Below are 56,669 nucleotides of genomic sequence, written 5' to 3'. Positions count from 1 at the left end.
GTTCCAGCGGCAAGATGGTGATCATGGAGAAGCACGAGCGGGTCACCTTCGACACCCGGGGTGAGCCCGACGGTGGCTACGTGGTCGACGTCGACGACGCCCAGCGTTACACCTGGGGCGGCGAGTTCATCCACTCCGCCCCCTGGTCGGAGGGGGACCAGGGCAACACCAACGTCTCGCACGGTTGCGCGAACGTCTCGGCCACCGCGGCCGACTGGTTGATGGGGGTGACGCAGGTCGGTGACCTGGTCACCGTCAAGGGCACCGAGGTGGAGTTGCAGCCGGGCAACGGCTGGACGGCGTGGAACGTGAGCTGGGACGAGTTCGCCAAGGGCAGCGCCCTGCCGGTGCCGCCCGGGCTCAAGCCCGCGCCGGTCGCCCCGGCGCACCCGGGCGCGGTGGCCGGCGGATCGCCCGCACCGGCGCCCTCCGTCAGCGGCCGCTGAGCAGAAGAAGGGGACGGGCCCGCACGCGAGCGTGCCGGCCCGTCACCCGCCCCCCGTAGCCCCGTAGCCCCGCGACGGAACACCCCACCACGCCGATCTTGCACTCTCTGCGCCGACACAGCGGACATACCACGCATCCCGGCGACAGAAAGCGCAAGATCGGCGCGGCGGTGGGGTGGGGTGGGGTGCGGTGCGGTGCGGGACAGGGTGGGGTGGTCAGGTTAGGGGTACGCGGGCCACTCCGGGACCGGTCAGGCTGCCCAGCCAGAGGTGGTCGCCGTGCTGGCGTACCCCGGTGATCATCGAGTAGTGCCCGTTCGGACCGTGCAGCGTCCGGCGGACCGTTCCCGCGTCGTCGACCAGCGCGACCAGCCCGTAGCGGCGTGGCTGCGGCTGCATCGCGTCGGGCAGCAGGGCCGCGATCTGGCGCAGGCGCGGATGGGGCAGCAGCCGTTCGGCGATCGGCACCCGGGGGCTGGGCAGCGCGATCCAGTACGTCCCATCGCCCACCGAGGCGAGATTGTCCGGATACGCGGGCAGATCGGCGAGGACCCGCACACCGCCGCCGAACTCGACGCGCAGCAGGCGGTGGGTGCTGGTCTCCACCAGCATGAGCGCCGACTCGTCCGGGGTCAGCGCGATCCCGTTGGGGAAGTACAGCCCGTCGGTCACCACCTCGGTGCGGCCGGTGCCCGGACGGTGGGCCAGCACCCGACCGTTGGGACGGTGCTCCAACAGGTCCCGCTTCCAGTGCGAGACCGGAAACCGGTCGGAGCTGTCGGTGAAGTAGATCGTGCCGTCGCGGCCGACCGTCGCGTTGTTGGCCAGGTGCACCGGCGGTGCCGTTCCGGTCAGTTCGCGTACCTCGCCGTCCGGGGTGACCCGCAGCAACCCGCGGTACGCGTCGCAGACCACCAGGGTCTCACCGGACGGGTCCAGCTCGATGCCGAGCGGACGGCCCCCGGTCTCGGCCAGCAGTTCAGGTCGGGTGCCGGCCCGCGCGTCGACCGGCCACCACCAGAGCCGACCGTCCTCGTCGCCACTGATCACCCGGCCGGCGCCGTCGACCAGCACGTCCTCGGGGCCGACGGCCCCCGCGGGGAGGGGAAGCAACTCGGCCTCGTCCAGCCGGCGGTCGGTGGGGGCCCATGGCCCGGCCAGCGCCGGAGGGCTGGTCGCTGGCTCGCGGACGGGGCGGATCAGCCGGGGCGGCCGGGGCCGGGGGATCAGCACCGACCTATTCTCCACCCGGATGCCGGCCGGCCCCCGGGTTCCGAGCCCGCGCGGCGCGCCGCGGGAGGCCCCTGACTCCACCCCGAGGAGGAGGTGGGGTACCTCGGGGTATGCCCCTGGGCGTACCCGGAATCACTCCCTGGAGGGGCGAAAGTGTCGGTGGTGGGGGCTAGATTTCTGGGCATGGAAGAGCACAGCGACCGGCTGGACGTGCAGGTCAGCGTGGGTGACCAGGTGGTCCTCGTGCGGGTGGCCGGCGAGATCGACATCGCCACTGTGGCCGCGTTCCGGTCCGCGCTGTGGTCCGCGCCGGCCCGCCCGGTCCTTCAACTGGACCTGTCCGGGCTGCGGCTGCTCTCCGCCACCGGCGTTCGCACGCTGCTGGCGGCGCATCTGCGCGTGCGGGCCCGCGGTGGCGAGCTGGTCCTGGTCGATCCGAGCCCGGTGGTGGCGCGGGTGCTGCGCGTCAGCGGGCTGCACCGCGTGATGCCGATTCTGGAGCTGACCTCGCCGATCGAGGCCGCGCGTCGCCCGGTGATCGCCACCACGGACCTGCAACTGGCCGCCTGATCGCGATCGGGTCGGCCGCCGCCGTCAGAGCCGGGCACGGGGCCGCCGGCGCGTACCGGCGACCCCGACGATCGGTCAGCTCACGCCGAGCAGGTCGACGACGAAGATCAGCGTCTCGCCCGGCTTGATGACGCCGCCGGCACCCCGGTCGCCGTAGCCCAGGTGCGGCGGAATGGTCAGGCGGCGGCGACCGCCGACGCGCATCCCGGCGACGCCCTGGTCCCAACCGGCGATGACCCGACCGCCGCCGAGCGGGAAGTCGAACGCCTCTCCCCGGTTCCAGGACGAGTCGAACTCGCCACCCGTGGAGTGCGACACGCCGACGTAGTGGACGCTGACCAGTTGGCCCGGCTCGGCCTGCGGGCCGTCGCCCACGGTGATGTCCTCGATCACGAGGTCGGCCGGCGGTGCACCCTCGATCGGACCAACCTCGGGCTTGCCCGACTGGGCGCCTGCTGCCTGGGTCATGCGGGGATCTCCTGCCGTGTTGGGTGATGTGTCCGGTCACCGTCGATCCTGCCGGATCACCCCTCGCCGATGTGCGGCGGACCCGCAACCTGCTCCGTGACCCCCTTGCGCCGGTCGGTGCCGACGGTCGGTGGTGCCGTCGGCCCGGCGGCGCGACGATGACGCCCCGGGGGTCACGGGTAGCTGCCGGATCGTCGTCGTGGGCCTGGGCGAACTTCGTTCGACCGTCCGATGCCGGGTCGGGCGTTCACCTAGGCTCGGAAAGGGCCGGCCGGCCTGGTTGACGGGCGGTGCGCGGTGGTCGATGCGGAGGGCGTCGGTGGCTGAGGCGACGGTCGCGGTCCCGCTGTGGGCCTGGGCGGCGGTCGGCACCGTGATCGCGGTGTTGCTCGCCGTGGACGTGCTCCTGCACCGGGACAACCATGTCATCGAGCTTCGCGAGGCGCTGCTGTGGAGCGCCGTCTGGATCGGCGCGGGTCTGCTCTTCGGGTTGGTCGTCTGGTGGGGCCTCGGGGGCGACCCGGCGATCGCGTACTTCTCCGGTTACCTGCTGGAGAAGGCGCTCTCGGTGGACAACGTGTTCGTCTTCGCGCTGCTCTTCGGCTACTTCCAGGTGCCGTCGGGCTACCAGCACAAGGTGTTGTTCTGGGGTGTCGTGGGGGCGCTCGTCTTCCGGCTGCTGTTCATCTTCGCCGGTGCCGAGTTGCTGGACCGGCTCACCTGGGCCGGGTTCGTGCTGGGCGCGTTCCTGATCTGGACCGGCTGGCGGCTGGCCGTCCGCGGGAAGCCGGACGTGGACCCGGACCGCAACGTCGTGGTCCGGCTGTTCCGGCGGCTGGTGCCCACCGACGCCCGCTATCACGGCGACCGGTTCACCGCCCGGGTGGCCGGGCGACGGGTGGCGACGCTGCTGCTGGTCGCGCTCGTCGCCATCGAGGCCACCGACGTGGTCTTCGCCATCGACTCGGTGGCGGCGATCCTTGCCATCACCACCAACACCTTCCTGGTCTGGACGGCCACCGCGTTCGCCGTACTGGGGCTGCGCAGCCTGTACTTCTGCCTCGCCGGCCTGCTGCGGCACTTCGGCTACCTGCGGTACGGGTTGGCGCTGCTACTGGCCTTCGCCGGGCTGAAGCTGATCCTCGCCGAGACGCCGGTGGGCAAGCTGCCGGTCTGGTTGACGCTGGCCGTGGTGCTGCTGACCCTGACGGTTTCCATCGGCGTCAGCATCCTGGCCGCCCGCCACCGAACCGACGCCTGAGCCGCCGGGGCGCTGGCTGGGCCGCCGGGGCGCTGGCTGGGCCGCCGGGGCGCTGGCTGGGCCCGCCGGACCGCTGGCTCAGCGGCCGTGCGCGGCGTCCGACCGCCCGGTGGTGGCGGTGGGTCAGCCGACCAGCACGGGCCGGGACAACTGGTCGGCCAGCAGCGTGGGCGCCTCGGCCAGGGACGGGCCGTACCAGGTGAGGTGCCGCCCGGAGAGCAGAGCGCACGGTACGCCGGGGAACGCCTCGGGGCCGTCGTCGGCGGTGAACCGGTACGGCTCGTCGGGCAGCACCACCAGGTCGGGCTCCCGCTCGCGTAGCTCGGTGAGGGTCGGGCGGGGATAGCGCTCGGGATGGTCCTCATAAGCGTTCGACACACCGAGGCGGCGCAGCACGTCACCGGCGAACGTGTCGCCGCCGAGCACCACCCACGGCCGACGCCAGACCGGCACCACCGCGGTCGCCGTCGGCCGGGGTGGAGTGGCCCACGCACGGCGGGCGGCCCGCAGCCAGCCCGGCTCCGTCGGCGCACCCAGTTCGCTCAGCAGGTCGCCCAACTCCGTCAACGCGCCCGGAACGGTCCGGGGATAGGTGACCCGCACCGGCACGCCGGCCGCCCGTAGCGCCTCCGCGTCGGCCCGGCGGTTCTCCTCGACGTTGAGCAGCACGAGGTCCGGTCGCAGCGCGCGCACCCGGTCCAGATCGGGGTACTTGCTGCCGCCGACCCGGGCCACGTCGAGCCCGGCCGGGTGGCTGCACCAGTCGGTGGCCCCGACCAGTGCTCCCGGCAGGGTCAGCGCCACCGCCTCGGTCAGGGACGGCACCAGCGACACCACCCGCACCCGCGTACCTCCGTCCGCCGACACCGATCATGCCTTGTCGGGTCGGCGTCGGGTCAGGGCCGGCCGGGCTCGATGCGGGCGGTCACGTCGAGGTGCGCGGGCTGGCAGTCGGTCGTCGCCGCGAATCGGCGGACCGCCGCGCGAACGTGCTCGCGTACACCGGCGGTCGGCGCGTCGGCGGTGAGGTCCACCCGGATCCACACGTCGGGGTGCGGCGGCGCGCCGGTGAGCACCACCCGGGCCCGGCGTACGCCAGGGTTGCCGGTCAGATCGCGTACCAGCGCGTCGGCGAGGACGTCGGTGGCCAGCCGGGTCCGGCCCGGCCGGCGTCCGGGGTGGCTCAGGGTGCCGCGCAACGCGCCGTCCGGGCCCCGCAGCTCCCGGGTCAGCAGGCGCTGCCCGGCCAGTGCGAGCAGGGCTGCGGCGGCGGCTGCGGCCAGGCCGCTCCACGGCGCGGCACTGCGCCACCGCTCGACCAGCCCGGCGCTGAGCAGCACCGCCGCCGGGTCGGCGCCGGGCAACGTGCCGAGGCTGGCCGTGAGCGCCGCGGCCCCGCCGGCGACCAGCAGCAGCGCGATCACGGTCCACAGCAGCCGGTGCCCGGCGTTGGTCACGCCGGCCGTCGCCGAGGCAGCAGCCGGACGTCGATCCGGGCGGGGCGGGGTGCGGTGAGGTGACGCAACTCCTGGCGCACGGCGAACTCGATCTCCGCCCGGGCCGCCGGGTCGCCGGTCGCGCGGACCCGGGGGCGCCACTGGCCGCCGCGCCGTCGGACCCGGACGCGGGCGCGGCGGACGCCCGGCACGGCGCTGGCGGCGTCAGCGAGGCGCCGTTCCACACAGCGCCGGTGCAGGTGCCAGCCGTCGTGCTCGTCGGCGCTCAGGCGGACCGGCGTCCAGCGACGCAGTTGCGCGACGAGGATGGCCAGGCCCAGCAGGAGAGCCCCGCCGGCCACGGCCCGCACGGTGGGGTCACGCCACCGGGTGCCGCTCAGCGCGTCGAGCCAGCCGCTGGTGTCGAGCGGTGTCGGCCGGTGCAGGGTGAGCAGCAACGCCTGGACGGCCGCCGCCGCACCGCCGAGAAGCAGCGCGGTGGCCAGCAGCAACGACGCGACCCGGTTGGCGGTGCGCATCTCAGCCGTCCTCCGGCGTGGCGGTGCCGACCCCGCAGGAGTCGACGCCGGGGACGAGCAGGTCGTCGACGGTGACTGTCACCACCGCCACGCTGAGCCCGGTCTGGGCGGCCACCCGGTCGGTGACCACCGCACGGACCGTCTCGGCGATCGTCGGCACGCTGTGCCCGTACCAGGTGATCAGGTGCAGGTCGAGTCCGACGGACCGGTCATCCAGACGGACCGCCGCCGGGCGGACGACGGACACGCCCGGCACGAGGCTCGCCGCCTGTACCGCGATCCGCGCGACGTCCGCCGTGTCACCAGGGCGGCGTTCCGGACCGGCCGTCCCGGCGGTCAGTCCGGTGCTGGGGTTCGTCCGTGCGGACGGGCGGGTGGTCATCGCCGCCGCCGAGTGCCGGCGCGGCGGTCGCCGAGACCGGTCATGGCGAGGTCGCCGTCGAGCACCCGGACGACCAGCCAGCCGAGCAGGCCGGCGAGCACGGCGAGGGCGGCCACGCCGACGCCGGCGAGCGCCCAGACCGCCACGGCGAGGAAACCGGCGAGGAAGCCGAACTGCTGTCGCGACATGGTCACCTCCGGGCCGGTCCGGTACCGGCGGTCGCTGGATACACCCGGCGACCATCCCTGGAACGTCAGCGCTACTGTGATACGCGTCACATGGCAAGTCGGTGGCCCATGATCGACCACCTAGACTCGGCCCGGCTCGACCGACCGGCGGATGGATCAGGCAGATGACGAGCATCGGGAGCGACGACCGCGGTTGGCTGCGGGCGATGCCCGCCGAGGCGGGGCGCGACGCGCTGCTCAGCCGCGCCGGCCATCGGGTCCTGGCGGCCCGCCGACTCTCTGACCTGCTCCAGGGCCGCCCGCCCGGCGTCACCGGCAGCCAGTGGACCTCAGCGAGCCGGGCCAGCTTCGACTTCGTGGTCTACGCCGCCGACACCGGCCGCCCGGTCGTCGCCGTACAGATCGGTCCCGTTCCCTCTCCCGGCTCGGCGCAGCAGCGCGTGGAGCGACTCACGGACGCGGTGTCCGCGGCCGCTGGCCTGCCCACTCTGCGGATCGGGTCGCCCACGTTGAGCGCCGCCGAGCATGGCCGCCGCCTCGTCGAGTACGTGATCGACGCGCGCGCGTACGCCGCGGGCGGGCCCACCGCCGCCGGGACCGAACCGGCGCCGGTGGGCTTCCGGGACATCCTGGGCCGGCTGCCGGACGGGCGTACCGGGCCGGTGAACGACCTCGGCGCGCTGACCCGGGTGGCGGCGGTCGAGGCGTACGTGGCCGGGCAGGTGGCAGACCCGATCGTGCGAGGACTGCACGTCCGCTGGGTGGACGGGCCGGCACAGGGGTGGAGCTGGGTGCAGGTACGCCCCGACGCGTGCCTCATCGAGCAGGTCTCGGTGACCGAACACCGCTTCTCCTGCGGCATCGACGCGGCCCGGCTGGCCGAGGATCTCGCCGCCGTCGCCGTGGGGGAACGGCTGCGAGAGAACGCCGTCGCCGACCTGCTGTCGCGCACCGAGTGGACCGCGCGGATCGCCGCACTGAGCCAGCGCCGCCACGAACTGGTCGGCGGGTTCGCCTTCGACCACCTCTGCGCCGACTGACCAGCGCCCGTTTTACCTGCTGATCCCTGCTGCGCACCGGCTCGATCTCGGCCGCGGCAATTTTCTGTGCGTCTGTTGAACCTTCCCGGCCGCCGCCCCGTACTCCTGCGCGAATGAACAGGATCTCCCCATCCGCGTCCACCGGGCGCGGGAGACGGTGCGGAAAGGGCATCGTCGGCCATCGACGCATTACCGGGTAGGTCACGGTGGGTCGCCGCCGCGGCGTGCCACCTCACATCCGTCGGTCCGCCGAGGGCAGAAATCCACTACCGGATCGAGAAGGAGAGCAATTCGATGCGCAGGTCCACTCGGGCGCGCCGGCCTTCCGGCAACGCGCGGAGCAAGCGTCTGCTGGCAGTTGTCGGCACGCTCGCGGTCTTCGGCGGAGTTGTCGCCGTGACTCAGATTTCGTCGGCCCAGGACCGGCGGACAAATAAGCCGCGTCCGGCTTCCGGGCAGTGCGTGGAGCCGAGCCCGGGCGCTACCGCGCCGACCGGTGGCGGCTCGACCAGCCGGACCTGGCAGAACGGTCGGTGGGTCCGCAATCACTGGGGTGACGGGCAGCAGTCGGTCCCCGAGTGCGAGGACGGCAAGGACGGCACCGTGGGCACCGGCACGGCCATCGCCTGTCCGGACGTGGCGGCCAAACTGCCGCAGGTGCCGGACCGGGCTCGGGCCGAGGTGGACCGCAACCTCGCCCAGTTGCAGACCCAGATCGCCGAGGCGGACCGCCGGCTCGCCGCCGAGGGCAACAAGGGTGAGGCGTTCATCCGCAACGCGATCCTCCAGCCGTTGGCCGGCAAGCGCCGCGCCGTGCTGGACCGGATCACGACCGCCATCGACCGGGCCGGACCCCGGCCGCAGGGCCTCGCGCAGCTTGCCGAGTGCCAGGTGCAGCCCACCGGCGGCACGGGCGGCAACAACGGCGGCGGCACCACTCCCACCACCACCCCCGGTGGTGGCAACAACGGTGGCGGAAACAACGGTGGTGGCAACAACGGCGGTGGCACCGCGCCCGGCGCCGGGCTCGGCGTGCTCGCCAACGACTGCGACGAGAGCCGGCTCCAGCCGCACGACGGTTTCCAGAACGGCAACCGCTGCGTGAGCACCGAATTCGGTGAGGTCGGCGCGGCGGCCAACAACCCGTCGCTGCTGATCACCCAGTTCCCCGACCAGGTCGGTCAGAACCAGCCGTTCACGCTGCGGGTCAGCACCCGCAACCTGGTCCGGGACCGCTTCCTGGCCGCCGGTCAGGGTGGTTACTACGTGGAGAGCTCGCTCCTCAACGACCAGGGCCTGGTCCGCGGTCACTTCCACACCGCGTGCCGGATGCTGGACAGCCTGACCGCTCCTCCGGAGCCGCAGGAGGTGCCGGCGTTCTTCGTCGCGACCGAGGACGGCCGCGGCGGCGCCCAGCCCGACGAGGTGACGATCCAGATTCCGGGCCTGCCGGAGTCCGGTACCGCCCAGTGCTCCGTCTGGGCCGGTGACGGCTCGCACCGCCTGCCGATGATGGAGCGGGCCAACCAGACCCCCGCCTTCGACTCGGTGCGCATCGACGTCAACTGACCTGACGTGCCGGCGGCGGCCGGCCACCCGGGGCGACGACCCCGGGTGGCCGGCCGCCGCTTCGGGTGCCTGGACAAACGACGGGGCCCCGCCGTTTCCGGCGGGGCCCCGTCGAGTCGCGTCAGCGGCTCTTGTACGCCTCGACGACCTCAACCGGGATCCGGCCGCGCTCGGAAATCTTGTAGCCGTTCTTGACGGCCCATTCCCGGATGGCCCGGTTCTGCTCCCGATCCATTCCCGCGCCGGCGGGTCGCCCCGGCCGCCGGACTGAACGGGCGCTCTCCACCGGGCCGCGCCCGATCCGCCGACCCGCATTGATGTACGGATCGAGCGCCTTGCGCAGGACGCCGGCATTCTCGTCGGAGACATCGATCGTGTAGGCCACGCCGTCGAGACTGAACTCAACCGTCCGGTCGGCCTTCCCACCGTCGAGGTCGTCGGTCAGGACCGTGATTACTTTTCTCGCCATTGCCGATTACTCCCTGTGTGCGGCGGGATGTGTCCAAAGTCTGACCTATCACCCCGGTAATCCGCAACAATATGCCTTCCATTCATTCGGCGCGTCGCGATTCCGTTACAGCAAAACCGTGAATCGTTCGGTGGCGAGGCTTCATTCCCCGAGGATGCCGCTGTGGCCGGCGATGGCGGCCGCCTCGGCCCGGTTCGAGACCCGCAACTTGCGCAGCAGCGCGGCGGTCATTCGTTTCACCGTCCGTTCGGAGACGTGCAGTTCCTCGGCGATGTCGACGGTGCTGCGGCCGGCGGCGATCGCCCGCAGCAGCCGCCGTTCCTCGTCGTCCAGGTCGACGGGCGCGCAGCGGGTGGGTCGCAGCATGGCGCGCAGCAGGTCGGCCGGCAGCACCGCCCAGCCGTCGAGGATCGCCAGCAGCGGAGGCAGCAGCTCCTCCGGCTCGCTGGTCTTGGGCAGGAACCCCTCGGCGCCGGCCCGCAGCGCCTCCACCGCCGGCCCCGGGTCGGCGGAACCGGACATCGCGACCACCCGTACCCGTGGGGTGGTCCGCCGGATCGCGGCCACCGCGCGGATGCCGCCGGGCGGTGGCATGTGCAGGTCGACCAGGGCCAGGTCGGGGCGGCAACGGCTGACCAGGGCCGCCGCCGCGGCGGCGTCGCCGGTCGAGGCGACCACCTCGGCGCGACCGTTGGTGGTGATCGGGAGCAGCAACTCCAGGCCGCGGGCGAAAAGAGGGTGATCGTCCACGACGACGAGTCGCAAGGTGGAGGCTCCCGGCATGTCTGCGCCGTTCCCCAGCGGGTACCGATCATGCGGGTTCGCACCGAACGAGAGGACTCGGGTGGATGCGCGTACGGCATGGTTTGCGGGACCTGCTGCGAGGGTTGCGCCCCATTGAGCCGACAGCGGGCGGGAAACGACCGACGGCGGCCGATTCGGAGCTGCTGCTGCGGGTGCTGTGTCACGAGTTCCGGACGCCGATCAGCACCCTGACCTCGCTGACCCGCGCGTTGGCCGACGAGCGTCGGGAGCTGACCGGGGACGACCGGCGGGCACTCAGCGCGCTGGCCCGCGACCAGGCCGCCCACCTGCAGAGCCTGCTGCGCGACGCGACCGCCGGCACCGGTGTGCTGACGCCGACTCCGCAGCCGGAGCCGGCCGTCGCGCTGGCGGGCATCCTGCGGGAGGCGGCCGCGCTGGTGCCGCTCGGCCGTCGGCGGGCGCGGGCCACCCGGGAGGCGGCCTCCTGCCCGGTGCCGGCCGGACGAACCCGACAGGTACTGGTCAACCTGGTGCAGAACGCGTTGCGGCACGGGCCGCCGGACGGACAGGTCGGGCTGTACGCCACGGTGCGGGGCCCCAGCCTGAGCATCCTGGTCACCGACGAGGGGCGGGTCGACGATGCGCTGCTGGTCGCGCTGCGGCGTCCGGCGCCGGCCGTCGGGATGTCCGGTCTGGGCCTGTGGATCGCGCGGCAGCTCGTCGCGACGGACGGGGGAGCGCTGCGGGCGCACCGGCTACGGCCGCGTGGGGTGGCGTTGGAGGTGCTGCTGCCGATGGCCCGCGCGGTGCGCTGACCCGCGCGGGACACCGGTTGGCCCGCTCGGGTCAGCCGGGCGGGAACGGCCTCGCTACCTGTTTCCGGTACCGAGGAGGTCGGATGTTCAGCCACGTGAAGGATCTGCAGTTCGAAGCCAAGCCGGACGGCCCGGATGCGGCGTTCGCCCGCCGGTTGCAGGAGGTGCTGGGCGGCAAGTGGGGCGAGATGACGGTCGCCAACCAGTACCTCTTCCAGGGTTGGAACTGCCGACTGCCCGGCAAGTACAAGGACCTGCTGCTCGACGTCGGCACGGAGGAGATGGGCCACGTCGAGATGATCGTCACGATGATCACCCGGCTGTTGGACAACGCGCCGCTGTCACTGACCGAGGGGATCGCGGAGGATCCCGGAGGCGCCGCGACCTACGCCGGTGAGAATCCGGCGCACTTCATCCACGGCGGAGGTGGCGCACTGCCCACCGACTCCAACGGGGTGCCCTGGAACGGCGCGTTCATCACCGCCAGCGGCAACCTGTTGGCCGACTTCCAGCTCAACGTCACCGCCGAGGCGCAGGGTCGGCTCCAGGTCGCCCGGTTGTTCCACATGACCGACGACCCGGGCGTCAAGCAGATGCTGCGCTTCCTGCTGGCCCGCGACACGATGCACCAGAACATGTGGCTGGCGGCCATCGAGCAGCTCAAGGAGGACGGGCTGGAGGAGATGCCGGTGCCGGAGGCGTTTCCGGACTCGGGCGAGTTCACCGAGGAGTACGGCTACACCTACCTGGGTTTCTCCTCGGGTACCGACGCCGCCCAGGGGCGCTGGGCGTCCGGGCCCTCGCCGGACGGCAAGGGGGAGTTCCGGTACGACGACAACCCGCGGGCGAACGCGCCGGAACCGGTGCTGGCCCCGGGTGACCCTCGTCTGTACGGCACGAACCCCGGGGTGGCCGGCTCGGTGGTGAACACGGTGAAGAGCAAGCTCACCTGAGGTGCCCGTCGGGTCGCCCACCGGTCCGGGGCGCCCCGACGGACCGGGTGCGGCAGTGGCCTGGGTCACAGCTTGGAACAAGGGGAACGCTTTGTTACTTGAGTGAGACACGCTCAACTAACGCGAGGTGTTCGATGGCAACTCTTCCGGTACTTCCCCTGACCGACGCCGTGCTGCTGCCCGGCATGGTCATCCCGGTGACCCTCGACCCCACCACCCAGGCCGCGATCGACGCGGCGCGGGCGACCGGCGACCGCAAGCTGCTGGCCGTGCCGCGCATCGACGGCGAGTACGGCCCGGTGGGCGTGGTCGCCACCATCGAAAAGGTCGGCCGCCTGCCCGAGGGCGAGCCCGCCGCCGTCATCCGTGGCCTGTCCCGGGCCCGGATCGGCTCCGGCGTGCCCGGCCCCGGCGCCGCCCTCTGGGTCGAGGCGACCGAACTCGACGAACCCGCCCACGCCGGTCGGGCCCGCGAACTCGCCCGCGAGTACCGCGCCCTGGTGACCTCCGTGCTCCAACAGCGGGGCGCCTGGCAGGTCATCGACGCGGTGGAGCGGATGACCGACCTCTCCGAGCTGGCCGACTCGGCCGGTTACGCGCCCTGGCTGACGCTGGAGCAGAAGACCGAGCTGCTGGCCGCCCCGGACGTCACCGCCCGGCTGGAGCTGCTGGTCGGCTGGGTGAAGGACTACCTGGCCGAGCAGGAGGTCACCGAGCAGATCAACAGTGACGTCCGCGAGGGGCTGGAGAAGTCCCAGCGCGAGTTCCTGCTGCGCCAGCAGCTCGCCGCGATCCGCAAGGAGCTGGGCGAGGACGAGCCGGACGGCTCCGCCGACTACCGGTCCCGCGTCGAGTCCGCCGAGCTGCCGGAGAAGGTCCGCGAGGCGGCCATGCGCGAGGTCGGCAAGCTGGAGCGGGCCAGTGACGCCTCCCCGGAGGCGGGCTGGATCCGTACCTGGCTGGACACCGTGCTCGAGATGCCCTGGGGCACGCGTACCGACGACAACACCGACCTGACCGCGGCCCGAGCGGTGCTCGACGCCGACCACGCCGGCCTCGCCGACGTCAAGGACCGCATCCTGGAGTACCTGGCGGTGCGCAATCGGCGCGCCGAGCGCAACCTCGGTGTGGTCGGCGGTCGCGGCTCCGGCGCGGTGCTCGCCCTCGCCGGTCCTCCCGGGGTGGGTAAGACCAGCCTCGGCGAGTCCGTGGCGCGGGCGCTCGGGCGCAACTTCGTCCGGGTCTCGCTCGGTGGTGTCCGCGACGAGGCGGAGATCCGCGGGCACCGGCGCACCTACGTGGGGGCGCTGCCCGGTCGGATCGTCCGCGCGCTGCGCGAGGCCGGTTCGATGAACCCCGTCGTGCTCCTCGACGAGGTGGACAAGCTGGCCGCCGGCTACGCCGGTGACCCGGCCGCCGCCCTGCTGGAGGTGCTCGACCCGGCCCAGAACCACACCTTCCGGGACCACTACCTGGAGGTCGACCTCGACCTGTCCGACGTGCTCTTCCTGGCCACCGCCAACGTGGTGGAGTCCATCCCCGGCCCCCTGCTGGACCGGATGGAGCTGGTCACCCTGGACGGGTACACCGAGGACGAGAAGGTCTCCATCGCCCGCGACCACCTGCTGCCCCGGCAGCGGGAGCGGGCCGGGCTGACCGCCGACGAGGTGGAGATCGCCGACGAGGCGTTGGCGCTGATCGCGGGGGAGTACACCCGGGAGGCCGGGGTCCGGCAGCTGGAACGTGGCCTCGCCAAGATCCTGCGCAAGGTGGCGGTGACGCTGGCGACCGATCCGTCGCCGGTACGCGTCGACACCGACAACCTCACCCGCTACCTGGGACGGCCGAAGTTCACCCCGGAGTCGGCCGAGCGCACCGCGGTGCCCGGCGTGGCCACCGGCCTCGCCGTCACCGGCGCCGGCGGGGACGTGCTCTTCATCGAGGCGACCAGCATGGAGGGAGAGCCGGGGCTGACCCTGACCGGCCAGCTCGGTGACGTGATGAAGGAGTCGGCGCAGATCGCGCTCTCCTACCTGCGCTCCAACGGGCGGCGGTTCGGCATCGACCCGAACGCCCTGGCGGGACGCCGGATCCACGTCCACTTCCCGGCGGGCGCGGTCCCCAAGGACGGTCCGAGCGCCGGCATCACCATGGTCACGGCCCTGGCGTCGCTGGTCACCGGCCGCCCGGTCCGTCCCGAGTTCGGGATGACCGGTGAGGTGACGCTCTCCGGTCGGGTGCTGCCGATCGGTGGGGTGAAGCAGAAGCTGCTGGCCGCGCACCGGGCCGGCCTCACCGAGGTCATCATCCCGGCGCGCAACGAGCCCGACCTGGACGACCTGCCGACCGAGGTGCGCGAGGCGCTGACCGTGCACACCCTGGCCGACGTGGCCGACGTGCTCGCCCTGGCGCTGCGCCCGGCCGACGTGAAGACGCTGGACGGGCCGGCTCTCTTCGCGGTCTGACGCTCCGACGATCCGGGCCCCCGCCGTCTTGCGACGGTGGGGGCCCTTTCGGTACGCGGGGAGAGGTCTACTGTCTCGTCTGCGCCGTCCCACCTCTCCGCCGCGAGGCGGCCCCCTGGAGGAACCCCCGTGAACGTGGTGCTCTGGATCATTCAGTTCCTGCTGGCCGCCGTCTTCGCCGGTGCCGGGTTGGCCAAGCTGAGCCAGCCCAAGGAGAAGTTGCGTGACGTGATGCGGTGGGTGGACCCGGTCCCGCCGTCGCAGGTCAAGTCGCTCGGCGCGGTCGAGGTGCTGGCCGCCGTCGGGCTCGTCCTGCCCGCTGCCACCGGCATCGCCACAGTGCTCACCCCGCTCGCCGCCGTCGGGCTGGTCATCGTCATGGTCGGCGGCCTCCTGGTGCACCTGCGGGCCGGCAGGCAGCAGACCACCCAGCAGGGGCGTCGTACCGAGATCCAGGGCGCGGTCACCTGCGCGGTGCTGCTCGTCCTCGCCGCCGTGGTGGCCTGGGGCCGTTTCGGCCCGTACGCCCTCTGAGTCGCATCGGCGAGCACGCGACAATGCACAGTAGAGTCTGCCCGCCGCGCGAGGTGGCACTCAACGGGGGAGAGGCATGGAACCGATCGTGAGCGCATCTAATCCACCGAGCCGACGGTTGGGACGGCGGGTGCTCTTCGCCGGTGGCGCGGGCGCCGCGGTGGCGACCACGGTGGCCACCCTCGCCGGTGCCGAACAGGCGGGATCGCCGCCCGTCACGACCGTGCGGGAGGCCCCGCTCAGCCTCCGGGACCCCCGGGTCGGCTGCCGCCTCGACGGCAGTGACGAGTCGGACAAGGTCACCACGGCGCTGAACCTGCTGCCGGCCGGTGGCGGGGAGATCTTCCAACCGGTGGGCGCGCTCGGTCTCGGATCGGAGGTCCGCTTCCCGACGAGTGTGACCTGGACCGGCGAGAACATCGGAGCCGCGATCATCCAGCCGGCCCCGGGCTACACGGGTCGCCTGGTCTCGAGCGGTAAGTACAACCAGATCTCCAACGTGCACTTCTACGGCATGCGGACCTCCAACGTGCTGTTGACCGTCCGTGGTCCGCGATCGACCTTCCACCACCTGCACTTCGGCAACTCGGGCAGCCACGCGATCGAGTTCCTCGGCAAGGACGCGGAGACCAGCGCCCACGCCAACAAGATCACCGACATCAACATCGAGGACTGCCTCGGCGTCGGCATCCTCGTGAACAAGGTCGCGTACGACAACGAGTTCCTCAACGTCTGGGTCGGTGAGTGCCAGACCGGGATACGGCTGCTGGACAGCGCCTGCTTCTTCGACAACCTGCATGTCTGGGGTTGCCGGGGCAACGGCGTGGAACTGCGCGAACCCGCCCACCGGAACATCTTCCAGAACGTCTACCTGGAGTCGAACGGCACGAGTGGCACCGGCAGCGGTGCCGACCTGCGGCAGGTCTGGGGCACCCAGTTCATCGGCGGCCGGCTGTGGCGCAACGCCACCAACGGCATCGAGGTCGCCTCATCCGGCCGTACCCGGGTCATGGGGCTCGACATCCACGACAACGGCGCGAACGGGATCCTCGGCCGCGACGCCGACCTGTGCCAGGTGATCGGCAACCAGTTCTACGACGACGCGACGCCCCGCCGCCAGGACCGACCGATCATGACGGTCGGCACCAGCAACAACTGGATCGTCACCAACAACGTGATGCGGGCGTACGACCACCGCTCCGGTGGCGCGTCGCTGGTCGGGGCCGACAACGTGGTCAACGGAAACATCGGCTGACACCGGCGGGGCGGCGGGTGCCCCGGTCTCTCCCGCCGCCTCGCCGACCGCGTTCTCAGCGCTCGTCGCCGCCGCGGTCGCGGCGCACGGTGGCCTTGCGGCCCTTGATCGTGCTGGAGCGCAAGCCGGAGATGACCTCGTCGGCCACCCCCTGCGGCACCTCCACCAGTGAGAACCGGTCGGCGATCTCGATCGAGCCGATGTCCCGGCCGCGGATGCCGGTCTCACCGGTGATCGCGCCGACCAGATCCTGCGGGCGCACCCCGGCGCGTCGACCCAGGCCGACGAAAACCTGGACGGTGTTGCCGCCGCCGGAGCGCGGCCGGCCCCCGCCGCGCCGGTCGCCGCCCCGGCCGCCGGCCTCCGGTCGGCCCTCGCGCGACCCACGGACCGGAGCCTGCGGAATCTCCTCCTCGTCGTCGGAGCCCGGCGACGTCACCTCGTGGGCCAGCTTCACGGCGGCGAGGGCGACCTCCATCAGGTCGAACTCGTCGGTCAACGTCTCCACGATCACCCGGAACGGGTCGAGGTCGTCCTCCAGCAGGCTCTCCCGCAGGGCCGCCTGGGTCAGCTCCAGCCGCCGGGTGCGCATGTCGGCCACGGTGGGGATCTTGTCGATGGTGATCCGCTGGCCGGTCACCCGCTCGATGGTCTTGAGCATCCGGTGCTCGCGCGGCTCGGCGAGGGTGATCGCCACGCCCTCGCGGCCAGCCCGACCCACCCGACCGATCCGGTGCACGTACGACTCCGGCGCGGACGGCACGTCGTAGTTGACCACGTGGGTCAACTGCTCGACGTCCAGCCCACGCGCCGCCACGTCGGTAGCCACCAGCAGGTCCGCGGTGCCCGCCCGCAGCCGGCCCATGACCCGGTCGCGCTGCTCCTGGCTCATGCCACCGTGCAGCGCCTCGGAGCGGTAGCCCCGGCCGTTCATCGTCTCGGTCAACCGGTCGACCTCCTCCCGGCTGCGGCAGAACACGATCGCCGCGGTCGGGGACTCCACGTCCAACACCCGACCCAGCGCGGCCGGCTTGTGCGCCCGGGTCACGATGTACGCGCTCTGCCGCACCCGGGGCGCCTCACCCGCGACCGGTTGCTCCCGGCCGATCTCGATCCGCACCGGTTCGCGCAGGTGCTGGCGGGCCATCCCGTCGATGCGCGAGGGCATGGTGGCTGAGAAGAGCACCGTCTGTCGCTGCGTCGGAGCGTGCTCCAGGATCGCCTCGATGTCCTCGGCGAAGCCCATGTCGAGCATCTCGTCGGCCTCGTCGAGCACCACCGTGGCCAACCCGCCGAGGCGCAGGGTGCCCCGGGCGATGTGGTCGAGGGCCCGGCCCGGGGTGGCCACCACCACGTCGACACCGCTGTCCAGTGCCCGCAACTGCCGCCCGATCGGCTGCCCACCGTAGATCGGCAGCACCCGCGCGCCCAGGTCCTTGCCGTAGCGGTGGAACGCCTCGGAGACCTGTACCGCCAGCTCCCGGGTCGGCACCAGCACCAGCGCCACCGGGTCGCCGCCCCGTCGGTGCGCCGTCATGAGGTTCAGCAGCGGCAGCGCGAACGCGGCCGTCTTGCCGGTGCCGGTGGCCGCCTGCCCCAGCAGGTCCCGACCCTCCAGCAGCGGTGGGATAGCCTCCCGCTGGATGGGGGTCGGCTCCTCGTACCCGAGGGCGGCGAGCGCGCCCAGCAGCTCGGCGCGGAGCCCGAGTTCGGTGAAGGCGCTCACCTCGTCGGTGCCGTCGGGGGTGGCGTCGATCGGTGCGTCGTGCTGTGCAGGTGCGGAACTCATGTGCCAAGCCTTTCATCATGCCCTCCGGGCCGTTGCGGCGACCGCCACAAGAGCTGTCCCCGGACCCGTGCCACGGCTGTTCGGCGACCCTTGCGGCGGCCCCGGTCAGGCGTCGGTGGTCAGGATGGCCAGCACCATCACCGCGGCGAGGGCCACGTCGAGCACCGCGCAGAACTCGGCGTAGCCGCGCGGCACCACCCGGTGGTTGCGGTGGTGCACGACGTCCCAGCCGGCGTGCGCCAACCACCCGAGCGCCACCAGCCAGGCGGCGGTCCGCCCACCGGCCAGCACCGCGACCAGCGTCAGGGCGACCCAGACGGCCAGGCCGGCGAGTTGGGTGGCGAGCACGCCCCGCCCGCCCAGCGTGCGGCGGGCCATGCCGATCAGCAGGTAGCCGCCGGGCAGCACCAGCATCGTCCACGGGCTGAGCACGCCCGGGTCGACCCACATGTCCGCGGTCAGCAGCAGCACCAGCCCGGCCGGCCAGCGGTGGGCGAGCGCCACCACGACCGGGTGTCGGCGTACCGGCACGGAGGCTTCGTGTCGGTGCCGGAGGGCCACCAGCACCATCGCGGGGACCATCAGCAGGTGACCGCCGAGCATCAGCGCGTCGGCGTCGATCAGCGCGGCCCGAAACGGCACGAGCAGCAGCAGGAACGGGACGTACATCGCGGCGGCCATCTCAGCGACCGCGTGCCAGCGGTGCGCCCGGTAGCGCATCACCACCGTCATTCCCACTGTCATGTTCGTGGCCATCACCAGTGCGGCGACCTCCGGCCGGGCCAGCGCGCCGCCCACGCCCAGCGCCGCGCCGGCCAGCTCCCACAACGGTCCGAGCAGCAGCATCCCGGCGACCATCGCCAGGGCCATCTCGCCCAGGTGCCACAGCAACCGCCGCCTGCTGCTGGCCGGTGCCGCAGCGGTCGGCGCCGCCGTGGTCGGTGTCGGGGCCGAGGAGGCCGGCGCGTCGGTGGGCAGGGGCGCGGGCGACGGTACGGCGGTGCGGCCGTCCGCGTACATCCGGGTGTTTTCCATGCCTCGACCCTGCCGGTGCCCCCGGTGTGGCCGGCAGACCCGTTCGTCACGGAAAAACCGTGCGGACCGCACGGCCCAACCGTGACAGTTCGCATGGGTGGACCACGCGCGGGGCGGTCCTAGGATCGGTGCGTGGCGAGCGAGGCGGTGACTCCGCGGGCGGACCGCCGGCTGCGCCGCGTCCGGCGGGCGACGCTGGTGTCGCTGGCCACCGGCGGGTGGGCGAGCGTCCTGCTGCCGGCGGTCGGCCTGACCCGCGAGCCCGACCCGGGCCGGGTGACACTCGGCGCGGTCGGCATCCTCGCCTTCGTGATCGCCCAGACCGTCGTCCTGTACGCGGCCGTGACGCCGTGGCTCGACCCGCGTTGGCGGCATCGGGCCGAGCTGAGCCTGGTCGGGGTGGCGGTGCTGACCGTTCCGCTGGTGGGCCCGGTGGCGGCCGGCAGGTGGCCGACCTGGGCCTGGCTCGGTGCGGCGCTGATCAGCATGACGCCGCTGCTGGTGCGGTGGCGGGCCGCGCTGGCGGTCGCGGTCGGCGTCCTGGCGGTGTCGGTCGCGGTGGCCTGGTGGACCGGTGGTTCGGTGCCGCGCCACCTCGCCGTGACCGGCGCGATCGGCGCGGCGGGCGCCGCCGTCAACGGGTTCCAGGTCTGGTTCTGGGACCTGCTCGTGGAGGCCCGGCAGGGCCAGGCAGCCCAGGCCCGGCTGGCCGCCGTCGAGGAACGGCTGCGCTTCGCCCGCGACGTGCACGACGTCCTGGGGCACCGCCTCACGGTGATCGCGTTGAAGGCCGAACTCGCCGCCCGGCTCGCGCCGGTCGACCCGGAACGAGCCGGACGGGAGGCCGCCGAGGTGCAACGGTTGGCCGCCTCCGCGCTGGGCGAGGTACGCGAGACGGTACACGGCTATCGGGCCGTCGACCTCGACGAACAGCTCGCCGCGGTGGTCGGGGTGTTGCGCTCCTGCGGGGTGCGCTGCACGGTTGCGCCGCTGCCGGCGGACCTGCCGCAGCCCGCCGCCGTCGAGCTGGCGGCGGTGTTGCGCGAGGCGAGCACCAACGTGATGCGGCACAGCCGGGCCGACTGGTGCCGGATCCGCGTCGAGCGGGAGGATGACGTGGCCAGGATGACGGTGGCCAACGACGGCGTCGACGGCCGTGGCCCGGACGCGCACAGCCACGGCCTGCGCGGGCTGGCCGACCGGCTCGCCGCCGCCGGGGGCGAGTTGCGGGTACGCCGGGAGGACGCGATCTTCACCCTCGAAGCCACAGTGCCGGTGCCGTCGTGATCCGCGTCCTGCTGGCCGACGACGAGGACCTGATCCGGGTCGCCGTCGCCGCGCTGCTCGCCCTGGAACCGGACATCGAGGTGGTGGCGCACGCCGCCGACGGGAAGACCGCCGTCAGCGCGGCACTGGCGCACCGCCCGGACGTGGCAGTGGTGGACCTGGAGATGCCCGGCCTGGACGGCATCGCGGTAGCCGCCGAGCTGACCCGGGTCCGACCCGAGTGCGCGGTGGTCGTGCTGACCGGGCACGGTCGTCCCGGGCACCTGCGCCAGGCGTTGACCGCCGGCGCCCGTGGGTTCCTGCCCAAGGGCTCACCGGGTGCGGCGCTCGCCGATGTGGTCCGCCGGGTGCACACCGGAGGGCGCTACGTCGATCCGTCGCTGGCCGCCGACGCGTTGACCCTGCCCCCGTGCCCGCTGACCCCTCGGGAACTGGAGACGCTGCGGCTGGTGGAGGTCGGCGCGCCGGTCGCGGTGATCGCCCGTCGGGTGCACCTGTCCACCGGGACCGTGCGCAACCACCTCTCCGCCGCCGTGCAGAAGCTCGGCGTCGCCGACCGTGCCGAGGCCGTCCGCACCGCTCGGGACAACGGCTGGCTCTGACCGTCGACACCGGCGGCGCGCGCCGGGAAGGACCGCGAGCACTCTCCGGCGCTGATCTCGAAAGCCGCGGGGGTGGCGTGGACCGTCCGGCTACCGTGGGCGCGTGCGTACGGTGGAACTGCTCTGCTCGCCCGGCCTGGAGGTCGCGGTCCGGGCGGTCTGGGGCCGCCTGGCCGCCGCCGGGCTGCCCAGCCTGGCCCGCAACATCCACCCCACCAACCGCCCGCACCTCACCCTCGCCGCCGTCGACGAGTTCCCGCCGGGGGTCGAGCACCGCCTGGCCGGGCTGTTCGACGCCGCGCTGCCGGTGCCGGTGACGCTCGACCGGGTCGTCGTCCTGGACGGCAGCGCGCCACTGGTCTGGCTCGTCCGACCCACTCCGGCGCTGACCGCGCTGCACGCCGCCGTCTGGGACGTTCTCGCCGATGCCGACGGACACCGCCCGTGGCACGCCCCCGATGCCTGGGTGCCGCACCTGAGCCTGGCCCTGCGGTTCCGCGACGCCGACCTGCGGTTGGCGCGTGCCGTGGCCGGTGGGCAGCGCCCGACCGGCGACTTCGACGCCGCCCGCAGTTACGACGGCACGGACCGCTCGGTGACCGCGCTGACCCGACTCCCTTCCTAGACTGGGGCGATGAGCGTTGGCACCGACGGTCGGGGGATGGCCGAGCTGGCGGCCCTGCTGGCCGACGGCACCCGCGCCGGGATGTGTCTGGCGCTGCTCGACGGGCGGGCATGGACCGCCGGTGAGCTGGCCCGGCGCGCCGGTGTCGCCCCGTCGACGGCCAGCGACCACCTCACCCGACTCGTCCGCGGTGGGCTGCTCGTGGAGGAACGGCAGGGCCGCCACCGTTACCTGCGACTGGCCGGGCCGTCGGTGGCCCAGCTCATCGAGGACCTGGCCGGGCACGCCCCGGCCACGCCCACCCCGACCGGGTCGCTGCGCGCGGCGACCGCGAGCGCTTCCCTGGCGTACGCCCGGACCTGCTACGACCACCTCGCCGGGCGGCTGGGCGTGCTGATGTACGACGCGATGCTCAGCGAGCGCCGACTCGACCGGGCCAGTGGCTTGGCGCTCACGCCCGACGGGTGGGCCTGGGCAGCCGGCGTGGGCGTACCCGTGGACGTGCTGCGCGCCGCCCGCCGCCCGGTGGTCCGCGACTGTCTGGACTGGACCGAACGCCGCCCGCACCTGGCCGGGGCGCTCGGCGCGGCGCTCTGCCGCCGCTTCACCGAGTTGGGCTGGATCAGCCAGGGCATCGGCCGCGCCGTCCGTCTCACTCCCACCGGCCGCCCCGGCCTGGCCGCCGCGCTCGCCATCCCCGAACACACCCTCGACCCGCCGGTGGTCCCGTCGCCCACGAGCGGTCGCGCCTGACCGGCGAGCAGCGGGTGACCATGGCAGGATCGTTCGGTCCGGGGCGAACGGTTCGCGCCCTACGGTCGGGCGGTGACTCTCAACTGGCCGCCCATCGCGCCCGCCCCGGGAACACCGTCGTGTGGACCGCCCTCGTTCGAACCGGAGCGCGGTTGGTGGGTGACCCGGCACGCCGACGTGCGGGCGGCGCTCACCGACCCGGCGTTCCAGGTGCCGGCCGTCGACACCGGTCCGCCCGGCACCCTCGCCTGGTTGCGTGCCACGGTCAGCCGGTTCAGTCCACCGCTGCGGCACGCCGACCGTCGGGCGGTCGCAGTGCGCGCGCTGGCCCCGCTCGACCCGGACGACCTGCGCTTGGAGGCGGTGCGGCTGACCGTGGCCGTTCTCCACCGCGCCGAGCACCGCGTCGACGTGATGCGGGAACTGGCCCGGCCGGTGCCGCTGCGGACGCTGGCCGGTCGCCTCGGTTTCGCTGATCCGGTAGCCGCCGGGACGGCGGTCGCGGTCGTCGCGGCGGCGTACCACCCGGGGGTGGACCCGGCCCTGACCGCGCGGGCCGACCGGGCGGTGACGGCGCTGCTGGCGCTCGCGCCGCAGGGTTCACCGGAGGTACGGGCGAACCTGATCGGTCTGCTGGTCCAGGCGTGTGATGCCACCGCCGGCCTGATCGGCGCCGCCGCCCATCACCTGCTGCCCCCGGGTGGCGCGCCGACCACGGCACGGACCGCCGACCTGCTGGCCGAGGTGCTGCGCCTCGACCCACCGGTCCGGGCCACCCGACGGGTGACCGTCGACGAGGTACGCCTGGGCGGGCAGGATCTGCCGGTCGGAAGCCCGGTGCTGCTGCGCTTCGACGCGGCCAACCGTGACCCGCAGGTGTTCAGCGAACCCGCGACGTTCCGGCCCGGTCGGCCCGGTGCCGGGCTGCTGACCTTCGGGGCGGGGGAGCGGGGTTGTCCCGGCGACCGGCACGCGCTGGCGCTCGCCACCGGTGTGCTCGACGTGCTGCGGGAACGCTGCCGGCGCGACCCGGACCCGTTGCGGCACGAACCGCACCCGACCCTGCGGGTGCCGACAACCCTGGAGGTGAGCGTCCGATGATCGAACGTCGGGCCGCGTTCCACGCCCTGCACCGCGCCGGCCGCCCCCTGCTGTTGCCCAACGCGTGGGACCACGCCTCGGCGGCGATGCTCGCCGCGCGTGGGCATCCGGCCATCGGCACCACCAGCCTCGGGGTGGCCGCGACCGCCGGCCTTCCCGACGGCGTCGCGGCCACCGCGGCGCAGACCCTCGCCCTGACCCGCCGGCTGGCTCGGCTGCCGGTGCTGCTGAGCGTGGACGTGGAGGCCGGATTCAGCGACGACCCGGCCGAGGTCGCCGAATACGTCCGGGAGTTGGCCGGGGTCGGCGTGGTCGGGATCAACCTGGAGGACGGGCGCGCCGATGGCACCCTCGCCGACACCGAGGTCGCCGCTGCCAAGATCGTGGCGGTGAAGGCGGCGGTGCCGGAGCTGTTCGTCAACGCCCGCACCGACACCTGGTGGCTCGGGGTGCAGGACCCACTGCCGCAGACCCTCGCTCGCGCTCGTGCCTACCGGATGGCCGGTGCCGACGGGATCTTCGTGCCCGGGACGTCCGACCTGGCCACCCTGCGCGACCTCACCGAGCGGATCGACGCTCCGGTCAACGCGCTGTACCAGCCGGGCGGCCCAGGGCTGGCCGAGTTGGGCGCGGCTGGGGTGGCCCGGGTCAGCACCGGCTCGCTGCTGTTCCGGGCCGCGCTGGGCGCCGCGCTCGCCACCGCCGACGCCGTCCGTGACGGCGGGTCCACCGCCGCGGGGGGACTGCCGTCGTACGCCGAGGTGCAGGCCCTGGTGTCGACGGGCGGCGACTGACAGCGGCGGCGGCCTGGACGCGCGACGGTGCGTGGCGGGCTCGGCCTTGGCTCATGCTCTGCGTCCCGCCGGCGGGGCCGTGTTCGGGCCCGCGCGGGACAGCCCGGTGAGTGGTGGGTGATGGGTCGGTCGGCGCCTTTGGAGCTGAATCGTTTGTGACATCACGGGCCCGCTTGCTTCGGGCTTCGGGCTTCGGGCTTCGGGCTTCGGGCTTCGGGCTTCGGGCTTCGGGCTTCGGGCTCCGCGCTCCGCGCTCCGCGCTCCGCACACGGCGCTCCGGGCTTCGGGCTTCGGGCTGGCGCTCAGGTGGTCTGCCCAGGCGGGCCGCCGCCAGGACGGGGCGCGGCGGTGGCGATTCGTTGACGGCATCAGCTCCAAAGGCGCCACACCGCGATGGCACCGCCCGGGGCCGGTGCGTCGTGCGCGCACCCTTCGAGGGTAGATAGGAGGAATGTTCGGTCCGTTCCGGTCCCGATGATTACGGTGTGTTTCAGGGCGAACCTACCCAGTGCCGTGACCGGAGAGAGGGACCCGTCATGCGAGTGCCCAGCCGAAGCCCGGGACAGCAGCCCGGTTCGCCTCCGTCGCCCACTGCTCCGGCCCGCCGTCGACCGTCCGGTGCGACCCCCCGCCGCGCGTCCGCCCCCGCTCCCGACCTGTCCGCCTACCGGGCCGCCGTCGCCGAGCTGCTGGTCGAGGTCGGCGCGCTGGCCGACGCGGCGAGCACCCGGGCCCGGCAGGTGCTCATCGACGAGCGGCTGCGGGAACCGGCGCTCGCCGCCGTCCTCGACGCCACCCCGCAGGGGCTGATCGGCGCGCGCGAGACGTTGCTGCTGGAGATGGCCCGCTACCAGCCGAACGACCGCACCTCGGCGACCGACCTCAGCGCGCTGGTCCGGATCTACCTGCTCTCCCGCATCGACGTGCTGTGGTGGCAGGACGCGCCGACCTTCGTCACCGACGACCAGGTCAACGGCAGCCCCGAGCTGGTCGACCTGGAGTGGCTGCGCCGCCGCGACCTGCTGCGCTTCCGGTACCAGGAGCAGCCCGGCACGATACTGGGCCGGGCGGCCCGCGGGCTGCGTCGCCGGCTGCGACCCGACGCCACCCCGCGCACCGCGGGGCTGCTGTTCCGCCGCGCCCGGCGTGAGGTGGTGGCGCTGCTCAACGACATCGGACGGGAGTTCACCGCCGTCGCGCCGCCGGCCACCCCGCCGCTCTGGGTGACCAGCCTGGTCCGCAGCGCCGAGCACCAGTACCGGCTGCGCCGTCTGGGCTACGCCGCGATGCTGCCCAGCGGGCACTGCCTCGGCTACTCGGCCGACGTCGAGTTGGCCTGGTTCGAGCGTTTCGGCGCGCGCGAGGCGCTGGCGGAGCTGCTGCTGAGCCGGCAGGAGGCCGGTGAGCTGAACGTGATCGACGAGGGGCAGGCCTGGCACCTGTGTCTCGCGCCCACCGCCCGGCGTCGCCTCCGCCGGTCGTACGAGGCTGAGATGGGGGTCTGAGCCGGTGTGCGGCATCGCGTTGAGCATCGGCCCCGAGGCCGACCCGGCGACCTTCCGGCGGATGCTCGCCGCCCTGGCCCCGCGTGGTGAGGTCACCGAGACCCGGTCCGAGAATGGGCTGCTCGCCGGCACCCGGCGGCTGCGCATCGTGGACCGGGACCGGGCGGTGCAGCCCTGGACGTCGACCGACGAGCGGTGGCTGCTCTGCTTCAACGGGGAGATCTTCAACCACCGGGAGTTGCGGGCGCAGCTGACCCGCCTGGGGCAGGCCTTCCGCACCGAGAGCGACACCGAGGTGCTGCTGGCCGCGTTCCAGCAGTGGGGCGAGGCGGCGGTGACCCGGCTGCGCGGCGAGTACGCCTTCGCGGTCGTCGAGCGGGCCACCGGCCGGGCGTACCTGGCCCGCGACCCGCTCGGGGTCAAGCCGTTGTACTGGTCCCGTCGACCCGGCTGCCTGTACCTCGCCTCCGAGGTCAAGGCGCTCGTCGGGCACGGCGCCCCGATCGTCGAGGTGCCGCCCGGGCATCACGGCTGGGCGGAGGCGGACGGGCAGGTACGACTGAGCCCGTACGTCGACCTGCTCACCATCGCCGACGGCCTGCCGGTCATCGACGACCCGGACGAGGCCGCGCTGCTGGTCCGCGCCGCGCTCAGCGACTCGATCCGGATGCGGGTGGAGACCGACCTGACCGTCGGGGTGGTGCTCTCCGGTGGCCTGGACAGCTCGTTGACCCTGCGGCAGGTCCGCGACATCCACCCGGACTGCGTCGCGGTGACCGTCGGAGTCGCGGACAGCCCCGACGTGGCGTACGCCCGGCGGCTCGCCGCCGACCTCGACGTGCCGCACGTCGTGGTCGAGCTGCGCCCGCGCGACATCCGGCTCGCCGACGTCCGCGAGGCCATCCGGATCTCCGAGCTGACCGAGTACGGCGACATCATCAACGCGGTCGTCTCGGTGCCGATCTTCCGGCGGCTCCGCGATCTGGGCATCAAGGTGGTGCTGACCGGCGACGGCTCCGACGAGCTGTTCGGCGGGTACCCGATGTACCACAGGGTCGGCCCGGCGGCGGCCCGCCGACTGTTCCTGCACCGCATCCGCAACCTGTGCCGCACCGAGTTGCAGCGCGTCGACCGGGCCGCGATGGCGTACGGCGTGGAGGCCCGGGTGCCGTTTCTCGACCTCAGCGTGGTGGAGTTGGCGATGCGGTTGCCGGTGGATCTGAAGCTGCGCCACGGGCAGGAGAAGTGGATCGTCCGGCGGGCGTTCGCCGACGTGCTGCCGGACTACATCCTCCGCCGTCGGAAGAACCCGATGTCGTACTCGTCGGGGTTGCACGAGCGGGTCCGGCTGTACAAGCCGCTCTTCGCCCGGCTGCACCGCTCCTTCGGCTACGACCTGCAGGAGCCGGTCCGTCGGGACTTCGACACCGTGCTGAGCCGCTGCGGCAACGACCTGGACCGGGCCATCGCCGACGGGTTGACCCGCACCGATTACACGGTGCTGGAGCACGCCCGCGACCTGGTCGGCGCGGCCAGGTGGAACGCCGCTCCGATGGTCCGCCGGCTGGTCGGCCCGCGCCCCGCCCGCCACTGACGGCTGCCCCGCCGCTTGACTCTGACACGGTGTCAGGGACGAGTGTGAGGGGGCCATGTTCACCATCGGAGACTTCGCCAGACTCGGCCGGGTGTCGGTGCGGATGCTGCGCCACTACGACAGCATCGGCCTGCTGCCCCCGGCCAGCGTCGACCCGCACACCGGCTACCGGTTCTACCGCGCCGACCAGCTGCGCCGGCTCAACCGGGTGATCGCCCTCAAGGAGTTGGGCCTCACCCTCGAACAGGTGCGTTCGATCGTCGACGACGCCGTCGACGTGGCCGAGCTGCGCGGCATGTTGCGGCTGCGTCGAAGCCAGCTGGCGGAGCAGTTGGCCGCCGACACGGCCCGGCTGACGGCGGTTGAGGCGAGGCTCCGCATGATCGAGTCGGAGGGTCGGATGACCACCCAGGACGTCGTCCTCAAGGAGATCGCGCCGGTCCGCGTGGCGGAGCTGACCGCCGTCGCGCCCAGTTACCAGGGTGCGGACATCGGCCCGGTGATCCAGCCGCTCTACCCGGAGTTGTTCCGTCGGCTGGCCGCCGCCGGGGTCAACCCGACGGGGCCGAGCATCGCCTGGTACGAGCCCGTCGACCCGGGAGGTGACGCTGTCGTCGTCCACGCCGGTGTGCTCGTCGACGCCGAACCGTCCGCGGCGCCCGACGTCACGGTTTGCGACCTGCCGCACCTTGGTACCGCCGCGACGATCATTCATCACGGGGCGATGGACGACGTCGAGCCGAGCATGCAGGCGCTCGCCCGGTGGATCGAGGAGAACGGCTACCGCACCGACGGTTTCGCCCGGGAGGTCTACCTCGACTACAGCCCGGACACCCCGGAGAAGGGCGTCACCGAGCTTCAGGTCGCGGTGTACCGCGGCTGAGCGTTCAGTTCACCAGCAGCAGCGCGCCGACCGCGGCCAGCGTCGCGGTGACCGCCAGCAGGGTGCTGGTCAGCACGAAGCGGGTCACCGGCACCGTGACCCGGGCCGCCCGGCAGCGCTCGAACCACAGCAGGGTGGCCAGGGACGCCCAGGGGGCGGCCAGCGGGCCGACGTTGGTGCCGATCAGCAGGGCCAGCAGGCGGGTGTGGTCAGCGGCCGGCAGCACCGACTCGCCGGCCAGGTAGGCGGGCAGGTTGTTCACCGCGTTGGCGAGCAGCGCTCCGGTGCCACCGGCACGCAGGGCCCCCAGGGCGCCACCGTCGGCACCGATCAGGGTGCCGACCAGGTCGTCCAGCCCGTGCCGGCCGAGGGTCTGCACCACCAGGAACAGGCCGGTGACGAAGAACAGCAGGCGCACCGGGACCAGTCCCGGGCGCAGCGTTGCGGGGGAGCGGACCAGGAACCCGACCAGCACCAGCGCGAGCCCGACGGTGGAGGCGATCTCGATCTCCACGCCGGCGAGGATGCCGGCGACGAAGATCAGGCAACCGGCCAGCGCCGTACGGTGCAGCACCGGGTCGGCCGGCACGTGCCGGGTCGGCGGGACGAAGCGCCCGCCGGCGGGCCGCTCCCGCCGCCACCATCCGAACCAGAGCAGGGCCATGGTTACCGTCACGGCGGCGAGCTGTGGCAACGCCATGCGAGCCGCGTACGTCAGCGGTGCCAGCCCGACCCGGTCGGCGGCCAGCAGGTTGGTCAGGTTCGACACCGGCAGCAGCAGGCTCGCGGTGTTCGCCAACCAGACCGTGGTGACGGCGAGCGGGGCGGCGGGGATGCGCAGGTTCCGGGCCAGCGCGAGCAGCACCGGGGTGAGCAGCACGGCCGTGGTGTCGAGGTTGAGGACGAGGGTGGTCAGCGTGGCGAGACCGCCGCAGAGCAGGAACAGTGCGGCCCACCTGCCTCGGGAGGCGATGGCCAGTCGGCTGGCCAGCACGTCGAAGACACCGGCGACCGCGGTCAGCTCGGCGAGCACGATCACGGTGCCGAGGAACAGCAGCAGCGGCAGGATCCGGTGCAGGGTGGCGGTGGTCTCCGCGCGGGGGAGCAGCCCGCTCAGCGCGCAGGCCGCCCCGACCACGGCGAGCACGGCCGCCACCAGGTCCAGCGGGTGGGGCCGCCAGCGTGTGGTCGGTTCGGGCGGGGCTGCGAGGGTCACAAGTGTTCACGTTGACACAGGGTCTGACCAGGCGCCCGGCAACCCCACGCCCTGGTGACCAGCCCCACCGTGGCGGACTGCCGCCGGAGATGGGGCGGGCCCGGCCCCCGACGATCGGGGACCGGGCCCGGTGTGGCGCGCGGTGCCTACCAGCCCAGGTAGCTGGGCTGGGTCTGCACGTTGAGCTCCTGGTAACGGGTCAGCTTGGCCGACCAGGTACGCCAGTCGTTCAGCTCCAGGACGTCCAGGCCCTTGACCATGTCGTTCGAGTAGATGTGGCCGTTGTAGTAGTACGCGGACCAGGTGCCGCCGCCGACGAAGGTGTCGGCCGACAGCGGACCGCGCTCCCAGAAGGCGATCTCCTTCGGGTTGGCCGAGTCGGTGAAGTCGAACACCGAGATGCCACCCTGGTACCACGCCTGGACCATGATGTCCTTGCCGAGCACCGGGATGAGCGAGCCGTTGTGCGCCACGCAGTTCTCGGTGTCGGCGTTCGCCCGGGGGATCTTGTAGTAGCTGCGGAAGGTCATCGTCCGGGCGTTGCCGCGGCCGGCGATGTCGTAGATGGCGTCCGCGCCGCGGTTCGGGCCGACGGCCTCGTTGCAGGTCGCCGCCCCGCCACCACCCAGCTCGTCGGTGAAGATCACCTTGGTGCCGGCGTTGTTGAAGGTGGCCGAGTGCCAGAACGCGAAGTTGGTCTCGTCCCGGACCCGGTTGATGACCCGGGGGGCCTCACGGTTCTTGATGTCGAGCAGGATGCCGTCACCCATGCAGGCGCCGGCGGCCAGGTCCTTCGACGGGTAGGCGGTGATGTCGTGGCAACCGGTGGTCGCGGAGCCGGTGGGGCTGCCGGGGAAGCCGCCGTCCGGGAAGAGGTTCGGCGTCGCGACCACTGCCGCGTCGGTCGGCTTCTTCAGCGGCACCTTGACGATGGAGATGGAGTCGTGCGGCGGCTGGCAGTCCGGGAATTCGGCCCGCGGGCTGTACGACGAGACGTACAGGTAGACAGCCTTGCGGTCCTTGCCCGGCACCAGGGTGTGGGTGTGGGAGCCACAGGCCGTCTCGACGGACTTGATGTAGCGCGGGTTGGCCTTGTCCTTGATGTCGAAGACCTTGATGCCCTCCCACGAGCCCTTCACGTCCGCTCCCTGCGTGGTGCTGTTGCAGGAGTCGTCGCTGCGCGACGAGTCGGTGGAGAGGAAGAGCAGGTCGCCGTGGACGGAGATGTCGTTCTGCGACCCCGGGCAGAGCACCCGGGCCTTGACCGTCGGCGCGCTGGGCCGCGAGATGTCGTAGATGACGAAGCCGTTGTAGTTGCCGGCGAACGCGTACTTGCCCTGGAAGGCGATGTCGCTGTTCGTCGCGTCCAGTGGGGCGACCTTGGGCACGTTGGCGATCTGGCGCAGGTTGGGGCTGCTGACGATCTCGTCGACGCCGGGGATCGTGTTGGTGAGGGCCGGGGCCGCCTGCGGCACCGTCTGGGCACTGCTGCTCGCCGGGGCGACGAGGGCGCTGGCGACGAGGAGGCCGGTCGTGGCGAGCGCCACGACACGCAGTTGTCGTAACCGTGGCTTGTGGAATCTGATCATCGGCGGGGCCCTTCGCAAGGGGGAGACGATGGTTGACACGTTACCGTCCGACGAAGAACGTCGATGTGAGCTGGATCACATGAAAGCGGGTTCTTCAATGGATAGCATCGCGGTGACCTCGACTGCAGGGAGTGGCCCATGACCAACCGGCGCGCACGCATCCTGGCCGTCGTCACATTGGCTCTCGTGTTGCCGCTGGTGGTGTTCATGGTGATCCGCCTCGACGGCGACACCGGTACGAGCGCGCCGCAGCCGGTCTCCGCCCCCGCCACCTCCGCCGCGTCGCCGTCGGCCAGCCCCGTCCCCACCGACCTGACCGTCATCGCGCCCGGCCGGCCGGGCGAGACGGCGGCCACCCGGCCGGCGCACGAGGTCCGCGATGTCGGTCCCGCCCCGCACAACTCGCTGGACGTCTGGTTCGTCCGGATGATGATCCCGCACCACGCGCAGGCCCTGGCGATGGCGGAGCTCGCCCCCGACCGGGCCGCCGACCCCGACGTCCGGGCCATCGCCGAGCGCATCCGGGCCAGTCAGGGGCCGGAGATGGGCATGATGCGTGGCTGGCTGCAGACCCGTGGCCTCCCGGCGGAGGTGCAGGGGCACGACCACGGCACCATGCGCGGCATGCAGTCGCCAGAGGCGATGCGGCAGCTCGCCGCAGCCCGTGGCGCGGACTTCGACAGGCTCTTCGTCCGGATGATGACCGAGCACCACCAGGGCGCCATCGAGATGGCCACCGACCTGCTCACGGTCGGCTCCGACCTGACGCTCAACGAGTTCGCCAACTCCGTCGCCACCGAGCAGACCGTCGAGATCGACCGGATGCGCGAGGTCCTCGGCGGCTGAGCCCGGCGCGGGCGCGAGGGCCGAGCGCCCCGGCACGTACGCTGGGTGCCCGTGACACGCACCCTGTTCGGTCGCCCGCTGCGCGGCGTCGCCTTCGACGTGGCCGTCGCCGCGCTGGTGGTCCTCGTCTCCCTGGCCGCGGCGGTGAGCCAGCCGGGCGGTTGGGCGGCCACGGCGGTCGGCCTGGGGATGGCGGTGGCGTTGCTGTTCCGCCGCACCCACCCGAGCGCGGTGACGGTGGCGGTCGCGGCGCTCGCGCTGATCCAGGTCATCGCCCGCTGGGGCCCCCTCGTCTACGACGTGGCCGTCCTGATCGCGCTCTACAGCGTGGTCAAGTACGGCCGGCGGCTGCGCGACGGCGTGTTGGCCGGCGCTGTCGCGGCCGTCGGCGTGCTGCTGGCCGCCGCGCAGACCCCCAACGTCATCCAGTGGTGGGTGACCGCGCTGTGGTACGCGCTGGTCACCGGCGCGGTGTGGTTGGTCGCCCTGAACGTGCGGACCCGCCGGCTCTACGTGCTCAGCCTGGAGGAGCGGGCCAGCACCCTGGAACGCGAGCGGGAGGCCGAGTCCCGGGCGGCGGTCGCCGAGGAACGCACCCGGATCGCCCGGGAGCTGCACGACGTGGTCGCCCACAGCATGGCCGTGATGATCGTCCAGGCGGACGGGGCCCGATTCATGCTCGACCGTGACCCCGCCCAGGCCCGCACCGCCGTGAAGGTGGTCGCGGACACCGGTCGGCAGGCCCTCGAGGAGATGCGCCGCCTGGTCGGCGTTCTGCGCGACGCCGGCCCGGCCGGCCCGGACGGGGCCGACGGGCTCGCCGTGGCGGCCGATCCCGAGCACCGACGCCTCGCGCTGGCCGAGCTGCCCGACCTGCTGGCCCGGTTCGACGACGCCGGTCTGCACGTCCGCAGCACCGTCGCCGGTGCGCCACCGGCCCTGCCGCCGGGCCTGGAGCTGACCGTCTACCGGGTGGTGCAGGAGGCGCTGACCAACGCGCTCAAGCACGCCGGTGTCGGCGCCGGGGTCGAGGTCGTCCTGTCGTACACCGCGGAGGCCGTCGTGGTCCGGGTGGTCGACGACGGTCGCGGCCGACCGCTGGTCAGTCCGGCGCCGTCCGGCGGTCACGGCCTGCTCGGCATGCGGGAGCGGGTGACCGTGTACGACGGCAGCCTCACCGCCGGTCCCCGGCCGACCGGGGGCTGGCAGGTCGAGGTTCGGCTGCCGCTACCGTCAGAGCCGGCAACGGAGGTGATCGCGGCATGACGGTCCGGGTGGTGATCGTGGACGACCAGGCGCTGGTCCGCGCCGGGTTCCGGATGGTGCTGGAGTCCCAGCCCGACCTGGAGGTCGTCGGGGAGGCCATCGACGGCGCGGACGCCCTGCGGGTGCTCGCCCGCACCGAGGCCGACGTCGTCGTGATGGACATCCGGATGCCCACCATGGACGGGGTGGAGGCGACCCGTCGACTCTGCGCCGAGCGGTCCGCTGACGGCCCGCGGGTGCTGGTGCTGACCACCTTCGACACCGAGGCGGACGCGTTCGCGGCGCTGCAGGCCGGGGCGAGTGGCTTCCTGCTCAAGAACGTCCCGCCGGAGGAGCTGCTGGCCGCGATCCGGGTGGTGGCCCAGGGCGACTCGGTGGTGGCCCCGTCGATCACCCGGCGCCTGCTGGACCGGTTCGCCGGGCAGCTCGGCGCCGCCCCCAGCGCCGACCCTCGACTCGCGCAGCTCACCGACCGGGAACGGGAGGTGCTGCTGCTGGTCGCCCAGGGGCTGTCGAACGCGGAGATCGCCGCCCGGGTGCACGTGGCCGAGGCGACGGTGAAGACCCACGTCGGGCGGATCCTGGGCAAACTCCAGCTGCGCGACCGGGTCCAGGCGGTGGTCCTGGCGTACGAGAGCGGGCTGGTCACGCCCGGCGGATGACACCGCGTACGACCTGGGGCGTACCGGTCGGCGGGCGGACCGCGACCCGGGGCGCACGCAGGTCGAGCGCGCAGCTGGAGATCGACAGACCGGTGCCGGCCATAGCGTCGGAGGGGTCCGATCCGCCACCTGCACCGGGAGCCCCGCATGATCCGCCTGACCCTGCGTTCGCTGCGCGCCGAGGCGCTGCGCATGCTGCTCTCGGCGCTCGCCGTCGTGCTCGGCGTCGCGTTCGTCGCCGGCACGATGATCTTCGTCGACGGGATGCGGACCGGGGCGTACGAGCGGGCCGGCACCTTCGACCGCCACACCGACCTGGGGGTCTACTCGGCCGGCCGCGAGGTGCTGCCCCCGGCACTGGTCGAGCGGGTGCGGGCGGTCGACGGGGTGACCGCCGCCGCCGGTGAGCTGACCAACACCGCCGGCGTCGTCGGTGCCGACGGTCGGCCGGTGCTCGGCTTCACCATGCTCGTCGCCATCCCCACCGAGGACGCGCTGCGCTCGTACGACGTGGTGGCCGGCCGGTTGCCCGACCGGGCCGGGGAGGTGGTCCTCGACGCGCCGACGGCGACCGAGCAGGGCTTCGGGCTCGGCGCGACCGTGCGGATCGGCGCCACCGGTGGGGCGGCCCGCCCGTACATCCTGGTGGGCACCGTCGACGTGGCCGGCACCGCCCGCGACATCGGCGGTCCGTTCGTCGGCGTGGTCGGGCCGGACGCCCTGACCCTCACCGGCGAGCGGGGGTACGGCCGGATCATGGTGGCGGCCCGACCGGGGGCCGACGTCGCGGCGCTGATCGACAGGGTGCGCGCCGTGGCCGGCGCCGAGGCCACGGTGAAGAGCCGCCAGCAGATCCTCGACGAGGCAGTGGAGGACGCGGTGCGCAACGTGGACCAGTTCCGGATGCTGTTGTTGATCTTCGTAGGGGTCGCGATCGTGGTGGCCGGCTTCGTGATCGCCAACACCTTCGCGATCGTGCTGGCCCAGCGCACCCGGCGGACCGCGCTGCTGCGCCTGATCGGGGCCACCCGGGGACAGGTCTTCCGGTCCACACTGCTGGAGTCCGCGGTGCTGGGGCTGGTCGCTTCCGCGCTCGGGGTGCTGCTCGGGGTGGCCCTCGCCGCCGGGTTGCGGCTGCTGCTGTCCCACCTGGACGTGCCGGTCACCGGTGGGCTGACCGTGACCGGGTCGACAGTGCTCACCGGCCTGCTGCTGGGCACCGGGCTGACCGTGTGCGCCGCCCTCCTGCCGGCCTGGCGGGGGACGCGGATCGCCCCGGTGGCCGCGCTCACCGACGCCGCGGTACAGCCCAGCCGGAGTGCTGGTCGGGTACGGCTGAGCATCGGCGCGGTGGTCCTCGCCGTCGGCGTGGCCGCGCTGGCCGGCGCCGCTGGCGCCGGCCAACTGCTCCTGGTGGCGGTCGGTGGGGTGCTCACCTTCTTCGGAATCGTGCTGTTCGGGCCGGTGCTGGTTCCCGCGCTGGCCCGGGTGTTCGGCTGGCCGGTCCGACGGGCGCTCGGCGCCATCGGTGAACTGGCGGTCAGCAACACGGTGCGCAATCCACGGCGGGTCGCCGCGACCGCCACCGCGCTGGTGATCGGCATTGGACTGGTATCGGCGTTCATGGTCGGCGCCCGCAGCACCAAGGACGGCATCGAACGCAGCGTGGACGCCCAGATCGGAACGGACTTCGTGGTCAGCGGAATCGGTCAGGACCTGCCGGCCGCGCTCGTCGGTGAGCTGGCCTCCCGTCCCGAACTGGGTGTGGTGCACGAGCAGCGCAGCACCGTCGTCGACGACGTCGAGATCCGCGCGGCCCACCCGGCGCTGGTCGGCCGGACGCTGAGCGGGGTGCTGGCCGGCGACGCCGAGCGGGTCGGGCCGGGGCAGGTGCTGGTGCACCGCGAGTTGGCGAGGGCCCGCGGCTGGGAGGTGGGCTCACCGGTGACCGTCAGGGGGAAAGTGTTCCGGGTGGCCGCCGTGGTCACCGACGACACCCCGGACGGTGAGGTGCCGGCGGGTCACGTCATCGACCTGTCCGACCAGGACTTCGCCGCGCTCTTCCCCGCCCGACGCGGCTACCTGGCCGAGATCGACCCCGCCGCCGGGGTGAGCGCCGAGCGGGCCCGCGACGCGATCACCGTGGTGCTGGGCCGCTACCCCACGGTGAACCTGATGGACCAGGGCGCCTACAAGAAGATGCTCACCGGCACCGTGGACATGCTGCTCGCGTTCGTCACCGCGCTGCTCGGTCTGGCCGTCGTGATCGCCCTGGTCGGCGTGGCGAACACCCTGAGCCTGTCGGTGGTCGAACGGACCAGGGAGAACGCCGTGCTGCGGGCGGTCGGGCTCACCCGGGGGCGGATGCGGGCGGTGCTCGCCGTCGAGGCGGTGCTGATGGCGCTGGTCGGCGCGGTGCTCGGGGTCGGACTCGGCACCGGAGTCAGCGCGTCCACGATGGCCCTGCTGGACCGTCTCGGCGGCGACTTCCACGTGGTGCTGCCGCTCGGCCAGCTCGGGCTGATCCTCGGTGTCGCGGTGCTCGCCGCCCTGCTGGCCTCGGTGCTGCCGGCCCGCCGGGCGCTGTCCCGCCCGGTCGTCGAGGCGCTCGCCGACCAGTGACCCGGTCGCGGTCCGGACGGCCGGGTCGGATCCCGGCCACCGGACGGACATCCGCCGGCCGGTCCCGCCATCTTCCCCGGCGGCGGGACCGGCCAGCGGTGCCGGGTCTACAGGCGCTCGACCATCGGGCCGACGCACCGGTTGCGGGTGTCGAAGACGTAGCGGGCGTGCCGGACCACGAGGTCGTAGTCGAAGGTGTCATGGTCGGTGACCACCACCACGGCGTCGGCCGCGCGCACCTCACGCTCACTGAGCCCCACCACTGTGATCCCGGCCGGGATCTGGTGCGCCTCGGCGTACGGCTCGACGGCGTGCACCTCGGCGCCGAGGGACTGCAGGCGACGGGCCACGTCCACAGCGGGGGAGTCGCGCATGTCGCCGGTGTTCTTCTTGTACGCCAGACCGAGCAGCAGCAGTCGGGCGCCGCTGACGGCCCGGCCGTCCCGGTTCAGCCCTCCCATGATCCGCTGCGCGACGTGTTCGGGCATCTCGTGGTTGACGTCGTTGGCCAGCTCGATGAACCGGAACTGCCGCCCGAGGCGACGCTTGACCTGCCAGGACAGGTAGCACGGGTCGATCGGCAGGCAGTGCCCGCCGACGCCGGGGCCGGGTCGGAACGGCATGAAGCCGAACGGCTTGGTCGAGGCGGCGTCGATCGCCTGCCAGACGTCGATGTCGAGGTGGTGCGAGAGCATGGTCAGCTCGTTGATCAGCGCGATGTTGACCTGGCGGAAGGTGTTCTCGATCAGCTTGGTCAGCTCGGCGACGCGGGTGGAGTCCACCGCTACGGTGCGTTCCACGAGGCGCTGGTAGAACCCGTCCACCCGGGCCAGCGCCGCCGGGTCCACACCGGAGACGACCTTCGGGGTGTTCTCCAGGCGCCAGGTCGGGTTACCCGGGTCGATCCGTTCGGGGCTGTAGCCGAGGTGGAAGTCACCGGGGCTGGTCAGGCCGCTCGCCGACTCCAACAGCGGGCGCAGCAGCTCCTCGGTGGTGCCCGGGTAGGTGGTCGATTCCAGGATCACCGTGCAGCCCGGGCGAACGTACGGGCCGATGCCGATGCCGGCCTGCTCGACGAAGCTGAGGTCCGGGGTCCCGTCGCGCAGCGGGGTCGGCACCGTGATGACGCAGATGTCGAAGCCCTCGGCGTCGGTGTACTCCGTGCTGGGGTGGTAGCGGCCGCTGCCCAACGCGCGGCCCAGCCGGTCGGCCGGAATGTCCTCGACGAACGACTCGCCGGAGGCGAGACGCTTCACCCGGTCGGCGTCGACGTCGAGACCGACGACGTCCAGGCCCGCTTCGACGGCCCGCATGGCCAGCGGCAGTCCGACGTACCCCTGACCGATCACGACCAGCTTTTCAGCGCTCACCCAGGCTCCCGCAGCAGATGGTGTTAATAGCCTGCTGAGGAGCCTAGAGGCGTCTTCGGCGTCGTAAGTCCGTTTTGGGGATATCGGTGCTGATGGGACTGGCGGGGGGTCGGCCCGGCGGTCGGCTCACCCGCCCGCCGGCACCTCCGGTTCGACCGCCGGGCTGGAGCTGGCGGGCGGATCAGCGGGCGCGCTGGTCGTCGGCGGCGCGGCCGTCGTGGGCGCCGCGCTGGTGGGGGGCGGTGCCGTGGTGACGCCCACCGACGGGGTCGGCGAGTTGACGGTCTCGCTCGGCTGCGGGGTCGGCGTGGCGGAGACCGACGCCGACGGGGAGTTGCCGGCGACGTGCGGCCGATCCGGGCGGCCCGGCCCGACGCTGGTGATCTGCTCGTTGGCCGCGGGAAGGTCGACGGGGCCGGTCGGCGCCACCGTCGGCGAGGGGGCCGGCAGATTGACCGCCGGGTTCTCACCGGCGTCACGCGTCGCGGCCAGCGCCGCGCCGAGCCCGACCAGCGCGACCAGCATGGCCGCCGCCGCGCCGACGAGCGGACCCCGCCGTCGCTGCCGCCTGTCCGCCACGGCCGCGCCGGCCGGCACGTCCGTCCGGGTGCCCGGCCCGGCGTCGCGCAGCGCGACCGGCCCGGCCATCGCCGTCGGCGGCTCGCCGCCGGTGACCGCCGTCCGAGCGGCCTCGGCCATCGCCGCTCCGCTGGTGAATCGGTCCAGCGGATCCTTGGCCAGGGCCCGCGACACCAGGGCTCGGACCGCCTCCGGAATGTCGTGCGGCAGCTCCGGCGGCTCGTCGTCCAGGTGCCGCACGGCGACCTGGAGCGGATTGTCACCGGTGAACGGCGGACTGCCGGTCAGGCAGCAGTAGGTGACCGCGCCCAGGGCGTAGATGTCGGTGGCACCGCTGACCGGCCTCCCGGCGGCCTGCTCGGGGGCCATGTAGAGGGCGGTGCCCGGCACCGCGTTGGTGCTGGTGATGCTGGTGATGTCGGTGGAGCGGGCCACGCCGAAGTCCACCAGGACGACAGTGCCGTCCTCCTGCACCAGCAGGTTGCTGGGCTTGACGTCGCGGTGCACGATGCCGCCGCGGTGCGCCGCGTTGAGCGCCGCGGCCGCCTGCGCCACGATCGACATCGTCTCGGCCACGTCGAGCCGCCCGGCCGCCTCGATCCGCTTGGACAACGGCTCGCCGGCGACGAACTCCATGACGAGGTAGTCGGCCCGCCCGCCGTCGGGGAGGTCGTCCGCTCCGCAGTCGAAGACCTGCACGATGCCGGGGTGCCGCAGCGCCGCCATGATCCGTGCCTCGGCCCGGAACCGGGCGATGAAATCGGGATCGGAGACCAGCGCCGGCAGGAGAACCTTGACCGCTACCTGCCGGCCGAGGATCAGGTCGGAGGCACGCCAAACGTCGCCCATGCCGCCCGTGGCGACACGTTCGTCCAAGCGGTAGCGACCGCTGAGTACGACCTCCGATGACAACACCGCATTACCGTACCCAGAGTGGCGCGGGGCGGCGCACCGTGGCAGGGCCGCCGGGCGGCTGGTTCAGACCGGCGGATCCGGCCTGACCAGTGTGGACGCCCACCCTTCGTGACGGTGCGAATGTGTGGTGTCACGAAAAGCGACTATTTTCGGCTCTCCGGTCGTCGACGGTGGCAAGAAACCGCCTCCAGGCGTGGTGGGCGTCCGTCGCGTACCGTCCGTGACGGCGACGCGCCGTCGCGCCAGGTTGATAATTGTCACTCTTCCGTGACATGACGCCGACTTGTCGCGTCGTGAGCCCGCTCCTAGCGTTAGCCCGGCTCAGGTCCTCCCGCCTACGTCGGCGCCCAGCGCGCCGACCGACCACCCTGGCGCCGGCCCCCGGACACGCCGCCCCGACAATCGGGGGCGCGGGCACAATCAGAGCGGTGGAGGGCGGTGCGGTGCTGGTGCTGATCGGGCGGACGACTCGTGCCGCGTGGTGCCCGCCAGCCCGGCTGGTCGGGCCGACACGCCGTGAACCATGCGTGGACCGCGCATGAGCACCGACCTGTCGGAGGTGGTGACCGCCGCGCAGGCCGGGGACGAGGAGGCGTTCCGCCTGCTCTACCGCAGCCTCCAGCCCGGGCTGCTGCGGTACCTGACCGCGCTCGTCGGGGCCGACGCCGAGGACGTCGCCAGCGAGACCTGGCTCCAGATCTCCCGAGACCTGCCCGGCTTCAGCGGGGGCGAGTTCCGGGCCTGGGCGGTCACCATCGCCCGTAACCGCGCGATGGACCACCTGCGCCGGATGCGTCGCCGCCCCTCGCTCCCGGTCCCGGTGCAGGCGCTCGTCGAGCTCGCCAGCGACGCGGACACCGCCGAGCGAGCCAGCGAGACGCTCGGTACGGAGACCGCCCTCGCGCTGATCGCCACCCTCCCGCCCCGGGAGGCCGAAGCAGTCCTGCTGCGCGCCGTGATCGGGCTGGACGCGGGATCCGCCGGACGGGTGCTGGGCCGCCGGGCCGGCGCCGTGCGGACCGCCGCCCATCGTGGCCTACGCCGGCTCGCGGTCCTGCTGGAGCGCCAGACCCCGGCCGAGTCGTCGGCCGGGGTCGAGGGGGTGCCGCCGCCGCGTGCGGGAGGCAGCCCTGCCCTGCGGGCATCGCACGTCGAACCGGCGGACGGCTGACGTGAGGGGACTCCCGATGAACCCGTTCCGGCGGGCCGACCACGCCGACACCGAGCGGATGCTCGACGCGGCCTCTGCCCGGGTGGACGCCACGCGGGATCAGGGCCCCTCCGCCGCAGTGGACGCGAGCTCACCCGAGGCGCACCTGAACGCCCGCGACGTGCCCCCGGCCGAGCCGGTGGCCGCCTTGCTCGCCGCCGCGGCCGGCCCCGTCCGCCCGAGTGAGCTGGCCGGGGAGGACGCCGCGGTTGCCGCGTTCCGGGCCGCCCGGGTGAACCCGGCGCCGGCCGTGCCGCAGCGGCCACGCCGTCGCCGGATGACCACCGGCGCGGTGGCCTGGATCGGCGCGGTGGCAGCAACCGCCACCGCGGGAGCCGCCTTCGCCGCGGTCACCCGGGAACGGCCGCCGGACCCGGTCCCACCGGCACCGTCACGTCCGTCGCCCACGCCGCACCAGAGCGCATCCCGGTCGGCCGGGCCCGATCCGTCGGTGGGCCCCGGTGTCCCGCCGCCGCCGGGTGCGCCGCCGTCGGTCACCGCCACGCCGCCGGCCGGTCCCACCGCCGCCGCCCACGTGCACGGACTGTGCCGGGCGTGGCGGGCGAAGAAGCCCGAGCAGCGGGAGAAGGCCCTGCGCACGCCGGGCTTCGAGAAGCTGGTGACCGCCGCCGGCGGTCACGCCGAGGTCGAGGCGTACTGCCAGCGGCTGGTACCCGAGACGAAGCCGTCCGAGCCGGCGAAGGCCACGCCCTCCGAGTCCCCGAAGAGCAAGCCGCCCTCTTCGGGGAAAGCCCCGCCGTCACCGCCGGGCCCGGGCCACCGCGCCGGCGGCTGACCGGTCGGCGGCGGAAGCGGTTTGGTTCCGCCCTGCTTCGGAAATTCGTCTGTTAGACAGAGATTGGTGGCACCGTGCACGCCTCCGACGGTGTCGGTGGGTGGGTTTACGGTGGCACAGTGTGCCGGGCCTGGCACACGGAGAGGGGGCCCGACCCTTGGTGACGTCATCCGAGCTGGACCACAGCGCCATCCTGCGCGAGTCCGCAGCCGCCGTCCGACATCTCGCCCGGATCTGCTTCAAGACCGGCCCACCCACCCACACCGGCGTCGAACTGGAATGGACAGTGCACGACGCCGCCGATCCCGCCCGCCCCGTCGACGCGACGCGGCTGCGGGCGGCGCTGGGGCGGCACAGCCCCGCCACCCTGGATGCCACCAGCCCAGCCGAGCCGCTGCGGCACGGCGGCACGGTCACCCTGGAGCCGGGTGGCCAGTTGGAGATCTCCACCCCGCCCCGCCCCTCGGTCGCCGCATTGATCCGCGCCACCGAGGCCGACATCGCCCAGGTCACCGACCTGCTGGCCGCCACCGGGCTGATCCTCGGCAGCAGCGGCATCGACCCCCACCGACGGCCCCGCCCGGTGGTGGAAAATCCCCGTTACCGCGCGATGCGCGCAGCCTTCGACCGCCACGGCCCGGCCGGCCGCACGATGATGTACAGCACCGCCGGGCTGCAGATCTGCCTCGACGCCGGTGAGCCGGACCAGGTCGCCGACCGGTGGGCCGCGGCCCACGCGGTCGGGCCCCCACTGCTCGCCGCGTTCGCCTCCGCCCCCCGACACGCCGGGCGGGGCACCGGTTGGGCCTCCGCCCGGATGGCCGCCTGGCTGGCCATCGACCCGGCTCGGACCCGCCCGGTCTGGTCGCCCTCCCGAGCCGAGGGCGACCCGACCGACGCCTGGATCAGCTACGTGCTCGCCGCGCCGCTGCTCTGTCTGCGCCGGCACGGCGCCGACTGGAACGCGCCGCCGGGGGTGACCTTCGCCGACTGGCTCGACGGCGCGCTGCCACGACCGCCCACCACCGATGACCTCGACTACCACGTCAGCACCCTCTTTCCGCCGGTACGGCCGCGCGGCTACCTGGAACTGCGCTACCTCGACGCCCAACCCGATCGCGGCTGGCGGCTGCCACTGGCGGTGCTGACCGCCCTGTTCGCCGACCCGGGCACCGTGCGCGAGGCGTACACGATCGCCATGCCGGTGGCGCACCGATGGTCGGCCGCCGCCCGACACGGCCTGGCCGACCCGGCGCTGGCCGCTGCCGCGGCGGCCCTGCTCGACCTGGCCCTGAGCGCCATGCCACGACTGGAGCTGCCGGCCAGCACCCACGACGAGATCCGGCGAGGGCTACGCCAGCGGCGGGCCGCCGCGGAGAGGAGAGACCAGTGAGCGCGAGGAGTGAGCCGGTGGTGCGAGCCCCGCAGGCGGGCCGGGTCGACGGCGAACGGTTGCGCGATCACATCGCCGCGGAGTTGGCGCGGGCCCGCGCCCGCACCGCCTTGCTGACCGAGGCGGTCGACGACGCCGACCTGACGCGCCAGCACTCACCGCTGATGTCGCCGTTGGTCTGGGACCTCGCCCATGTCGGTAACCAGGAGGAGCTCTGGCTGGTCCGGGACGTCGGAGGCCGGGAGCCGGTCCGCTGCGACATCGACGAGTTGTACGACGCGTTCAAGCAGCCGCGCCGGGACCGGCCCACGCTGCCGCTGTTGCCGCCCGCGGAGGCACGCGCCTACCTGGCCACCGTTCGGGACAAGGTGCACGACCTGCTCGACGCGGTGGCCTTCACCGAGCGGCCGCTGGTCGCCGACGGGTTCGCCTTCGGCATGATCGTGCAGCACGAGCAGCAGCACGACGAGACCATGCTCGCCACCCACCAGCTGCGTTCGGGGCCGGCGGTGCTGCACGCCCTGGCGCCGCCCGAGCCGTCGGTCCGGGTCGGCGCGGAGGTGCTGGTGCCGGCCGGCGAGTTCACCATGGGCACCGACACCGACCCGTGGGCGTTGGACAACGAACGTCCGGCGCACCGGGTCGACCTCCCGGCGTACGTCATCGACGCCGCTCCGGTGACCAACGGCCAGTACGCGGCCTTCATCGCCGACGGTGGCTACACCGACCAGCGCTGGTGGAGCGCAGCCGGCTGGGAGCATCGGGTCCGGGAGCAGCTGAGCGCCCCGATGCACTGGCGAGCCGACGGCGACGACTGGTCATACCGGCGCTTCGGTCGGTGGGAGCACGTCCGCGCCGACGAGCCGGTGGTTCATGTGTGCTGGTACGAGGCGCAGGCGTACGCGGCGTGGGCCGGCAAACGGCTGCCGACGGAGGCGGAGTGGGAGAAGGCGGCCCGGTGGGATCCGAGCACCGGGCGGTCGCGGCGTTACCCCTGGGGGGACGACGACCCGACCGAGGCGCACGCCAACCTCGACCAACGCCATCTGCGGCCGGCGCCGGTGGGCGCGTACCCGGGCGGCGCCTCGCCGTTGGGTGTGCACCAGCTCATCGGCGATGTCTGGGAGTGGACCTCGACCGCGTTCGACGGACATCCGGGGTTCGCCGCGTTCCCCTACCGGGAGTACTCGGAGGTCTTCTTCGGTGGCGACCACCGGGTGCTGCGCGGTGGTTCGTTCGGCACCGACCGCTCTGCCTGCCGGGGCACCTTCCGTAACTGGGACTATCCGATCCGCCGGCAGATCTTCAGCGGTTTCCGCTGCGCCCGCGACGCGCGCCCGGACGAGTCGTACCGGTGAGTCGCCGCACGACCGGCGGCCCGCTGGCGGGCCGGGGGCGCTGATGTGTCGCCACCTGGCCTACCTGGGGCCGCCGGTCACCCTGGCCGAGTTGTTGTTCGACCCTCCGCACTCGCTGGTGCGGCAGTCCTGGGCGCCCCGCGACATGCGTGGCGGCGGCACGATCAACGCCGACGGGTTCGGTGTGGGCTGGTACCCGGGTGAGGGTGAGCCGGTGCGGTACCGGCGGGCGCAGCCGATCTGGAGCGACCCGACCATCGCCCAACTGGCGGCGGTGACCCGCAGCGCGGCGGTGGTGGCGGCGGTGCGCTCGGCCACGGTCGGGATGGCGGTGCTCGACGGTGCGGCGGCGCCCTTCGCCGAGGGGCGGTGGCTGTTCAGCCACAACGGCGTGGTCCGCGGCTGGCCGGACGCCGTGGTGCCGCTCGCCGCCGGCCTGCCGGTGCGTGACCTGCTCACGCTGGACGCCTCCACCGACTCGGCGCTGCTCTGGGCGTTGGTGCGGCATCGGTTGCGCGCCGGTGCCGACCCGGTCGAGGCGCTCGGGCGGACGGTGACCGAGGTGGCCGCCGCCGCCCCCGGGTCGCGGCTCAACCTGCTGCTCACCGACGGGCGTCGGGTGGTGGCCAGCGTGGCGGGGCACGCGCTGTCGGTGCGTGAGTCGCCGGGTGCGGTGCTGCTGGCCTCCGAGCCGCACGACGACGATCCCGGGTGGCGGTCGGTGCCGGAGGGGCACCTCGTCGTCGCCACCGCGGGTGAGGTGCGGGTACGTCCACTGCCGACCCCGCTGGGCGGGGCCGGGCAGGCACGCAACGGCTGATCGAACGACAGGAGCGAACCGATGACTGCGGAACCCCTGGAGATCTACCTCGAAGAGGGTGACCTGGAGCGTGGCCTGCGCGACGATGTCCGGGCCGGGCTGAGCGCCGGGTCGAAGTGGCTGCCGCCGAAGTGGTTCTACGACGCCCGGGGCAGCGACCTCTTCGAGGAGATCACCCGACTGCCCGAGTACTACCCGACCCGGGCCGAGCGGGCCGTGCTGGCCGCGCACGCACCGGACATCGCCACGCTGACCGGGGCCAAGACGCTCATCGAGTTGGGCTCCGGCTCGTCGGAGAAGACCCGACTGCTGCTGGACGCCTTCACCCGCCGTGGTGGGCTGGGCACGTTCGTCCCCCTCGACGTGTCGGTCAGCGCGCTGCGCGGGTCCACCGCCCAGATCGCGGCCGACTATCCCCACCTGCGGGTGCGGGGCATCGTGGGGGACTTCACCCGGCAACTGGACCGGCTGCCCACCGGCGGTCGACGGTTGGTGGTGTTCCTCGGCGGCACCATCGGCAACCTGTTGCCCGCCGAGCGGGCCGAGTTCCTGACGGCGATGCGCGCCGCGCTGGAGGTCGGCGACTGGTTGTTGCTCGGCACGGACCTGGTGAAGGACCCTTCGGTGATCGTGCCGGCGTACGACGACGCCGCCGGGGTCACCGCCGAGTTCAACCGCAACGTGCTGCACGTGATGAATCGGGAGTTGGGCGCCGACTTCGACCCGGAGGCGTTCGCGCACGTCGCCGTGTGGGATCCCGACCACGAGTGGATCGAGATGCGGTTGCGGGCGACCCGGCCGATGAGCGTGCGGGTGCTGGGGCTGACAGTCGACTTCGCGGAGGGGGAGGAGTTGCGCACCGAGGTCTCGGCGAAGTTCCACCGGGACGGGATCGCCGCGGAACTGGCCACGGCCGGCTTTGCCACGGCGCAGTTCTGGACCGATCCGGACGCGCTCTTCGGTGTCACGCTGGCGCGGGCGCGGTGAGCCTGTTCACCCGGCTCCGCCGGTCCCGGAGGTGATCCGATAGGCTGACCGCGCGAAGGGGAGTAGCCCCCAATGTCGTGGTCGACATACTGGTGCGTTCCGCATCCGGCCACGCGGCCCCGGTTTTCCCGGGGCGGGCGAGACCTTCGACTCAGGCTGTTGCAGCCGGGTCGAGGGCGCCCCTGTGCCTCTTCCCGGCGTGAACGGGAAGGACGTCATGGAGGGATTTTTCGCCGCGCTGGTCGTCAGCTTCGGCGTCATCTTCGTCGCTGAGCTGGGGGACAAGTCCCAGCTGATGGCGCTGACCTTCGCTACGCGGTTCAAACCGATTCCGGTGCTGATCGGCATCACGGTCGCCACCGCGGTGGTGCACCTGGCGTCGGTCGCCATCGGCGCGGGTCTCGGGGCGGTGCTGCCGACCGAGTGGATCTCCCTGGTCGCCGGCGTGGCGTTCCTCGGGTTCGGTGCGTGGACGTTACGCGGGGACAAGCTCACCGAGGAGGAGAAGCGCAAGGCGGAGAAGACCAACAAGACCGCGCTGGTGGCGGTGTCGGTGGCGTTCTTCCTCGCCGAGCTGGGCGACAAGACGATGCTCGCCACGATCACGCTCGCCACCAAGTACGGCTGGTTCGGCGTCTGGCTCGGCTCCACCATCGGCATGGTGGCCGCCGACGCGCTGGCCATCCTGGTCGGCCGGATGCTCGGCCGGCGGTTGCCGGAGAAGACCATCAAGTACGGTGCCGCGATCCTCTTCGCCATCTCCGGTCTCTGGCTGATCCTGGAGGCGGTGAACGAGCTGACCTGAGCGCCGACTAGCTGCCCGGAGGGCGGGTAACGGCCCGGGGTGGAGCCGGCCGAGTTGTTGCGCCAGGGCGACCAGGTGCTGGTTGCCGTGGTCGAGGTGGCCGGCGCGCTGGTGATCTTCGTTGGCGCGGTGTGGGCGGCGGTGCGGTTCGTGGTCGAAGGACTGCGACACCGCAGCGCCGCCCGCTTCACGCCGATCCGGCTGTCGCTGGGTCGCTTTCTGACCCTCGGCCTGGAGTTCCAGTTGGCGGCCGACGTGCTGCGCACGGCGGTGTCCCCGTCGTTCACGCAGATCGGCCAATTGGCCGCCATCGCGACGATTCGAACGGCGTTGAACTACTTCCTGGGCCGCGAGATCCGTCAGGAGCAGCGTCAGGTGGCCGAGGGCGAGCGTCGCGCGTGATGGGCGCCCTGGTCACGGCGGTCACCGCCCTGGCGCTGGTCGCCGGGGTGCTCACTACGCTCACCACCGGGGCGCTGCGCAGCGGTGTTCGGGTCCTGCTGGACCTGCTCACCGCGGCCGGCCTGCTCCGGCTTGCCGGCGAACCGGGTTGGAACGGCCTGGCCGGCGCGGTGGCGATCATCGTCCTGCGTCAGCTGCTCGGGGCGGCGCTCGGCAGCTCACCCCCGTGGTCCGGCCGACAATCTGCGGCGCGCTGCGCCGAGGACGATCACCACCTACCGTTGGCCTCAACAGGTGAAACGGGAAAAGCGGGAGGATGACCAGATGAGCCGGCACGACGAACCGAACGAGTACGGCTTCGCCGGCGGTGCCACCGCCCCGGAGCCGCCACCCGGCGGCAAGCCCGACGAGCAGGATCGCGCCGAGGCGGTGGCGGTGCCGGGCGACGACCTCACCGGGCCGACGGCCGAGGCGCTGGTCGAGGAGACTGAGGATCTGCCCCCCACCGACCGGCGCCACTGAGCGCGGGCGCACGCGGTTGGTGCGCCGGCGCGGCACGACGGTGAACCCGCGCCGCGCCGGCGTGTTCAGCGGGCGTCGGGGTGTTGGTAGACGTCGGGTACACCGTCCCCGTCGGCGTCCAACCGCTCCCGCTGCGCCACCCTCCGGTACGCGGCGTTGCGGCGGCTGAGCACGGTGGCGGCCAGCCCGGCGGAGATCAGCGAACCGAGCAGCACGGCCGCCTTGACCCGGTCGTCGGCCGTGCTGCCCGCCCCGAACGCCAGGTCGCCGATCAGCAGCGAGACGGTGAAGCCGACGCCGGCCAACAGGGCGATTCCGAGCAGGTCGGTCCAGGTGATGTCCTCGTCCAGTTCGGCGCGGGTGAACCGGGCCAGCAGGTAGGTCGAGCCGAAGATGCCGATGCTCTTGCCGAACACCAGGGCGGCGACGATGGCGATCACGATCGGGTCGCTCAGCAGGGCGCCCAGGTCGGCGCCCCGCACTGTCACCCCGGCGGCGAAGAGGGCGAAGATCGGCACCGCGAAGCCGGCCGACACGGGCCGCCAGCGGTGCTCCAGGCGGGCGGCGAGCCCGCCCTCGCCCGCCTCCGCGCCGGTGGTGGCCGACTGGTCCCCGGCCGCCGGTCGGCGGGCGAGCACCGGGACCGTGAAGCCGAGCAGGACACCGGCGACCGTGGCGTGCACGCCCGAGGCGTGCACCAGTGTCCAGGCGGCGACGGCGAGGGGGATCAGCGCCCACCACCAGGTGCGCCCCCGCTGCACCAGCACCGCGAAGAGCGCGATCGGCGCGAACGCGGCCAGCAGCGGAACGGGCTGGAAATCGGCGGTGTAGAAGATCGCGATGATGGTGATCGCGAACAGGTCGTCGACCACCGCCAGGGTGAGCAGGAATGCCCGTAGCCCCTGGGGCAGATGTGAGCTGACCACCGCGAGGACGGCGAGCGCGAAAGCGATGTCGGTGGCGGTCGGAATGGCCCACCCGCGCAGGCCCTCCCCGCCGCCGTTCAGCACCACCGCCACGTAGATCAGCGCCGGCAGCAGCATCCCGCCGAGCGCGGCCGCCACCGGCAGCGCGGCGCGGCGCGGGTCGCGCAGGTCACCGGCGACGAACTCCCGTTTGAGCTCCAGGCCCACGACGAAGAAGAAGATGGCCAGCAGGCCGTCGGCCGCCCAGGTGGCCAGATTCAGGTCGAGGTGCCAGGGCGCACCGGGCCAGGGCACGAGGTCGCCGAGCCGGGTGTACCAGTCGGACCACGGGGAGTTGGCCCAGATCAGCGCGATCAGAGCGCCCGACAGCAGCAGCGCGCCACCGACGGTCTCGGTGCGCAGCACGTCGGCCAGGTGCCGGGCCTGCGGCCAGGATGATCGGGAGAACAGCCGGGTCTTCGGCGGGTGCGGGTCGGACGGTGGGGTGGGGAAGGTCAACGTCGGCTCACCTACAGGAGTCGGGACAGCAGGTTTCCACTCGCCGACCAGACTTCCCGGCACCCCGCTGTCGACCCTATCCGGCGGCGCGGTCGGCGGCGACCGCTGGGCCGATCGGACGCCGTCGGATCGGCCTTTGACTTTTTCCCGGTTGTCGCCGCTGCCGAATGGGCGTTTGTCGGGTTGGTCATGCGGGCGCACATCTCGCCACCGGAATATAGGTAACTCCGGACATAAGCCGTATGAGCCGCTTTAATGGTTTCACGAGTTTAGAGACGACCTTGGGGGTTTTCGTGAAGTTCTTTGCCGTAACCGGACCGGCTCGGGGGCGCTCCTGATGGACCTGCTCCGCCAATTGCGCCACGTGCGTCGGCACTGGTGGGTCGCGCTGGTCACGGTCATGGTGGCTCTCGGCGTCTCGGCGTTCCTGACGGTACGGGCCCAACCCCGCTACGTCGCCTCGGTGACCTTCTTCGTCACCACCCCCAACACCGGCGTCACCGACGCCTACCAGGGTGGGCTCTTCCTCCAGCAGCGTGTCAAGTCGTACGCCGACCTGCTCAGCAGCGACCGGCTGGCGCAGAGCGTGGTGGCCGAGACACCGGTCGGCCTCACCGCCGACGAGGTCCAGCGCCGGGTGAGCACCTCCACCGAGACCGGCACCGTCATGCTGCGGGCGTCGGTCACCGACACCGACCAGACCCGCGCGTTGCGCGTGACGGAGAGCCTCGCCAACAAGTTCGTCGAACTCGTACAGAAGGTGGAGACCACCCCGGAGGGCAAGGCGCCCATCAAGATCGAGGTGGTCAGTGGCCCGCGGGTCAGCGCCGACCCCGTCTCGCCGCAACCGGTCCGCAACCTCACCCTCGGTGGCCTGGTCGGCCTGCTCCTCGGCATCGGTCTGGCGATCCTGCGCGGCGTCGCCGACGTCCGACTGCGCGACGCCGCCGGCCTGCAACGCGCCACGGGCAGCCCGCTGCTCGGTGAGATCCCGTTCGAGGCCAACGCCCGCAGCGCGCCGCTCATCGTGGGCGACGCTTCGACCTCCGCGCGCGCCGAGGCGGTCCGCAAGCTGCGGACCAACCTGCGCTTCGTGGACGTCCACGAGCCGGCCCGGGTCATCGCGGTGACCAGCGCCCTACAGGGCGAGGGCAAGACCACCCTCTCCTGCAACCTGGCCATCGCCCTGGCCGAGGCGGGTTGGCGGGTGCTGCTGGTCGACGCCGATCTGCGCCGCCCGAAGGTCGACGACTACCTGGGCCTGGACGCCGGCGTCGGCCTCACGGACGTGCTGGTCGGCGACGTGAAGGTGGGCGACGTCGTGCAGCGCTGGGGCGACAAGTCGCTGCTGGTACTGCCCAGCGGGTCGGCCCCGCCGAACCCGAGCGAGCTGCTCGGCTCCAAGGCCATGTCGGACCTGCTGCTGGCGCTGCGCGAGTCGGCGGACATCGTGATCATCGACACCGCGCCGCTGCTGGCGGTGACCGACGGCGTGGTGGTGGCCGTGCAGGCCGACGGCGCGCTGCTGGTGACCCAGCAGGGCCGCACCTCGCGGACCCAGGTCGCCGCGGCGGCCCGGTCACTGCACTCGGTCTCGGTCCGGCTGCTCGGCTGTGTGCTCAACATGGCCAAGGTGGCCAAGGCGGAGGCGTACCAGTACGAGGCCTACCGGGTGGTGGCCTCGACGGCCGAGGCGTCGGTGCCGGCCGAACGGGCCTCGTCCGGCCGGCACAGCGCGACCGCCGACGGGGTCAACGGAGTCCCCGACCACACCCAGGAACTCACCCGGCTGCCCCGATGAGCGCGGCGAGGGGTCGCAGCGACCGTTCGATCTCCTCGGCGCAGCGTCGGAAGTCGGCCGGCGTGCCGCCGATCGGGTCCCGGAGGTCGTCCTCGTCGGGGGCAGCGGGTTGCAGTCGTCCCCGGGCCTGCGCGGCGGCGACGATCGCCGCCCGCAGCGGGTCGTCGGCCAGGTCGGTGGGCGGTTCGGCCGCCGCGGCCAGCCGACCGAACTGGCGCAGCGTGAACGTCCGGTGCAGCGCTCCCGGCGCCAACGCGGTGCAGACCGAGCGTTGGCGCCGGGTCGCGGTCAGCACGAGCGTCGCGTCGACCAGATACTCGGGGCGCAACCCCCGGGTCCGGAACGCCGTCGCGTCCGTGCCGTTCTCCGTCGCGACCTCCAGGGCGTACGGGTGCATGGCCAGCCCGTCGATCGCGTCGGTGCCGGCGCTGGCCACCTCGACGGGTCGGTCGGCCAGCAGCCGGCGGGCCAGGTACTCGGCCATCGGTGACCGGCACAGGTTGGCATGGCAGACGAACAACACGCGATCAGCCATCGGTGCCCCTCTCATCGGTACGGACACCGAAGCGCGCACCGCGGGGGCGGTGCGTCGACGTCGGTGGCCGTGCGGGGAGGGGTTGTCGGCATCGTACGCGCGCCGCACGCCGGCCGGTCGTGGTGCCGCGCCGGTCGTCGGCGATCCCGGTGGGACGGGGGCGTACCGGTGAAGATCGGCATCCTGTCGTACCACTTTCCGCCCGAGCCGGCGTTCATCCCGGGCAGCCTCGCGGAGGAGCTGGCCGCGCGCGGACACGAGGTACGGGTCCTCACCGGCTTTCCGGACTACCCCGGTGGCCACGTCTATCCCGGCTGGCGGCAGCGGTGGCACCACGAGACGCACAGCGAACGGCTGAGCGTGCGACGGGTCCCCCGGTACCCCGGTGGCGCCACGTCCGTCGGCGGTCGAATGGCCAGTTACCTCTCCTTCGCCGGCAGCGCGGGGCTGGTCGCGCGCCGCTTCCTGGGCGACGTGGACGCGCTCTACGTCTTTCAACTGCCGGCGACGACGTTCGCCGCCGCCGCGGTGCTCCGGCTGCTCGGCCGGGTGCCCGCGGTGCTGCACGTCCAAGACGTCTGGACCCGCGACGGCGCGGACGAGGGCGGCGAGGGGCGCTGGGCGGCCCGGATGGGCAGCACGATGACCCGGATCTATCGGACCGCCGCGCGAATCGCGGTGGCGGCGCCGTCGATGCGGGACCTGGTGGTCGCCGCCGGCGCTGACCCGGCCCGGGTCCGGCTGGTGCTGAACTGGACCGACGAGCGGATCTTCTACCCGGCGACACCCGGCGCGGCGGCCCGCCAGCTGGTCCGTCGCGACGGTCGGTGCGTGGTGATGCACGCCGGGACCATCGGGGCGCGACAGGGACTCGAGACCGCGGTCCGTGCGGCCGCGGCACTGGATCGGACGATGGATCTGGTCCTCGTCGGTTCCGGCGCGGCGGAGCGGCGGGTGCGGGGGCTCGCCGCCGAGCTGGGTGCCCAGAACGTCCGTTTCCTGGAGCGGCGGTCGCCGGTCGACATGCCCGAGCTGTACGCCGCCGCCGACTACCAGCTGGTCATGTCGCGCGACCTTCCGGAGCTGCGCAGCACGGTGCCCGGCAAACTCCAGGCCGCGCTGTCCTGCGCCGCGCCGGTGATCGCCTCCGCCGGTGGGGACACGGCCGATCTGGTCGAACGGGTTCGGGCCGGGCTGTCCTGCCCGCCCGAGGACTGGGCGGCCCTGGCCGACAGATTCTGGTTGGCCGCCACCATCCCGCCGCCGACCCGCACCGAGATGGGTCGCCGGGGGAGGGCGGCGTACCTGCGCGAGATGTCGTTGCCCGGCGGCGTGGATCGGATCGAACGGCTGTTGCACGAGGCGGCTGGACGGATCGCCGAACCCGCCGTGGAACCACGAAGAAAGCTCGCTTAAGGGACGACAATTGCGATAACGGCATGAACTTCCCTTAGACGTGCTAAGAACGTCAGGGAATCGACCTTCTGTCCGGTTCCGCGAATGGGAGTTAGGTGTGACGGTGAGCGAACGTCCGATCCGGCGGCGGAGCCGGTCCCGGCGTCGTCGGCGGGCCCGACTGCGACGGGCGCTGCTCGGCGCCCTGGTGGTCGGCTCGCTGCTGCTGGCGACCGTCGGGTGGGTCGGCTTCCAGGGCTGGCAGGCGCGCACCCACCTGCTCAACGCCGCCGGCCTGGCCCGGGAGCTGAGCGCCCAGATCGTCGGTGGAGACACCGACCGCGCCCTGCGGACGCTCGCCGCCCTCCAGGAGCAGGCCGGCGCGGCCCGCTCGGCGACGGCCGACCCGAGTTGGCGGCTCGGACGGCACGCGCCGGTCGCCGGCGACGACCTCGACGCGGTCGCGCAGATCGCCGTCGCCATCGACGAACTGGCCCGGCACGCGTTCCCGACCCTGCTCCGCACGGACCTGGCCAGCCTGGTGCCGACCGGCGGCCGGTTGGATCTCGCGCGGCTCGCCGCCGTCTCCACGGAGCTGACCGGGGTGCACGAGTCGGTGCAACGTACCCGCCGGAACCTGGCGGCGGTGCCAGCCGAGAGCCTGGTCAGCCAGATCCGGCAGGCGCTGAGCGATCTGCGTGGCGAGATCGACCGGCTGGCCAGCCTCACCACGGCGGCCGACCAGGGCGCCCGCCTCCTCCCGCCGCTGCTCGGCGCGAACGGCCCACGCCGCTACCTGCTCGTCTCGCAGAACCTCGCCGAGTTGCGCGCCACCGGCGGCATGTTCGGCGCCTACGCGATGATCGAGGCGGAGAACGGCACGGTGCAGATGGGCAAGCAGGGCAGCACCTCCTCGCTCGGTCAGTTCACCCCGGCGTTGAAGCTGCCCGCCGAGACCCGGGCCCTCTGGACGGATCTGCCCGGCATCTACCCCGCCGACGTCAACCTGTCCCCGCACTTCCCGACCGCCGCCGCGCTGTACCGCGAGATGTTCCGGCGCAAGACCGGCACCACTGTCGACGGCGTGCTCGCCGTCGACCCGGTGGTGCTGTCCTACCTGCTCAAGGCGACCGGTCCGGTTCTGGTGCCCGGCGGTGTCCCGCTCGCCAGCGAGAAGGTGGTGCAGACCCTGCTCAACGACAGCTACCAGCGCCTCGACGTCAAACAGCAGGACGAGTTCTTCGCGGCGTCGGCGTCGGCGGTGTTCGACTCCTTTTTCAAGAAGAATGTCAACCCACGGGTGTTGTTGTCCGCATTTGACCGTGCTATCACCGAACGCCGGATATTGTTCTGGAGTGCCCGACCTGAGGAACAGCGGACGTTCGGCGAGAGCCGGATGGCCGGGACGCTTCCGGAACAGGACACCGTGCCGACTGTCGGCGTGTTCCTCAACGACGGCAGCGGCGCGAAGCTCGGCTACTACCTGCGGCCGACGGCGAACCTGACGGTCGGCGAATGCCGGTCGGACGGTCGCCGTGAGCTCCGGCTACGGGTGACCCTGCGCTCGACGGCGCCGAAGTCCGGACTTAGCAAATCCGTTCTCGGCCTCGGCCTGGCCGGCGATCCGTACACCGCCCGAACACTGGTGTCGATCTTCAGTCCGGCTGGTGGAGCGGTGCTGGAGGCCCGACTGGACGGGGCCGAGACGGCGCTTGGCAGCGGCACCGAACGCCGCCGCCACGTGGCCACGGCCAGCGTCGACATCGGCCCCGGCGCCGAGAGGGCGCTGGAGGTCACCGTGCTGACGGCCAAGACCGGCGTCGGGCAGGCCGAGCTGTGGCTGACCCCCACCGCCAGCCCCTGGACCACCCAAGTTCATTCCGCACCAAGCTGTGATCAGTAGGAGGGAACCAAATCATGCGGCTATCCCGCATCATCATGGCGCTCACGGTCGGCCTGGCCGTGGTGGCCGTGCCGACGGCAGCGGGGGCGGCAGCGCCGCAGCCGCAGCCCACCGCCACGACCGACCCGCCGCAACCGCCGCCGTACCCGCCGACCGCCGCGTCGCTCACCGTCAACCGTCCGACGATCTACCTCGGCGAGACGGTGGTGCTGACCGGCACCAACTTCGGCCCGAACGAGACCGTCGACATCAACGTGACGGTCACCCCGCAGGCCGCTCCGGCCGGCGGCGCGGCTCCGGCCCGCCGCAGCGACGGCAGCACCGTGGCCATGGCTCCGGTGGCCTACCAGGCAAGCGCGCCCCTGCACTTCACGGCGTACACCAACGGTCAGGGCCGCTTCGTCAAGAACTACAAGCCGTCGGTGACGGGTCTGCTGACCTTCACCGCCACGGGTCGGGAGTCCGGCCGTACCGCCAGCACCGAGCTGCGGGTGCTGCACAAGAAGCAGCCGCTGCCCGTGACCGGTGACAGCATCGGCACGCCCATGAAGCTCGGCGGCGGCCTGGTCGGCGCCGGAGCGGTGATGTTGCTGCTGACCCTGGCCTGGCGTCGCCGCCAGCGCTTCGGTGGTGCGGCGCACTAGTTCACACCACCGGGCTTGGCCCGGACAGCACCAAAGCTGGCGCCCGTCGGAACACTCCGACGGGCGCCAGCCTGTCCAGCGAGACCAGGCACACCGCGCCGTCCCTCGGACCGTCGTCGGTCCGGCCATGCCCGCCCAGGTCGAGCTCGACATCCGCGGTACGTCCGGGGGTCAGCCGCACGGGCACCCACGGGTACGCACCGGACGGACGTCATCCGAAAGGGCATGGCGTCCGATGTGCGAGGCTTCGCGCGGTCGGTCCGTTCTTGATCGACTCGGGTTCCCTGATGTCGGCGGGTCCGGCCGTCCGGGATGCCCCGCCTTCGGCGAACCCGAGTGGATCACCCTAGGGTGCGGGTCAGTTCGAGGCCGCGACGCCGGCGGGTGTGGGTGTTTATGCCCCGCAGGGGGCGTTTCTGGGTGGTGAGCGGCTGCACTCGTGGGCTGGAATCATGGCCGGGGCGGGGTCGTTGCACACTCTGACGATCGCAGTACCACCGACCGCGGGCCGGCCTTTGAGGGCGGGTCGCGCAGGTGGGAATGGCGGCCTTGACCCGGTCGTTGCAGTCTCCACGACCGCAGGGACCGCCGCGATGTGGGTGCCGCCCGATGGGTGGGCTGACCCGGAATGACTCCGGCCCGCCGGTCGTTACAACCCCCACGACCGCAGGCACCGCCGCGATGAGGGTGCCCGATGGATGGGCCGACCCCGGAATGACTCCCGGCCCCCGGTCGTTATACAGGGTCCCGGCGCCACGAGCCCCCGCTCGCCAGGTCGCCGACTCCGACGCCCGACAGGGCGTCACCCCTCAGACTTTCCCCTTGTTAGTGCAGCGCCGGACGAGGTGCTCACACCCACCACCACCGTTCCCCCTTTTTGGTGGTGTGGGTGTTCCTACCCCCGAAGGAGCTACCCCCATGAACACGATCATGCGTAAGAGCGTTCTGTCCGTTGCGGGTCTCGCGTTCGCCGGTGGTGTGTTCGCCGGTCCGATCGCCGCCCACGCCGCCACCCCGGTTGACGCCAATCCGGTCGCGGTGGCTGTGCAGTCGGCCGCGCCGAAGCCGCAGGGCGACCAGTCCCGGATCGCCCTGAACGATGAGCAGACCGCCAACGTCAAGGCGATCATCGCCGCCACGAAGAAGGCCGGCCTGCCCGAGCGGGCCGCGGTCATCTCGATCGCGACGAGCCTGCAGGAGTCCAAGCTGGAAAACCTCGGCCACCTGGGCGATAGGAACGACCACGACTCGCT

54 protein-coding genes and 1 pseudogene (1 of these 55 running past the window's edge) are annotated in these 56,669 nt (G+C 72.8%); 38 read left to right on the top strand and 17 right to left on the bottom strand.

Going from position 1 to position 56,669, the window contains the following annotated elements:
- Positions 1-446 carry the 3' end of an Ig-like domain-containing protein gene (locus AB0877_RS28030; protein ID WP_366612564.1) on the top strand. It extends 823 nt beyond the left edge of the window, so only the last 446 of its 1,269 coding nucleotides appear in the window; the start codon falls outside the window, past its left edge; the stop codon is at positions 444-446.
- 216 nt (positions 447-662) lie between these two features.
- On the opposite strand, the gene AB0877_RS28025 is transcribed toward AB0877_RS28030, so the two are convergent.
- Complete coding sequence (locus AB0877_RS28025) at positions 663-1,679, bottom strand: SMP-30/gluconolactonase/LRE family protein (RefSeq protein WP_366612563.1); 1,017 nt, start codon at positions 1,677-1,679, stop codon at positions 663-665.
- A 183-nt stretch (positions 1,680-1,862) separates the two neighbouring features.
- Here AB0877_RS28025 and AB0877_RS28020 point away from each other — a divergent pair, with 183 nt between their 5' ends.
- On the top strand, positions 1,863-2,249 hold the full coding sequence (locus AB0877_RS28020; RefSeq protein WP_366612562.1) for an STAS domain-containing protein: 387 nt from the start codon (positions 1,863-1,865) through the stop codon (positions 2,247-2,249).
- A 75-nt stretch (positions 2,250-2,324) separates the two neighbouring features.
- Here the strand turns inward: AB0877_RS28020 and AB0877_RS28015 are convergent, their stop codons facing one another.
- Entirely contained in the window at positions 2,325-2,717 is a 393-nt protein-coding gene (locus AB0877_RS28015; RefSeq protein ID WP_366612561.1) for an FKBP-type peptidyl-prolyl cis-trans isomerase, read from the bottom strand.
- A gap of 319 nt (positions 2,718-3,036) precedes the next feature.
- Here AB0877_RS28015 and AB0877_RS28010 point away from each other — a divergent pair, with 319 nt between their 5' ends.
- A complete protein-coding gene (locus tag AB0877_RS28010) occupies positions 3,037-3,978 on the top strand; it encodes a TerC/Alx family metal homeostasis membrane protein (RefSeq protein ID WP_366612560.1) in 942 nt (313 codons plus the stop codon).
- 123 nt (positions 3,979-4,101) lie between these two features.
- On the opposite strand, the gene AB0877_RS28005 is transcribed toward AB0877_RS28010, so the two are convergent.
- The 5 genes from AB0877_RS28005 to AB0877_RS27985 are packed head-to-tail and all read right to left on the bottom strand — an operon-like array spanning position 4,102 to position 6,523.
- Positions 4,102-4,821 carry a helical backbone metal receptor gene (locus AB0877_RS28005; protein WP_366612617.1) on the bottom strand — a complete coding sequence of 240 codons (720 nt, stop codon included), beginning with the start codon at positions 4,819-4,821 and terminating at the stop codon, positions 4,102-4,104.
- A 53-nt stretch (positions 4,822-4,874) separates the two neighbouring features.
- Complete coding sequence (locus AB0877_RS28000) at positions 4,875-5,435, bottom strand: hypothetical protein (RefSeq protein ID WP_366612559.1); 561 nt, start codon at positions 5,433-5,435, stop codon at positions 4,875-4,877.
- Positions 5,432-5,953, bottom strand: coding sequence for a DUF6286 domain-containing protein (locus tag AB0877_RS27995; RefSeq protein ID WP_366612558.1), 522 nt, complete (start codon positions 5,951-5,953; stop codon positions 5,432-5,434). The genes AB0877_RS28000 and AB0877_RS27995 overlap by 4 nt, the downstream gene beginning before the upstream one ends.
- Before the next feature lies 1 nt (position 5,954).
- Positions 5,955-6,335, bottom strand: coding sequence for an Asp23/Gls24 family envelope stress response protein (locus AB0877_RS27990; RefSeq protein WP_366612557.1), 381 nt, complete (start codon positions 6,333-6,335; stop codon positions 5,955-5,957).
- The gene (locus AB0877_RS27985; protein ID WP_366612556.1) at positions 6,332-6,523 is read right to left on the bottom strand and encodes a hypothetical protein; all 192 of its coding nucleotides are present in this window, start codon (positions 6,521-6,523) and stop codon (positions 6,332-6,334) included. Before AB0877_RS27985 ends, AB0877_RS27990 begins: the two co-directional genes overlap by 4 nt.
- A 164-nt stretch (positions 6,524-6,687) precedes the next feature.
- Between AB0877_RS27985 and AB0877_RS27980 the strand changes: the two genes are divergently transcribed.
- Positions 6,688-7,563 carry a DUF2726 domain-containing protein gene (locus AB0877_RS27980; protein WP_366612555.1) on the top strand — a complete coding sequence of 292 codons (876 nt, stop codon included), beginning with the start codon at positions 6,688-6,690 and terminating at the stop codon, positions 7,561-7,563.
- A 294-nt stretch (positions 7,564-7,857) separates the two neighbouring features.
- Positions 7,858-9,132, top strand: a complete 1,275-nt coding sequence (locus tag AB0877_RS27975; protein ID WP_366612554.1) for a hypothetical protein — start codon at positions 7,858-7,860, stop codon at positions 9,130-9,132.
- 121 nt (positions 9,133-9,253) lie between these two features.
- On the opposite strand, the gene AB0877_RS27970 is transcribed toward AB0877_RS27975, so the two are convergent.
- Positions 9,254-9,601: an Lsr2 family protein gene (locus AB0877_RS27970; RefSeq protein WP_088989485.1), complete on the bottom strand. Its 348-nt coding sequence runs from the start codon at positions 9,599-9,601 to the stop codon at positions 9,254-9,256.
- Between the two features lie 141 nt (positions 9,602-9,742).
- Positions 9,743-10,351: a response regulator transcription factor gene (locus AB0877_RS27965; RefSeq protein WP_366612553.1), complete on the bottom strand. Its 609-nt coding sequence runs from the start codon at positions 10,349-10,351 to the stop codon at positions 9,743-9,745.
- Between the two features lie 98 nt (positions 10,352-10,449).
- Here AB0877_RS27965 and AB0877_RS27960 point away from each other — a divergent pair, with 98 nt between their 5' ends.
- The 5 genes from AB0877_RS27960 to AB0877_RS27940 all read left to right on the top strand — a co-directional run bounded on the left by AB0877_RS27960 (position 10,450) and on the right by AB0877_RS27940 (position 16,388).
- On the top strand, positions 10,450-11,181 hold the full coding sequence (locus AB0877_RS27960) for a HAMP domain-containing sensor histidine kinase (protein WP_366612552.1): 732 nt from the start codon (positions 10,450-10,452) through the stop codon (positions 11,179-11,181).
- An 83-nt stretch (positions 11,182-11,264) separates the two neighbouring features.
- Complete coding sequence (locus tag AB0877_RS27955; protein ID WP_366612551.1) at positions 11,265-12,134, top strand: manganese catalase family protein; 870 nt, start codon at positions 11,265-11,267, stop codon at positions 12,132-12,134.
- A gap of 134 nt (positions 12,135-12,268) precedes the next feature.
- Positions 12,269-14,599: an endopeptidase La gene (gene lon / locus AB0877_RS27950; protein WP_355009832.1), complete on the top strand. Its 2,331-nt coding sequence runs from the start codon at positions 12,269-12,271 to the stop codon at positions 14,597-14,599.
- A gap of 129 nt (positions 14,600-14,728) precedes the next feature.
- Complete coding sequence (locus AB0877_RS27945) at positions 14,729-15,133, top strand: DoxX family protein (RefSeq protein WP_366612550.1); 405 nt, start codon at positions 14,729-14,731, stop codon at positions 15,131-15,133.
- Positions 15,134-15,209: 76 nt separating this feature from the next.
- Positions 15,210-16,388 (top strand): right-handed parallel beta-helix repeat-containing protein, encoded by a 1,179-nt coding sequence (locus tag AB0877_RS27940; protein WP_366612549.1) that lies wholly within the window; start codon positions 15,210-15,212, stop codon positions 16,386-16,388.
- Positions 16,389-16,443: 55 nt separating this feature from the next.
- Here AB0877_RS27940 and AB0877_RS27935 read toward each other — a convergent pair whose 3' ends face one another.
- The gene (locus AB0877_RS27935) at positions 16,444-18,177 is read right to left on the bottom strand and encodes a DEAD/DEAH box helicase (RefSeq protein WP_366612548.1); all 1,734 of its coding nucleotides are present in this window, start codon (positions 18,175-18,177) and stop codon (positions 16,444-16,446) included.
- Positions 18,178-18,282: 105 nt separating this feature from the next.
- Positions 18,283-19,212 (bottom strand): hypothetical protein, encoded by a 930-nt coding sequence (locus tag AB0877_RS27930; RefSeq protein ID WP_366612547.1) that lies wholly within the window; start codon positions 19,210-19,212, stop codon positions 18,283-18,285.
- Between the two features lie 132 nt (positions 19,213-19,344).
- Here AB0877_RS27930 and AB0877_RS27925 point away from each other — a divergent pair, with 132 nt between their 5' ends.
- From AB0877_RS27925 to AB0877_RS27885, 9 genes are all read left to right on the top strand, one after another.
- Positions 19,345-20,499, top strand: a complete 1,155-nt coding sequence (locus tag AB0877_RS27925) for a histidine kinase (RefSeq protein ID WP_366612546.1) — start codon at positions 19,345-19,347, stop codon at positions 20,497-20,499.
- Positions 20,496-21,101 (top strand): response regulator transcription factor, encoded by a 606-nt coding sequence (locus tag AB0877_RS27920; protein WP_366612545.1) that lies wholly within the window; start codon positions 20,496-20,498, stop codon positions 21,099-21,101. Before AB0877_RS27925 ends, AB0877_RS27920 begins: the two co-directional genes overlap by 4 nt.
- A 103-nt stretch (positions 21,102-21,204) precedes the next feature.
- Complete coding sequence (locus AB0877_RS27915) at positions 21,205-21,726, top strand: 2'-5' RNA ligase family protein (RefSeq protein WP_366612544.1); 522 nt, start codon at positions 21,205-21,207, stop codon at positions 21,724-21,726.
- 9 nt (positions 21,727-21,735) lie between these two features.
- Positions 21,736-22,479 carry a winged helix-turn-helix domain-containing protein gene (locus tag AB0877_RS27910; protein ID WP_366612543.1) on the top strand — a complete coding sequence of 248 codons (744 nt, stop codon included), beginning with the start codon at positions 21,736-21,738 and terminating at the stop codon, positions 22,477-22,479.
- Between the two features lie 72 nt (positions 22,480-22,551).
- Positions 22,552-23,580 (top strand): cytochrome P450, encoded by a 1,029-nt coding sequence (locus tag AB0877_RS27905; protein ID WP_366612542.1) that lies wholly within the window; start codon positions 22,552-22,554, stop codon positions 23,578-23,580.
- The gene (locus AB0877_RS27900; RefSeq protein WP_366612541.1) at positions 23,577-24,374 is read left to right on the top strand and encodes an isocitrate lyase/phosphoenolpyruvate mutase family protein; all 798 of its coding nucleotides are present in this window, start codon (positions 23,577-23,579) and stop codon (positions 24,372-24,374) included. The genes AB0877_RS27905 and AB0877_RS27900 overlap by 4 nt, the downstream gene beginning before the upstream one ends.
- 536 nt (positions 24,375-24,910) lie before the next feature.
- A complete protein-coding gene (locus AB0877_RS27895; protein ID WP_366612540.1) occupies positions 24,911-25,879 on the top strand; it encodes a DUF5715 family protein in 969 nt (322 codons plus the stop codon).
- 4 nt (positions 25,880-25,883) lie between these two features.
- Positions 25,884-27,473, top strand: a complete 1,590-nt coding sequence (locus AB0877_RS27890; RefSeq protein ID WP_366612539.1) for an asparagine synthase-related protein — start codon at positions 25,884-25,886, stop codon at positions 27,471-27,473.
- Between the two features lie 55 nt (positions 27,474-27,528).
- Positions 27,529-28,356 (top strand): MerR family transcriptional regulator, encoded by an 828-nt coding sequence (locus AB0877_RS27885; protein ID WP_366612538.1) that lies wholly within the window; start codon positions 27,529-27,531, stop codon positions 28,354-28,356.
- 4 nt (positions 28,357-28,360) lie between these two features.
- Here AB0877_RS27885 and AB0877_RS27880 read toward each other — a convergent pair whose 3' ends face one another.
- Positions 28,361-29,572: an SLC13 family permease gene (locus AB0877_RS27880; RefSeq protein ID WP_366612537.1), complete on the bottom strand. Its 1,212-nt coding sequence runs from the start codon at positions 29,570-29,572 to the stop codon at positions 28,361-28,363.
- A gap of 146 nt (positions 29,573-29,718) precedes the next feature.
- The gene (locus tag AB0877_RS27875; RefSeq protein ID WP_366612536.1) at positions 29,719-31,161 is read right to left on the bottom strand and encodes a hypothetical protein; all 1,443 of its coding nucleotides are present in this window, start codon (positions 31,159-31,161) and stop codon (positions 29,719-29,721) included.
- A 138-nt stretch (positions 31,162-31,299) separates the two neighbouring features.
- Between AB0877_RS27875 and AB0877_RS27870 the strand changes: the two genes are divergently transcribed.
- The 4 genes from AB0877_RS27870 to AB0877_RS27855 all read left to right on the top strand — a co-directional run bounded on the left by AB0877_RS27870 (position 31,300) and on the right by AB0877_RS27855 (position 36,557).
- Entirely contained in the window at positions 31,300-32,007 is a 708-nt protein-coding gene (locus tag AB0877_RS27870) for a DUF305 domain-containing protein (protein WP_366612535.1), read from the top strand.
- Between the two features lie 45 nt (positions 32,008-32,052).
- A complete protein-coding gene (locus tag AB0877_RS27865; RefSeq protein ID WP_366612534.1) occupies positions 32,053-33,273 on the top strand; it encodes a histidine kinase in 1,221 nt (406 codons plus the stop codon).
- Complete coding sequence (locus AB0877_RS27860; protein WP_366612533.1) at positions 33,270-33,935, top strand: response regulator transcription factor; 666 nt, start codon at positions 33,270-33,272, stop codon at positions 33,933-33,935. Before AB0877_RS27865 ends, AB0877_RS27860 begins: the two co-directional genes overlap by 4 nt.
- A gap of 147 nt (positions 33,936-34,082) precedes the next feature.
- Entirely contained in the window at positions 34,083-36,557 is a 2,475-nt protein-coding gene (locus AB0877_RS27855; protein WP_366612532.1) for an ABC transporter permease, read from the top strand.
- A gap of 107 nt (positions 36,558-36,664) precedes the next feature.
- On the opposite strand, the gene AB0877_RS27850 is transcribed toward AB0877_RS27855, so the two are convergent.
- Together AB0877_RS27850 and AB0877_RS27845 are read right to left on the bottom strand one after the other, a co-directional pair.
- Positions 36,665-37,927, bottom strand: coding sequence for a nucleotide sugar dehydrogenase (locus AB0877_RS27850; RefSeq protein ID WP_366612531.1), 1,263 nt, complete (start codon positions 37,925-37,927; stop codon positions 36,665-36,667).
- Between the two features lie 126 nt (positions 37,928-38,053).
- Positions 38,054-39,421, bottom strand: coding sequence for a serine/threonine-protein kinase (locus AB0877_RS27845; RefSeq protein WP_366612530.1), 1,368 nt, complete (start codon positions 39,419-39,421; stop codon positions 38,054-38,056).
- Positions 39,422-39,959: 538 nt separating this feature from the next.
- Between AB0877_RS27845 and AB0877_RS27840 the strand changes: the two genes are divergently transcribed.
- The 10 genes from AB0877_RS27840 (at position 39,960) to AB0877_RS27795 (ending at position 47,714) form a co-directional block, all read left to right on the top strand.
- Positions 39,960-40,592, top strand: a complete 633-nt coding sequence (locus AB0877_RS27840) for an RNA polymerase sigma factor (protein ID WP_366612529.1) — start codon at positions 39,960-39,962, stop codon at positions 40,590-40,592.
- Between the two features lie 16 nt (positions 40,593-40,608).
- Complete coding sequence (locus AB0877_RS27835) at positions 40,609-41,427, top strand: hypothetical protein (protein ID WP_366612528.1); 819 nt, start codon at positions 40,609-40,611, stop codon at positions 41,425-41,427.
- 157 nt (positions 41,428-41,584) lie between these two features.
- Positions 41,585-42,820, top strand: a complete 1,236-nt coding sequence (gene egtA, locus AB0877_RS27830; protein WP_366612527.1) for an ergothioneine biosynthesis glutamate--cysteine ligase EgtA — start codon at positions 41,585-41,587, stop codon at positions 42,818-42,820.
- 20 nt (positions 42,821-42,840) lie between these two features.
- Entirely contained in the window at positions 42,841-44,178 is a 1,338-nt protein-coding gene (egtB, locus tag AB0877_RS27825) for an ergothioneine biosynthesis protein EgtB (protein ID WP_366612616.1), read from the top strand.
- Positions 44,179-44,221: 43 nt separating this feature from the next.
- Positions 44,222-44,998: an ergothioneine biosynthesis protein EgtC gene (egtC, locus tag AB0877_RS27820; RefSeq protein ID WP_366612526.1), complete on the top strand. Its 777-nt coding sequence runs from the start codon at positions 44,222-44,224 to the stop codon at positions 44,996-44,998.
- A gap of 21 nt (positions 44,999-45,019) precedes the next feature.
- The gene (gene egtD, locus AB0877_RS27815; protein WP_366612525.1) at positions 45,020-45,985 is read left to right on the top strand and encodes an L-histidine N(alpha)-methyltransferase; all 966 of its coding nucleotides are present in this window, start codon (positions 45,020-45,022) and stop codon (positions 45,983-45,985) included.
- A gap of 217 nt (positions 45,986-46,202) precedes the next feature.
- Positions 46,203-46,790 (top strand): TMEM165/GDT1 family protein, encoded by a 588-nt coding sequence (locus AB0877_RS27810; RefSeq protein WP_030338044.1) that lies wholly within the window; start codon positions 46,203-46,205, stop codon positions 46,788-46,790.
- Between the two features lie 39 nt (positions 46,791-46,829).
- The gene (locus AB0877_RS27805) at positions 46,830-47,192 is read left to right on the top strand and encodes a DUF1622 domain-containing protein (RefSeq protein WP_130401010.1); all 363 of its coding nucleotides are present in this window, start codon (positions 46,830-46,832) and stop codon (positions 47,190-47,192) included.
- A complete protein-coding gene (locus AB0877_RS27800) occupies positions 47,192-47,512 on the top strand; it encodes a hypothetical protein (protein WP_366612524.1) in 321 nt (106 codons plus the stop codon). Before AB0877_RS27805 ends, AB0877_RS27800 begins: the two co-directional genes overlap by 1 nt.
- Positions 47,513-47,516: 4 nt before the next feature.
- Positions 47,517-47,714: a hypothetical protein gene (locus AB0877_RS27795; RefSeq protein ID WP_366612523.1), complete on the top strand. Its 198-nt coding sequence runs from the start codon at positions 47,517-47,519 to the stop codon at positions 47,712-47,714.
- Positions 47,715-47,779: 65 nt separating this feature from the next.
- Here the strand turns inward: AB0877_RS27795 and nhaA are convergent, their stop codons facing one another.
- The gene (gene nhaA, locus AB0877_RS27790) at positions 47,780-49,138 is read right to left on the bottom strand and encodes a Na+/H+ antiporter NhaA (protein ID WP_366612522.1); all 1,359 of its coding nucleotides are present in this window, start codon (positions 49,136-49,138) and stop codon (positions 47,780-47,782) included.
- A gap of 337 nt (positions 49,139-49,475) precedes the next feature.
- On the opposite strand from nhaA, the gene AB0877_RS27785 reads away from it, so the two are divergent.
- On the top strand, positions 49,476-50,939 hold the full coding sequence (locus AB0877_RS27785; protein WP_366612521.1) for a polysaccharide biosynthesis tyrosine autokinase: 1,464 nt from the start codon (positions 49,476-49,478) through the stop codon (positions 50,937-50,939).
- Here the strand turns inward: AB0877_RS27785 and AB0877_RS27780 are convergent.
- Complete coding sequence (locus AB0877_RS27780; RefSeq protein WP_366612520.1) at positions 50,920-51,474, bottom strand: low molecular weight phosphatase family protein; 555 nt, start codon at positions 51,472-51,474, stop codon at positions 50,920-50,922. The genes AB0877_RS27785 and AB0877_RS27780 overlap by 20 nt on opposite strands.
- A gap of 168 nt (positions 51,475-51,642) precedes the next feature.
- Between AB0877_RS27780 and AB0877_RS27775 the strand changes: the two genes are divergently transcribed.
- From AB0877_RS27775 to AB0877_RS27760, 4 genes and pseudogenes are all read left to right on the top strand, one after another.
- Positions 51,643-52,890, top strand: coding sequence for a glycosyltransferase family 4 protein (locus AB0877_RS27775; RefSeq protein WP_366612519.1), 1,248 nt, complete (start codon positions 51,643-51,645; stop codon positions 52,888-52,890).
- Positions 52,891-52,993: 103 nt separating this feature from the next.
- Positions 52,994-54,772, top strand: coding sequence for a DUF4012 domain-containing protein (locus AB0877_RS27770; RefSeq protein WP_366612518.1), 1,779 nt, complete (start codon positions 52,994-52,996; stop codon positions 54,770-54,772).
- A 14-nt stretch (positions 54,773-54,786) separates the two neighbouring features.
- Positions 54,787-55,416, top strand: coding sequence for a hypothetical protein (locus AB0877_RS27765; RefSeq protein ID WP_366612517.1), 630 nt, complete (start codon positions 54,787-54,789; stop codon positions 55,414-55,416).
- A gap of 918 nt (positions 55,417-56,334) precedes the next feature.
- A pseudogene (locus AB0877_RS27760) lies at positions 56,335-56,669 on the top strand (hypothetical protein); the annotation flags it as partial.

It is taken from the genome of Micromonospora sp. NPDC047644 (assembly GCF_040704315.1).
Taxonomy (GTDB): domain Bacteria; phylum Actinomycetota; class Actinomycetes; order Mycobacteriales; family Micromonosporaceae; genus Micromonospora.
This window is presented reverse-complemented; position numbering and strand designations above follow the sequence as displayed.

Bases quoted from the DNA above. Each gene is read 5' to 3' on its own strand.
- AB0877_RS28020 (WP_366612562.1), top strand. From the start codon at position 1,863: ATGGAAGAGCACAGCGACCGGCTGGACGTGCAGGTCAGCGTGGGTGAC.
- AB0877_RS28015 (WP_366612561.1), bottom strand. From the start codon at position 2,717: ATGACCCAGGCAGCAGGCGCCCAGTCGGGCAAGCCCGAGGTTGGTCCG.
- AB0877_RS27995 (WP_366612558.1), bottom strand. From the start codon at position 5,953: ATGCGCACCGCCAACCGGGTCGCGTCGTTGCTGCTGGCCACCGCGCTG.
- AB0877_RS27990 (WP_366612557.1), bottom strand. From the start codon at position 6,335: ATGACCACCCGCCCGTCCGCACGGACGAACCCCAGCACCGGACTGACC.
- AB0877_RS27985 (WP_366612556.1), bottom strand. From the start codon at position 6,523: ATGTCGCGACAGCAGTTCGGCTTCCTCGCCGGTTTCCTCGCCGTGGCG.
- AB0877_RS27980 (WP_366612555.1), top strand. From the start codon at position 6,688: ATGACGAGCATCGGGAGCGACGACCGCGGTTGGCTGCGGGCGATGCCC.
- AB0877_RS27975 (WP_366612554.1), top strand. From the start codon at position 7,858: ATGCGCAGGTCCACTCGGGCGCGCCGGCCTTCCGGCAACGCGCGGAGC.
- AB0877_RS27970 (WP_088989485.1), bottom strand. From the start codon at position 9,601: ATGGCGAGAAAAGTAATCACGGTCCTGACCGACGACCTCGACGGTGGG.
- AB0877_RS27960 (WP_366612552.1), top strand. From the start codon at position 10,450: ATGCGCGTACGGCATGGTTTGCGGGACCTGCTGCGAGGGTTGCGCCCC.
- AB0877_RS27955 (WP_366612551.1), top strand. From the start codon at position 11,265: ATGTTCAGCCACGTGAAGGATCTGCAGTTCGAAGCCAAGCCGGACGGC.
- lon (WP_355009832.1), top strand. From the start codon at position 12,269: ATGGCAACTCTTCCGGTACTTCCCCTGACCGACGCCGTGCTGCTGCCC.
- AB0877_RS27940 (WP_366612549.1), top strand. From the start codon at position 15,210: ATGGAACCGATCGTGAGCGCATCTAATCCACCGAGCCGACGGTTGGGA.
- AB0877_RS27935 (WP_366612548.1), bottom strand. From the start codon at position 18,177: ATGAGTTCCGCACCTGCACAGCACGACGCACCGATCGACGCCACCCCC.
- AB0877_RS27930 (WP_366612547.1), bottom strand. From the start codon at position 19,212: ATGGAAAACACCCGGATGTACGCGGACGGCCGCACCGCCGTACCGTCG.
- AB0877_RS27910 (WP_366612543.1), top strand. From the start codon at position 21,736: ATGAGCGTTGGCACCGACGGTCGGGGGATGGCCGAGCTGGCGGCCCTG.
- AB0877_RS27900 (WP_366612541.1), top strand. From the start codon at position 23,577: ATGATCGAACGTCGGGCCGCGTTCCACGCCCTGCACCGCGCCGGCCGC.
- AB0877_RS27895 (WP_366612540.1), top strand. From the start codon at position 24,911: ATGCGAGTGCCCAGCCGAAGCCCGGGACAGCAGCCCGGTTCGCCTCCG.
- AB0877_RS27885 (WP_366612538.1), top strand. From the start codon at position 27,529: ATGTTCACCATCGGAGACTTCGCCAGACTCGGCCGGGTGTCGGTGCGG.
- AB0877_RS27875 (WP_366612536.1), bottom strand. From the start codon at position 31,161: ATGATCAGATTCCACAAGCCACGGTTACGACAACTGCGTGTCGTGGCG.
- AB0877_RS27870 (WP_366612535.1), top strand. From the start codon at position 31,300: ATGACCAACCGGCGCGCACGCATCCTGGCCGTCGTCACATTGGCTCTC.
- AB0877_RS27860 (WP_366612533.1), top strand. From the start codon at position 33,270: ATGACGGTCCGGGTGGTGATCGTGGACGACCAGGCGCTGGTCCGCGCC.
- AB0877_RS27855 (WP_366612532.1), top strand. From the start codon at position 34,083: ATGATCCGCCTGACCCTGCGTTCGCTGCGCGCCGAGGCGCTGCGCATG.
- AB0877_RS27840 (WP_366612529.1), top strand. From the start codon at position 39,960: ATGAGCACCGACCTGTCGGAGGTGGTGACCGCCGCGCAGGCCGGGGAC.
- AB0877_RS27835 (WP_366612528.1), top strand. From the start codon at position 40,609: ATGAACCCGTTCCGGCGGGCCGACCACGCCGACACCGAGCGGATGCTC.
- egtC (WP_366612526.1), top strand. From the start codon at position 44,222: ATGTGTCGCCACCTGGCCTACCTGGGGCCGCCGGTCACCCTGGCCGAG.
- egtD (WP_366612525.1), top strand. From the start codon at position 45,020: ATGACTGCGGAACCCCTGGAGATCTACCTCGAAGAGGGTGACCTGGAG.
- AB0877_RS27810 (WP_030338044.1), top strand. From the start codon at position 46,203: ATGGAGGGATTTTTCGCCGCGCTGGTCGTCAGCTTCGGCGTCATCTTC.
- AB0877_RS27800 (WP_366612524.1), top strand. From the start codon at position 47,192: ATGGGCGCCCTGGTCACGGCGGTCACCGCCCTGGCGCTGGTCGCCGGG.
- AB0877_RS27795 (WP_366612523.1), top strand. From the start codon at position 47,517: ATGAGCCGGCACGACGAACCGAACGAGTACGGCTTCGCCGGCGGTGCC.
- AB0877_RS27785 (WP_366612521.1), top strand. From the start codon at position 49,476: ATGGACCTGCTCCGCCAATTGCGCCACGTGCGTCGGCACTGGTGGGTC.
- AB0877_RS27780 (WP_366612520.1), bottom strand. From the start codon at position 51,474: ATGGCTGATCGCGTGTTGTTCGTCTGCCATGCCAACCTGTGCCGGTCA.
- AB0877_RS27765 (WP_366612517.1), top strand. From the start codon at position 54,787: ATGCGGCTATCCCGCATCATCATGGCGCTCACGGTCGGCCTGGCCGTG.